The sequence below is a fragment of the Streptomyces sp. NPDC058678 genome, from assembly GCF_042714835.1.
GTDB lineage: Bacteria > Actinomycetota > Actinomycetes > Streptomycetales > Streptomycetaceae > Streptomyces.
Map to the genome: position 1 here is coordinate 115,057 of NZ_JBHXSG010000011.1, position 57,246 is coordinate 172,302.

Here is a 57,246-nt window from a genome sequence, read left to right on the forward strand (position 1 = left end):
GACTACCTCGACTCCCTGGAGCGCGTCGGCCGCCTCGCCCCCGCCGAGGTGCTCCCCGCCCACCAGCACGCGTTCACCGACGCGGCCTCGCGCGTACGGGAGTTGCTCACCCACCACGAGGACCGCCTCACCGGCCTGCTCGCCCTCCTGGCCGAGCCCCTGACCCCCTGGCAACTCGCCGAGCGCATGGACTGGAACCGCCCCTGGGCCCAGATCCCGTACGTCTCACGGAACATCGCCGTCTCGGAGGCGGAGGCCCATCTGCGGCGCCTGGTGAAGCTGGGGCGGGCGGAGGCGGTGGCGGGGAGCGAGCCGGTGACGTACCTGGCCGTGTAAAACGGTCGCGCCGCCTGCCTCACCGTTGATACCAACGACCCCATGGACCCCATCGACCGTCTCCTCGCCGAGCGCGCCTGCGAGCGCCTGGTCATCGACTTCGTCCGCCGGCTCGACCTCGGCGAACCGGGTTCCGTCGCCGAGCTGTTCACCGAGGACGGCAGCTGGCAGTGGCCGGACGGCGATCGTCTGGTCGAGGGCCGGGACGCACTGCGCCGGTACTTCGCCGCCCGCCCCGCCGACCGCCTCTCCCGCCGCCTGATGTCCAACATCCTCGTCACGGTGACCTCCCCGGACACGGCGACGGCGACCTCGTACTTCACGACGTACCGCGTCGACGGCCACGACGGCGGCACGGACCCGGTCCAGTCCGGCCCGCCCGTCCAGGTCGGCCACTACGAGGACTCCTTCCACCGCCGTCCCGACGGCGCCTGGCTGCTCTCCACCCGCGTCCTCCACCTCCCCTTCGGCGGCCCCACCCCGCGCATGGGTTCGATACCCTGAGCCGGCCATGATCAGGGGGGATTTGTGCGAAGAACGTTGACCGTGATGACGGTTGCGCTGGCCTGCGTGACGACCGGGGGCGCGGTGGCCGGCTGCTCGGGGAGTTCCTCCGCGGACGAGCCGTCCGCGGAGCAGTTGCTGGACGAGGCGAACGACACGATGAAGGCGCTCAAGTCGGTGACCGTGGAGGCCAAGACCACGACCGTGGCCTCAGGCGAGGGCTTCACCAGCCGTCTGACGACCGACCTCGAGGGCGCGTGCAGGTCGAGCCGGACCTGGACCAACGGTGCCCGCCTCGAACAGATTCGGATCGGCGACGCGGACTACGTCCGACCGAACCGCGCTTACCTGGAGCTGGCGGGCAAGGACGTGGCCGGCGCCGGGGAACAGGAGCGCTGGGTCAAGAGCCCCGCCTCCGAGACGGCGGAGGAAGACGGACTCTCCGACTGCACCCACCCCTTCTCCTCCTTCGGCAAGGCGACGAAGGGCGAACCGACCGAGGTCGACGGCAGACCGGCGATGCCGCTGGCCGTGACCGACAAGGCGGTCAAGACCGGCGCGTACACGTTCTACGTCGCCACCAAGGGCAAGCCGTACCTTCTCAAGGTCGTCTACAAAGGCACCGACTACCGCAGCACCACGACGTTCAGCGCCTTCGACGAGCCCCTGGACGTGCGCCCACCGGCCGAGACCGACGTGCTGGACGCGAGCGGCCTGTCCGGCGGCTAGGACACGACTCAGGACACGACTCAGGACACGACTCAGGACACGACCGATCGGATCAAGTCCTCTGCCTCGCCGAGCAGTTCGACCTCCCGGCGGCTCATCGTCGGGTTGCCCGCGCGTCGCTGCCGGGCCTCCGTCAGACCCGCCTCGGTGAGGTGGGACGGGTCGGCGAGCAGGGCGGTGAGCATCGTGCGGGCGGGGTCGGCGAGCGCTTCGTCGGTGACGGCGACCTGGGCGAGGATCATCGCGGAGATGCCCCAGTCCAGGCCCGGGTCGCCCTCCTCCGCGTTGGACCAGTCGATGACCCGGGGACCGTCGGCGGTGAGGACGACGTTGTCCGGGTGGAGGTCGAGGTGGAGGACGCGGCCCGTGGAGCGCCGGGGCGGGATCGCGTGCAGGTCGCGCAGCAGTCGGGCGAGGGTGGTGCCCGCCACGTCGAGGGCCAGGGAGCCGGTCAGCACCGCCTCCAGCATCGTCGGGCCGTACAGCCGCTCCAGCACCAGGTCGGTGCGCGTCGAGTCGGCCGGGCGGACGCGCGGCACCGGGTAGCCGTGGCCGCGCACGTACTCCATCACCTCGCCCTCGGCGGCCGCGTCCCCGTACCCCTGCCGGTCGCGGCGCACCACCCACGCCTCGTCGATCTCGTACACGTCGTTGGCTCGGCCGGAGCCGAGCAGTCTCCCCGTCGGCTGCATGGGGCCGAACCTACCCGGGCGCACAGGCTGCCCTCAGGGGCTTCGTTACGGGCCGGTAGAGTGGCCGGGTCGTATCACGCCCGTACGGGGGGAAGCCGGTGCAATTCCGGCGCTTACCCTCCCCCAGTGCCTCAAGGGCCTGGGAGGGACTCCCATCGCGAACCGTCCGTCGAAGACGGTGAGCCGGACTGCCCCGGACGGATCGTGACCGGCTCACGTGCACCGGCAACCCGTCGGTGCGCGGCACCGTCGAGGTATACGGAGCCGAGCCGCCGGGGTGTCCCGTGCTGCCCGGCTCCCTTCAGGGAGAGGCACCCGCCGATCATGAACGTCCGCCGCAGCGCCGCGATGCTGGCCGCCGCCACCGCCGTGATCGGTGCCGCCGCGCCCGCCGTCGCCGCCGACCCGTCCCCCTCCGCCTCGCAGGCGTTGCCCGCCGCGCTCTACGGCGGCACGGACCCGACGTACGACGGTGTCTGGCGCCAGTCCCTCGCCCTGCTCGCCCAGCACACGGTGGGGGTGAAGCCCGCGACGAAGTCCGTGGCCTGGCTGACCGGGCAGCAGTGCGCGAACGGCGCCTTCGCCCCCTACCGGGCCGACACCTCCACGGCCTGCGGTCCGAAGCTCATGGTCGACACCAACAACACCGCCGCCGCCGTCCAGGCCCTCGCCGCGCTCGGCGGCCACGACGCCGTCACCGGCAAGGCCGTCGCCTGGCTCAAGTCCGTGCAGAACAAGGACGGCGGCTGGGGCTACACCCCCGGTGGCGCCAGCGACACCAACTCGACGTCCGTCGTCGTCGGCGCGCTGACCGCCGCAGGAGAGAAACCGCAGGACGTGCTCAAGGGTGAACAGGGGCCGTACGACGCCCTGGTGAAACTCGCCCTGCCGTGCGAGGGCTCCGACGCCGGTGCCTTCGCCTTCCAGCCCGACAAGAAGGGCGAGCTCGCCGCCAACGCGGACGCCACCGCGGCCGGTGTCGTCGGCGCGCTCGGCCAGGGACTCGTGGTCGAGCCCGCCAAGCAGGCGGAGGCCGCCACCTGCTCGGACTCCGGCTATCCGTCCCCGCAGCAGGCCGCCGCCAACGGCGCCGCCTACCTCACCAACGCCCTCGCCAAGGACGGCCACCTCACCTCCGCCCTCCCGGGCTCCACCGACCAGCCCGATCACGGCAACACCGCGGACGCCGTCGTCGCCCTCGCCGCGCAGGGTCAGACCGCGGAGGCGAAGAAGTCGCTGGAGTGGCTGGAGCGGAACTCCTCCGCCTGGGCGGCACAGAGCGGCCCCGCCGCCTACGCCCAGCTGATCTTCGCCGCCCACGCGACCGGCACGGACCCACGCGACTTCGGCGGGGCGGACCTGGTGAAGCAGCTCAACGCGACCGGGCCGGCTCCGCAGACGGCGACCGCGGAGAACGAGGCCGACGCCAAGGACGACTCCGGGAGCGACTCCGGCGGCAGCGACGTCTGGTGGATGGTCGGCGCCGGCCTCGCCGCCGGAGCGGGCGTCGGTTTCCTGCTGAGCAGCCGCAGGAAGAGGCAGCAGCCGTGATCCGCCGCCGGGCCGCGGCCCTTGTGGTCCTGGCCGCGTTCCCGCTTCTCGGGACCGCGGGCCAGGCCCAGGCGGCCGGCTACCGCTACTGGTCCTTCTGGGAACGCGACGGCGACCAGTGGACGTACGCCACCCAGGGTCCCTCGACCACCCGCCCCTCCGACGGTGACGTCCAGGGCTTCCGTTTCGCGGTCAGCGAGGACTCCGGCGACGCGACCAAGCCGCGCGGCGCGGCCGACTTCACGACGATCTGCGCGAAGACGCCGGCGCAGGACGGCAGGAAGCGGGTGGCCCTGGTCATCGACTTCGGTACGACGACGGACGCCCCGTCCGGCGAAACCCCACCGGCGGCCCGTACGGCATGCGCGGTGACCGCCCCCGACGCGACGACGGCCGAGGCCCTGGCCGCCGTGGCCAGGCCTCTCCGCTACGACACCAACGCCCTGTTGTGCGCGATCTCGGGGTATCCGGAAACGGGGTGCGGGGAGCCGGTGGCGACGGGGAAGCAGCCGAGCGCCGCGTCGAAGGCGGAGGAGAGCGACAAGGAAGGGGGCCCGTCGGTGGGCCTGCTCGCGGGAGGTGCGGTCGTGGCCGTGCTGGGCGCGGCGGCGGTGTGGCAGGCACGGCGGCGCAGGCATGTCTAGCGTGCCCGGCACGCCTGACGGCGGACAGTCGCGCCGATGCGGCGGAGCCCACCCGCCGGCGGCCACCGGCAGCTCGCGTGGCCCCGGGCAGTCGCGCCGCTGGAGCGGCTCCCGACCCGACCACCGCTCGGACAACTCCCGACCCGACGACCGCTGGAGCGGCTCCCGACCCAACGACCAGTCGGACAGCTCCCGACCCGACCACCGCCCGGACAACTCCCGACCCGACGACCGCTGGAGCGGCTCCCGACCCGACGACCAGTCGGACAGCTCCCGACCCGACCACCGCCCGGACAACTCCCGACCCAACGACCTCTCAGGCGGCTCCCGACCCGACCACCGCCCGGACAGCTCCCCGCCCCAGCGCCGATGGGGCGGCACCCGGCCCGGGGCGCGCGGCACCCGGCCGGCGCCGGTGAGTGTCGCCGCCCGTCGATCGCGGCACCGCGCGACGCTGCACCCCGGTGCCTGGTGGCTCTGGTCCCTCGGGCTCGGTACCGCCGCCACCCGGACCACCAACCCCCTCCTCCTCGCCCTGCTGATCACCACCTCCGCCTACGTCGTGGCCACCAGCCGCCCGGACACCCCCACCGCCCGCTCCTACACCGCCTTCGTCAAGCTCGCCCTGGCCGTCATCCTCATCCGCCTCGCGTTCGCGGCCGCGCTCGGCTCCCCCGTCCCCGGCACGCACGTGATCGCCTCCCTCCCCGAAGTCCCCCTCCCCGACTGGGCCCAGGGCATCCGCCTGGGCGGCAAGGTCACCGCCGAGGGTCTCCTCTTCGCCCTCTACGACGGCCTGCGCCTGGCCACGCTCCTCATCTGCGTCGGCGCCGCGAACGCCCTCGCGAACCCGGCCCGTCTCCTCAAGTCCCTTCCGGGCGCCCTGTACGAGATGGGCGTGGCCGTGGTCGTGGCCCTCACCTTCGCCCCGAACCTGATCCTCGACGTCCAGCGCCTGCGCGCGGCCCGCCGCCTGCGCGGGCGCCCCGACAAGGGCGTACGGGGCCTTCTCCAGGTCGCGCTCCCGGTCCTCGAGGGCGCCCTCGAACGCTCCGTCGCCCTCGCCGCCGCGATGGACGCCCGCGGCTACGGCCGTACCGCCGACGTCCCCGCCGCGGTCCGCCGTACGACCACCGCCCTCACCCTCGGCGGCCTGCTCGGTGTCTGCGCGGGGACGTACGGAGTGCTGACCGCCGAGGGCGGCACGTACGGTCTGCCCCTCCTCCTCGCCGGACTGGCCGCCGCCCTCGCGGGCCTCCGCCTGGGCGGCCGGCGCTCGCTGCGTACGCGTTACCGCCCGGACCGTTGGGACGTGCGCGCCTGGCTGGTCACCGGCTCCGGCGTGGCGGTGGCCGCACTGCTCGTCCTCGCCTCCGCCCACGACCCCGAGGCCCTGAACCCGGCCGTGATCCCCCTCGTCGCCCCCACCCTGCCCCTGTGGCCCGCGGCGGCCGTACTCCTCGGCCTGCTCCCCGCGTTCGTCGCGCCCGCCCCGGACGCCGGTGCGGGCCCTGGCCCCATCCCCGGCCCTGGCCGCATCCCCGACTCCGACTCCGACCCCGAGGAACCGTCGTGATCCGCTTCGAGAACGTCTCCGTGACGTACGACGGTGCCGGCGAACCCACCGTCCAAGGCGTGGACTTCGAGGTCCCCGAGGGCGAACTCGTGCTCCTCGTGGGCCCGTCGGGCGTCGGCAAGTCGACGGTGCTCGGCGCGGTGAGCGGTCTCGTGCCGCACTTCACCGGCGGCACCCTGCGCGGCCGGGTGACGGTGGCCGGCCGGGACACCCGGACACACAAGCCGCGCGAACTCGCCGACGTGGTGGGCACGGTGGGCCAGGACCCGCTCTCCCACTTCGTGACGGACACCGTCGAGGACGAACTCGCCTACGGCATGGAGTCACTGGGCCTCGCCCCGGACGTGATGCGCCGCCGCGTCGAGGAGACCCTCGACCTCCTCGGCCTCGCCGACCTGCGCGACCGCCCCATCGCCACCCTCTCGGGCGGCCAGCAGCAGCGGGTCGCGATCGGCTCGGTCCTCACCCCGCACCCGAGGGTCCTCGTGCTCGACGAGCCGACCTCCGCGCTCGACCCGGCCGCCGCGGAGGAGGTCCTCGCGGTCCTCCAGCGCCTGGTCCACGACCTCGGGACGACGGTCCTCATGGCCGAGCACCGCCTGGAACGCGTCGTCCAGTACGCCGACCAGGTCGCCCTCCTCCCCTCCCCCGGCTCGGCCCCGGTCCTCGGCACCCCGGCCGGGATCATGGCCGTGTCGCCGGTGTACCCGCCGGTCGTGGACCTGGGCCGGCTCGCACAGTGGTCCCCGCTGCCGCTGACGGTCCGGGACGCACGGCGCCGGGCGGGCGACCTGCGGGAGCGGCTGACCGGACGCGACGGGACCCGTGCCGCACCGTCCCTCGCCCCGGCAGCGCCCGAGCCCGTCCCCCGTACCTCGTCCCGCCGGCGTTTTCCCAGAAGGGCCGCCCCGGCCCCGACCGCCACGCCTCCGGCCGAAGTCCGCTCCCTCGCCGTCCGCCGCGGCCGCGGCCTCGGCAGCGTCGAAGCCCTGCGCCACGTCGACCTGACCGTCGCCCCCGGCGAGACCGTCGCGCTCATGGGGCGCAACGGCGCCGGAAAGTCGACGCTGCTGTCCGCACTGGTCGGCCTGGTGGAGCCGTCCGCCGGATCGGTGCGGGTCGGCGGCGTCGTACCGCACCGCACGGCGCCCCCCGAGCTCGTCCGCCGCGTGGGGCTCGTACCGCAGGAGCCACGCGACCTGCTGTACGCCGACACGGTCGCCGCCGAGTGCGAGGCCGCCGACCGGGACGCGGGTGCGGCGCCTGGCAGCTGCCGGGCCCTGGTCACCGAGTTGCTTCCCGGGGTCACGGACGACACCCACCCCCGCGACCTCTCCGAGGGCCAGCGGCTCGCCCTCGCGCTGGCCGTGGTCCTGACGGCCCGCCCTCCCCTGCTGCTCCTCGACGAGCCGACCCGGGGCCTGGACTACGCGGCGAAGGCCCGTCTGGTCGCCGTGCTGCGCGGGCTGGCGGCCGAGGGGCACGCGATCGTCCTGGCGACGCACGACGTGGAGCTGGCCGCCGAGCTCGTGCACCGGGTGGTGCTCCTGGCCGACGGTGAGGTGATCGCGGACGGTCCGACGGCGGACGTGGTGGTGGCCTCTCCCTCCTTCGCCCCGCAGGTCACGAAGATTTTGGCGCCGCAGAAGTGGCTCACGGTCACGCAGGTGAGGAAGGCGCTGGCATGACGGACACCCGCCAGGCCAGGGCGGTCCGCCTGGGCCCCCGTTCCATCACCGCGCTGGTCCTCGTGAGCGCGGTCGGCGTGGCCGCCCTCGGCTGGCCGTTCCTCGCCCCGCCGACCTCCCAGGCCGGCGCGCACGCGCAGGACGCCCCGTGGCTCTTCGCCGGCCTGCTGCTCCTCCTGGTGGCGGTCCTGGCGGCGACGATCTCCGAGTCCGGCCTCGGCCCGAAGGCGGTGGCGATGCTCGGCGTACTGGCCGCGACGGGCGCGGCGCTGCGGCCCGTCGGCGCCGGGACGGCCGGCATCGAGCCGATGTTCTTCCTGATGGTGCTGAGCGGGCGCGTGCTGGGCCCGGGCTTCGGTTTCGTGCTGGGTTCGGTGACGATGTTCGCGTCGGCGCTGCTCACGGGCGGGGTGGGGCCGTGGATGCCGTTCCAGATGCTGGCGATGGGCTGGTTCACGATGGGCGCGGGCCTGCTGCCGGGCCCCGACCGCCTGCGCGGCCGCCCCGAACTCGCGCTCCTCGGCGTCTACGGCTTCCTCTCCGCCTTCGCCTACGGCACGATCACCAACCTCGCGGGCTGGACCTTCATGACGGAGAACGCCTCGAACATCGCCTTCCACCCGGACGGGGCGGTCGCCGCCAACCTGGCCCGCTTCGTCGTCTACTGCCTGGCCACGTCACTGGGCTGGGACCTCGGCCGGGCGCTCGTCACGGTCGCCCTGACGGTGACGCTCGGCCCGGCGATCCTCAGGGCACTGCGCCGCGCCACCCGCCGGGCCGCCTTCGAGACACCGGTCACTTTCGGCGCCCCCGCTGAGTGAACCGCCGGGCGCTCACTGTCACAACGAGGCGGTCCAACGGTGAAGCACCCCACATGACGCAGGTCACCTACGAGGCCGGGCCGTAGCCTCCAGCGCCTGGCATGTACGCGTCCTCACGACTCCTGACCTGCACATTGAGAGCCAGGTCACACAACAGACCAAACCCCCACATGCGGCCACAACTAGTAAAAGGGTTCATTGCGGGCACAGCCCGAGCCTGTTTCTCTGGATGACGTCGCACGGCGCCGACGTGCCCTCAGGGCCGCGGCGCCGAGGCATGCCACCGCCCCCGCACCGGGTCACGGCAAGCCCGGCACCCCCGTCCCCGAAGAAAAGGTTCTCCGTGTCCGTCGCCCGCGTCGTTCGTCGCATCGCTTCCCCGAAGAAGGCCCTCACCGCCGTGGCGCTGGCCTCCGCCGCCACCGGCATGGCCCTGACCGCGGCCCCCGCTCACGCGGCCACCACGGCCTCCTCGGCCACCGAGGCGAAGACGATCGCGCACAAGCTGATCCCGGACACCGCGCAGTACAACGCCTTCAGCAAGATCGTCGAGCACGAGAGCGGCTGGGACGTCGACGCCACGAACGCCTCCTCCGGCGCCTACGGCCTGGTCCAGGCCCTGCCCGGCTCCAAGATGGCCTCCGCAGGCTCCGACTGGAAGACCAGCGCCGCGACCCAGATCGAGTGGGGCCTCGACTACATGAACTCCCGCTACGGCAGCCCGGCCGGCGCCTGGTCGTTCTGGCAGGCCAACGGCTGGTACTGAGCCCACGCCGATCGCGGCCCTCTTCACGCGAAGGCGGCGGCCCCCCGATCCCCGGGGCCGCCGCCTTCGCCGTACCGTCTCCGGCTCTCCCCCGTCCTCCTTACTCCTACTCCGTACTGACTCCTTACTGGTCGAAACGGGAAGTCGGTACCCGCGGTCGATCAGGGGGAGGCGGACCACTTCGGGTCGTTCGTGGTGTCCGCGTGCGGACCGCGGTTGCGGTCGTGCAGGGACGAGGTCACCCGGCGCAGCCGCAACGCCAGTTGGATCTCCAGGGCTCTGCTCGACTCCTGCCAGTCCGGGCCCAGCAACTGGGTGATCCGGTCCAGGCGACGGGAGACCGTGTTGACATGGACGGTCAGCGTCTCCGCCGCGTACGTGGGGCTGCCCCCCGCCGCGAAGTAGGCGTCCAGGGTCTTCTCCAGGTCCGTGGAGCGCTCCTGGTCGTAGGCGACGACCGGCCCGAGGGTCTCGTCGACGAAGTCGTCGGCGGTGCGCCGTTCGCCCAGCAGCATTCCGACGAAGCCCAGCTCCTCCATCGTCGCCCCGGCCCCGTCGTGTCCGAGCCCGATCAGGGCCTCCACGCAGCGCGCCGCTTGGCGGTGCGCGCACGAGACCGGATCCCGCCTCTCCTGGACCGCCGCTCCGCCCACGGTGACGGGACGGTTCATCAGGTCGCCGAGCCGGCGTGCCACCTCCCGGGCGGCCGCGCCCGCGTCGGTGCCGGGCAGGAGCAGCACGAGGGACCCCTCGCGCATCGTCTTGGCCCCGCCGAGCCCGGCCGCGTAGGCCGACGCCCATGCCCCGGCACGGCCGAACCGGTCGTCGCCGATGCGAGCCACGGCGACCACATGGGGCGCGGTCAGGTCGAGGCCGAGCCGCTGCGCCCACTGGACGGTGTGGTGGTGGCCGCGCGGGGAGGCGCCGAGGAGCACGTCCAGCGTCTCGTCGCGGACGGGACCGTCGGCGTCCCTCGTCCGGCTGACCAGGAACAGGACGGCGGCCGCCTGGGCCGCACGGTGCAGCAGGTGGTGTCCGGCGTCGTCCAGCGGAGCCCTGCGGCCGAGGATTACTGCTCCCAGGTCCTCGCCGCCCGCCCGTACGGGCACCACGGTCACGCCGTGCCCGGAGACGCTGCGGTGCAGGGCACGGGCATCGAGCACGGCGCTGTCGACGGCGGGGGCGGCCGTGGGCACGTCACCGTGCCGGGCGAGGGTGCGGTCGTGCGCGTCGCGCAACTCGACGGAGCCGTCCAGCAGATCGGCGGCCTCCGCGGCGAGGGTCTGTGCGTCCGCCCCGCCGAGCACGAGGTCGATCATGCGGTGACCGGCGCCGGCGGTCTGGTGCTCCGCCTGGATCCGCGCGCGTAAACGGTCGTACTTGGACGTCATGCGGGCGATGCGGGCCCGTGCCTCGCCCAGCACGCGCGCCTGTTCCAGGGCGCGGGCACAGTGATCGGCCATCGAGGAGACGAGCGAGACCTCGTCCGGGGTCCAGTGGTGCCGCTCCCGGTGCCCGCAGTACAGGATCCCGACGGCTCGGTCGTCAGTGAGCAGGGGCACGGCGAGCAGGGTGACGACGCCTTCCTGGTGCAGGACGTTGTCGACGCGGGGGTCGTGGGAGAACTGTTCGTCCCGGAAGTAGTCGGACGCCCAGGCGGGCGCCCGTCTGCGGAGGGCTTCGGCCCCGAGGCCGGCCCCCAGCGGGTCGGGCATCTCGCGCACGGTCGGGGTGATGGTCCCGTCGGTGGCCCGGACCAGCGGCCGGCCTTCGTCGTCGTGGAGGACCAGTACCGACAGGTCCGACCGGGCCATGAGACGGGCGCGACGGACGACGGTACGGAGCAGGTTGTCGAAGCCGCGCTGTTCGTTGATGTCGCGGATGGTGTCCATCAGGATGGCGAGCTGGTTCTTCTGGTCATTAGCCTGTCGGAGCCGTTCACCTATCATGTACGCGATTCTCTGTGCGCGCCCGGTGTCCGTGGACAAGGATTCCTGGTTCTCGTCCGGATGCCCCGAAAGGAATTCCTCGAACTCCTCACGAGAAGCCTTCTCGGCTAGCAGCTCCAAGAATGCGAGCTCCTCGGAGTGCGTGCCGGTTTCCTGAGACATCACTCTCCATGCGGTGGTGGAAATCGACCCGTACAAGGCGTCGACTGATGATGGAAGAGGGGCCCAGCCTATCGGGCCGTTCCTCGTTGCTTGTCTCGTTTGACAGGAGGCATTTCCTCAGGGGCGGGTCCAGGCGGCCCGGAGCGGCCGGATTGCGCCGGCCCCGGGGGTGGACGGGCCTCAGTGGGGGGCCTCCTGTGGACGCGCGAACCGCGGTAGTGCCGTCATGAGCAGCGTCACCACGACGAACAGGCCGGCCACCGCATACATACCCAGCCGGAAGGACCGGGAGAAGGTTTCGGCCTGCGCCTCGTCGGCGTGGCCGGCGAGCACCAGCGCCGCCTCGGCCGCCGCGGCGGCGGGGACGCCATCGGGCGGCGAGGCGGTACAACTGGCCGGCACCTGGTGGGGATCGGTCGCCTCGGCGGTGTCCTCGGCGCAGCGCTGGAAGCCCGCCAGAAGGCGCTCCTGCCCCTGTTCGCCCACGCCGAGGGCCGACAGCTCTCGGCGCACCTCGGGCGCCACGGAGTCGACACCGGCCCCGGCCTGTCCCGGCAGCACGGCCAGGAAGACCACGCCGAGCAGGGCGATGCCGATCGAATTGCCCAGTTGCTGTGTGGTGTTGAAAGTCCCGGAGGCCGAACCCGCCGACTCGTTCGGCACGTCCGTGAGGGCGAAGTCGATGACGGGGGCGATCACGTAGCCGGCACCCATGCCCATGACCAGCAGCGGCACCCCCATCTGCCAGGACGCGACGCCGGTCCCGTAGCGGTCGGCGACCAGGGTGAACAGCAGCGAGCCGAGCACCAGGAGGACGCCGCCCAGGAAGAGCACCTTGCGGCCGAAGCGGGGGGTCAGCGTCTGGAGGGCCATGCCCGCCGCCGCGGCCATGCCGATGAAGAAGGGGATGCCGGTCAGTCCGGCATGGATCGCCGACCAGCCGAGACCGACCTGCATGTACAGCGTCCACATCAGGAAGAAGACGCCGTAGGCGACGTTGAAGACGAGGTTGACGCTGAATCCGCCGGCGAAGGACCGGGAGCGGAACAGGTCCAGCACGATCAGCGGGGTGCCGCCCCTGGCGACCAGGCGGCGCTCGTAGGAGAGGAAGGCGGCGAACACGACGGCCGAACCGGCCATCATGGCGAACGTCCACGCGGGCCAGTCCAGTTCGCGCCCCTGTACCAGAGGGAAGACCAGCAGCAGGACACTCGCGGTGGACAGCACCATCCCGGTGATGTCCAGGCGCAGCGGGTGTTCGGACCTCGATTCCCGGATGACGGCCAGTGCGGCGAAGATGCCGAGAATTCCGATCGGTACGTTGACCAGGAAGATCGGCCGCCAGCCGAGACCGAACAGGTCGGCCTCCACGAACAGGCCGCCGAGCACGGGCCCGGAGATCAGGGCCAGCCCTCCGACGGCGCCGTAGACGCCGAACACCTTGCCCCGCTCCGCGGGCGGGAAGGTCACGTGGATGATCGACAGCACCTGGGGGATCATCATGGCCGCGAGGACGCCCTGGAGCACCCGTGCGCCGATGAGCACGCCCGGGGTGGCGGCGATGCCGCACAGCAGCGATGCCGCGGTGAACCCGGCGATGCCGATGACCAGCATGCGACGGCGGCCGTAGATGTCGCCGAGCCGGCCGCCGGTGATCAGGCCGGCGGCGAACCCGAGCGTGTACCCGGCGGTGACCCAGCCGATGGCCGCGTACCCGGCGCCGAGGTCGTCCTGGATGCTCGGCACCGCGACGTTGACGATGGTGACGTCGAGCAGGTCCATGAAGGACGCGGTGATGACGACCACCAGGGCGAGCCAGCGCTTGGGGTCCGGTTCCTGCACGGCCTCCGGCGCGGGGGCCTCCTTGCCGAGCACACTCATGCGCCTTCCCGCCCTCTCCTTGAAGGAGTATCTTCTCAGTAAGGCATCTCACTGAGGATTTATCTCAGTGGCTAAGTAAGTGACACGCTATGAGAGTGCGAGGTCCCATGTCAAGCACAGCGCCGGAGGGCGGTAGCCCGCCCGCCGAGGGCTATCACGCGCACGCCGGGCACGCGGCCGGCGACGACGAGCGCGCCGCGGCGCTCCAGGGGGTGATGACCGGAGCCCGGGAACTGGGGCTCGCGACGATCGCGCTGAACAGTGCGGTGGCTCGGTCGATGAAGGTCCATCCGACCGACGCCTGGATCCTGTCGTACATGCGCAATCTGCCCCCGGAGTCGCCGCTCACCCCGGGCGACCTGGCCCGGGTGACCGGACTGACGACGGGGGCCATCACGGGGGTCATCGACCGCCTGGAGTCCCAGCAATACGTCAGGCGGGAGCGGGACCCGCACGACCGCCGCAAGGTGATCATCGCGCCGACCGAGGCGAGCGCGAAGGTCGTGGGCGTCTTCCGCCCCCTCGTGGAGAAGTGCATGGGGCTCGCCATGGACTACTCCACCGAGGAACTGACCGTGATCGGCAGCTACTTCGAGGGCATCGTGACGGCGACCGAGGAGGCCGTCGCGCGGCTGCGCACCGTCTGATCACGCACCGCCCGCACGAGGGGGCCCGCCGCTCGTTGTCGCGAGCGGCGGGCCTCCTCGGTGTGGACGGTCAGGCGGCACGCCTGCGGGACGGGGCGCCCAGCGCCGAGACCGCGTGGGCTGCGGAGGCGAGGGTGACGTGGCGGTGCCAGCCGCCGTAGGAGCGGCCGGTGAAGTCGCGGATGCCCAGCCGGTCGGTGATGCGGCGGAAGTCCCGGTCGGCGACGGCCGGCAGCCTGCTCCAGCCGACCAGTGCGGGCAGCGGCGCGGTCGGCATGTCCGTCAGCCACAATTCCCGGGGCCACCGGCGCCGGCTCTCGCCGACGCCCACCAGCGCCAGCGGGCCGCCCGCGGGGGTGCGGGGCGAGGTGCCCGGCAGCCGCACCCCGAGCAGCGAGGCCACGTAGGCGTGCAGGGCGTTCCTGCCCGGCTCGCGCACCACCACGGGACGCAGCCCGTCGTGCTCGACCGTCGCCAGCTGCCCGGCGGCCTGTGTGGCCGGGCCGCGGGAGGCCCGGAAGGGGTCCGTCACGGTCAGCGGGAAGCTCGGGGCGACCCGGGCGACGAAGTGGACTCCCGCGGAGCGGAACCTGCGCACCATCGACGGCACGTCCATGGTGCGCGCGTCGAGAACCACGGGCCGGCGCGGCAGGCGCCAGTCCCGTGCCGTCTCCAGACACGCGTCGATGGTCATGTCGCCGACGGTCTGGTTGTCCAGGTGGTCGGGGATCGACGCCTGGCGCCGCCTCTCCTCGTCGTCCATCCAGGACGGGGAGAGGTGCATGCGCCAGTTCACGGGCGTGCCGACCTGCTCGGAAACGCCCCACACGCCCACCGCGCGCTGGGCGTTGACCACCCGGCCGACCTCCGGAACGTACTGGCGGTCCACGCCGACCGAGTTCTCGCCGGCCTTGGGGATCACCATGGAGTGCACCACCCAGGCCACCGGCGGCGTCCGGGAGACCAACTGGGCGGCGAGGGCCTGACGCACCGGCGTCCAGTCCCAGGTGGAGCTGCAGATGAAGTGGTGCAGGCTCTGCTCCGTCGCGGAACCGCCTATCAGTGCGGCGATGTTCCGGATGGAACGCCGCCCGCTGACCCCCAGCAGCCCGCGCAGGTAATCGGCACCCTTTCGGCGCTGGTCGCTCCGGGCCAATGAGACGAAGAGGGCGGCGCTGAAATCTGCCAGAATTCCCTCGTCCCACCATAAACTTTCGGCCACATTGGCGCGGACGGCTTCTGGTATGAGAGTGGCACTGCCCATCGTCATTCCCCCATTGGATTGATGGATCCGTTGCTCTCGCACCCATACGGTCCCTTCTGGGGACCGCTGCGCCTAGGTATTCCAAGCACCCATTTCCGGGGCTCCTGTGGGGGGAGGCCACCTGTCCGGATGGGTTTCTCAGCGTGACCGTACGACGACTTTCGGTAAGCGCCCCTTCGCGGGTCCGGGGAGCCGCCGGCCCCCTGCGGACGCACGCCGGCCCCGGCGGAACGGGTCCGCCGGGGCCGGCTGATCGTTGTGGCAGAGCGTCAGGCGAGGTCCACGGGACGCGCGGCGGCGGCGGACTCCAGCAGAGCGGCGACCGCACGCGCCTGGGCCACGGCCTCGTCCCGGCCGAAGGGCGGCTCGGTCCCCTCCGCCAGCGCCGTCGAGATCTCGTCGAACTGGATCCGGGAGATCGGGAACGTCTCCTCGAGCCGGTAGGCACCCTCGGGGTCGACCGGGAAGTACTCCTTCTGCGATTCCAGCAGCGGTACCGGCCCCTGGAGGTCGAGTTCCACCGGCTCCGCGCCGCCGAACCACGGCTGGTGCACCACGACGCGGCCCTTGGTGCCCACCACGTGCAGGAAGTCGCCCCGGGCCACGTCCTGGCCGACCACGAACTGCCCCAGCACACCGCCGGGCAGCCGCAGGCTCGCCGTGAAGTTGTGGTCGGCGGACTCCGGGGAACGCCGCACCTCCTCGGCGTAGACCCGGGTCGGTTCCCCCGCGAAGGCGCGGACGGCGCTCAGTGCGAACACCCCCAGGTCGAGCATGGCGCCGCCACCCAGGGAGCGTTCGCGCCGGAAGTAGTCCGGAGGAACGGCGGCGGTGCACGCGGCGTACACGTACATCAGGTCGCCGATCCGGCCCTCGCGCACCAGCTTCTGTGCGAGTCGGGTCTGCGGGTGGTGCCGGAACATCACACCCTCGACCACGTGGCGGCCCGCCTTGCGCGCCGTGTCGAAGACCAGCTCCACGTCCTCGGTGGACAAACCGATCGGCTTCTCGCAGAGCACGTGCTTGCCCGCCTCCAGCGCCCGGACGGTCCACTCCACGTGGTCCACCGGATGCAGCGCCACGAAGACGGCCTCCACCTCGTCGTCCTCGAGCAACGCCTCGAAGGTGGCATGGTCGCGCGCTATGCCGTGCTGCTGCGCGAACTGCCTCGACTCCTCGGCGCCGCCCGCCGACACGGCGACGAACTCCGTCGTACGCGACGCGGCGTTGGCCGCGAGCGCGACGTTGGCGTAGCCGCCGGTGACCAGCAGCCCCCACTTGACCCTGCGCATGTCAGACCCCTTCCGTGGTGACCGGCAGATCCGGGACGGACGCCAGCTCGATGCCGTACAGCTCCTTGAAACGGGCCAGGAACTCCGCGTCGTCCTCCAGCACCACCGACGAGACCCGCTCGCCGTGCCGGTATTCCGTCAGCACACGGTTGAACAGGGAGATCCGGCCGTCCTCGGTCACGATCGAGGCCCACAGCTGGCTGGTGGCGGGGACGTTGGGCGAGGACCACAGGTACCAGAGCGCCGCGTCGAAGTCGTCGATCTCGCGCGGGTGCATCTCGGCGCGCCAGCGCAGCACCCCGTCGTGGACCATCTCCACGTCGCCGTCCGCGGTGTGGACCACGTGGTACTCACCGTGCGGGTCGCTCTGCGCACCGGGTTCGCGCAGGCGCAGCGGCCGCCGGGACGCCCAGCGGAAGCCGACGTCCACCAGGTAGGGCTGGTCCAGTTCCACCCGCAGCACCATGTGGCCGTGGTACTGGCCCTTGAACGCGTGCTTGCCGTTGTGCAGGATGCGGGCGCCCAGCATCGTCACCGGGAAACCCAGGTGACGCAGAAGCAGGGCGAAGGCGGTGTTCAGCTCACCGCAGCCACCGCCCCTGCGCCGGGTGACGATCTTGTCGTACAACGGCTCGTCCCGGACGCTGGGGAACTCCCGGGTGATGAGGTCGACCGTCTCGAAGGGGACCGTCATCATGTGGCGCTCCTGGAGATGGCACAGGGCCTCGTAGTCCGTCCGCTCGGGACGTTTCGCCCCGATCCTCTGCAGATAGGCGTCGACGTCGAACACGAAGTCGCTCATCGTTCCTTCTTCCATTCGCTTGCGGGGTCGGTCGCTTGCGGGGTCGGCCGCGCGGCCGGCGGGGCGGGAAGGGGGGCCGCCCCGCCGGGCGCGGAGCGCGTCACTTCCAGCGCAGCAGCGCGAAGCCGAACGTCATGCCGGCGCCGATCGAGAGGGTCAGCACCGTCTCGCCGGAGCGGATGGCGCCCTTGCGCACGGCCCGGTCCAGCGTGACGGGAATCGACGCCGACCCCGTGTTGCCGTACTCGAAGGCCGTGGCGTGCAGCGCGGGGCGGGTGCAGCCGAGGAGCGCGGGCAGTCCCTCGACCATCCGCTGGTTGCCCTGGTGCGGCACGATGTGGTCGATGTCCTCCAGCCGGTGTCCGGCGTCGTCGAGGAAGGAGCGGACCATCGGCGGGACGTTCTCGACGAAGATCTCCATGATCCTGCGGCCGTTCATGCTCACGTAGTGCAGACCGGCGTCGACCGTCTCGTGCGAGGCGGGCAGTCGGCTGCCGCCGGCCCTGATGCCGCCGACCTCCGTCTCCACCGGGCAACTGGCCAGCCTGGTCGCCAGGATCTCCCCGCGACCGTCGGGCACCGGACCCAGCACGACGGCTCCGGCTCCGTCTCCCCACAGCGCGGTCGTCCGCTTGTCGGCGTGGTTGCGGAAACGGCTGTAGGTGTCCGCGCCGATCACCAGGGCGTAGCCGCCCGCTCCGCGCAGGTACTTCTCCGCGACCGAGATGCCGGTGAGGAAGCCCGCGCAGGCGGCCTGGATGTCGAAGGTGCCCACCGTGCGCGGGCAGTCGAGCGCCAGCGCCACCTGGCTCGCCACGCACGGCCCGATCACGTCGGGGGTGGCAGTGCCGACGATCACCAGGGACAGGTCGGCCGCCCGGATCCCGGCGTCCTCCAGCGCGGCGCGGGCCGCGCCCAGGGCCAGGTCGGAGGTGGCCTCGTCCGGCTTCACCGCCCGCCGGGTGAGGATGCCGGTCTTGTGCACGATCCAGTCCTCGGTGACCCCCGCCGGTTCGGCGAGCTGGTCGTTGGTGACGACCTGGGAGGGCAGGTAGGAGCCGAGGCCCAGGACACCGGTCCGGGCCGGGGACTCGTCGGGTGCGGTTGCTGTGCTCATGGAGCGGGCTCCTGATTCCTCGAGCGGGCATGGGTGGCTTCGGGTACACGGCGTGGTGCGGTGCCTGCGGCCCGCAGCACGTCCCGTAGCAGGCCGCCGGTGATCCGCGGTCCGTTGCTGGTGAGCACCGACTCGGCGTGGAACTGCATCGACGCGAAGTGCGGGCCGCGCAGTGCGTGTACGTCCGCGGTGCGCCGGTCCCGGCAGACCTCGACGGTGCCCACGCCGGGCACCTCCAGGGCGTCCGCGGTGGAGCGTGCCGTGAACGTGTTGTAGAAGCCGACGCGCTCCGGGGTGCCGAACAGGTCGATGCGCCGCTGCACCCCCTGGTTGGGGGGCCTGCGCCGCCGCACGGCCAGTCCCAGGTTCAGGCTCAGCACCTGGTGGCTCAGGCAGACCGCGAGGAACGGTCGGCGCTCGTCGAGCAGGGTGCGCACCGCCGTGTGCACGGCGGCGATCCTCGGATGGTCCCGCTCGCCCGGGTCTCCGGGGCCGGGCCCCATCACGACCAGGTCGTGCGCGTCGAACGTGTACGGCTCGTCGAACCGGCGCACCGTCACGTCCAGCCCGAGGGAGGCGAGCTGGCGCGCCGTCATGGCCGTGAAGGTGTCCTCGGCGTCGACGATCAGCACCCGCTTGCCGGACAGCTCGGGGAACAGGTCCGCCTCTTCCCCGGCGGCGCCGAGCCAGAACCCGGAGAGGTGCTCGTTGCGGCTCTCCAGCGACGACAGCACCGCGGGGTGGCTGCCGAAGCGCCCGGAACGCCCGGCCTCCAGAGCCGCCAGCAGTCCGGCGGCCTTCGCCGTGGTCTCGGCGACCTCCGCCTCGGGGTCGGAGTGCCGCACGAGCGTGGCGCCCACGCCGATGCCCAGCCGGCCCTCGGCGTCGATGTCCGCGGTCCGGATCAGGATCGACGAGTCCAGGGTGTGGCCGCCGCCCGCGTCACGGCCGATCAGGGCGACGATCCCGCTGTAGTAACCGCGCCCGCCCGGCTCGTACCTCTCGATGACGCGGCAGGCGCTCTCCAGCGGGCTGCCGGTGACGGTGGGGGCGAACAGCGTCTCCCGCAGGATGTCCCTCGGGTCACGCGTGGAGGCCCCGCTGATCAGGTACTCGGTGTGCGCGAGGCGGGCCATCTCCTTCAGGTAGGGGCCGTCGACCCGGGCGCTGCCGTCGCAGATGCGGGCCATCATCTTCAGTTCCTCGTCGACGACCATGTACAGCTCGTCGGCCTCCTTGCGGTCGGCGAGGAAGTCCATGACGCCCGGCAGCGACGGCCCGGACTGCGGGTAGCGGTACGTGCCGCTGATCGGATTCATCACCGCGGTGCCGTCGTGCAGGCTCACGTGCCGTTCCGGTGTCGCACCGACGAAGGTGCGGTCGCCCAGGTGCACCAGGAACGTCCAGTAGGCGCCCGCCTCGCGTTCCAGGAGCCGGCGGAAGAGGACCAGCGCGTCGCGCGTGGACCATCCGTCGATCTCGGCCAGGAAGGTGCGGCGCAGGACGAAGTTGGCCCCCTGGCCCTCACCGATCTCGTTGTCGATGACCTTGCGCACGATCTCGGCGTAGGAGTCGTCGTCGAGGTCGAAGTGCCCGTTGCCCAAGGAGATGGGCTGGTCCGGGATGCGCCGGGCGTCGGCGACGGGGACGGTCTCCTGCCCGGTCACACGCAGGGCGAGCAGCGGCGCCCCGTCGTCGTTGCAGACGAACCCGCGCTCGGTGATCTGGCGGTAGGGCACCACGGTGAGCAGGTCGTGGCGTGGCCCGCTCCCCGCGGGCGGGGAGCCGGGCAGGGGCAGTTCGGCCAGCGACGCCGGCGTGCAGACGTCACCGACGAGGACGTCCAGCACCCCGGCCGCCCGCTCCGGGCGGTGCAGCAGTGCGAACGGCCCGGGGTCCGTGGCCAGGATCCGCTCGAAGAGGCCGCTCACGCCGTCACCCCCCGGCCGCTCGCGGACGCCTCGTACCCGGCGGCCGTGAGATCGCCGGTCAACTGCTCCGTCGTGGCCACGACGGCGCAGCGCCCGGCCGCGAAGTCGAGGGTGAGCGCGTGGTGGGCCGACGAGAAGTCGGCGATCGCGTCGGCCGCCACGAAGGGCTGGATGTCATGGGTGAACGCCTCCAGCGCGGTGGCCAGGACACCGACGTGCCCGTACACCCCGCAGATGACCAGCTGGTCGCGGCGGTCGCGCTCCATCTGCTCCAGCAGCCCGGAGCGGAAGAACGCGCTGTAGCGCCACTTGGTGTACACCGTGTCCCCGGGCGCGGGCCCCAGCGGGTCGGCGACCTGCCGGTCCGCGGGGTCGACCCGCATGCCCGGCCCCCAGAAGTCGCGCAACAGCCCGCGCTCGTCGGCCGTCATGCCGCCGGGCTGCGCGGTGTAGGCGACGGGGACGCCGAGTGCGGCGCAGGTGCGGCGCAGGTGGGCCGCGTTGTCCAGCAGCGTCTCGCGCGGCTCCGCCGGCAGCGGGCGCAGGAAGTAGCGCTGCATGTCGTGGACGAGCAGGACCGCGCGGGCGGGGTCCACCGTCCAGTCGGCGGCGTTGGCGGGGAGGGCGCCGGCCGCGGGCATGGGATAGGGCTCGATCGTGGGTATGCCGGCCGTGAACCGCATGGGAAATCCGTCCTGTCGTCAGACGCCGAGTCCGGCGCCGCCATCGACCGTCAGGTCGTGCAGCGTGATGTGGGAGGCCTTCTCGGAGAGCAGGAAGTCGACCGCGTCGGCGATCTCCGCGGGCAGCGCCAGCTTCCGCAGCGGGATGCCGACCCGGTACTCCTCCAAGCGGCCGTCGAGTGTGCCCTGTGGACCCGAGGGGTCCGTCCACAGGGAGCTGAGCATCGGGGTGTCCGTCGAGCCGGGCGCCACCACGTTGCAGCGGATCCCGTGCCGTGCGACCTCCAGGCCGAGAGACTTGGTGAACATCGTGGCGGCCGCCTTGGAGGCCGCGTAGGCGGCCATCCCCGTGCGGGGCACTCCGGCCGCGTTGGAGGCGACCGTGACCACCGCTCCCCGGCCGCGCGGCACCATGCGCCGCACGACCGCCTGCGACATCAGGAAGACCCCGAGAACGTTGACGGCGAAGGTGGCCTGCCAGTCGTCCACGTCGTACTCGGTCACCGTCCCGGCCCGCAGCACCCCCGCCGCGTTCACCAGGTAGTCCACCGGCCCGAGGCGGGCCTCCGCCTCGGCGACGACGGCCTGCGCCTGCGGGGCGCTGGACACCTCCGCGGGCAGGGCCACCACGTCGAGGCCGTCGGCCGCCAGCTTCTGCGCCAACTCGTCCAGTTCGGTGGCACGCACGTCCACCGCCGCGACGGTCAGCCCGCGGGCGGCGAGCGTGCGGACCACCGCGGATCCGATTCCGCCCGCCGCTCCGGTGACCAGCGCAACCTGCTTGTCCATCGTTCCGACCTCCTTGGTAGCCGACCCGGGCGGGCGTCCGGCGCGTCGCCGGAGCCCCTGGGGCGGTCAGGGCATGGGGGAGCGGCGTTCAGCCGCGCCAGGTGCTCACCACGGACACGGCCTGATGGGGGTTGAGGCGCGGGTCGCAGAAACTCGTGTACTTGTCGCCGACGCGGCCGGCTTCGGCCTCGTTCGTCACACACTCGGTGACCTCGTCGGGAGTGGTCTCCAGGTGCAGTCCGCCGGCGGTGCCACCACCCGAGCGGACGGCGCACAGGAACCCGTCGACCTCGCGCACCACGTCTTCGACGTACCGGGTCTTGAGCCCGTCGGCCGCCGACCGCGTGTTGCCGTGCATCGGGTCGGACAGCCAGATCACCGGGTGGCCGGCCTTCCGCACGGCCTCGACCAGCGGAGGAAGGGTACGGGCCACTCCGTCGGCTCCCATGCGCGGGATCAGCGTCAGGCGGCCCTTCTCCCGCGCCGGGTCGAGCCGTTCGCACAGCGCCAGCAGCGTCTCCACCGCCATGGTGGGGCCGACCTTGAGGGCCACCGGGTTGCTCACCGCCGCCAGCAGGGCCACGTGCGCGCCGTCGGGCTGGTTGGTGCGCTCACCGATCCAGGGCCAGTGTGTCGAGGCGAGGAAGGGTCTGCCCGCGACGTCCCGCCGCACCTGGGGCAGTTCGTAGTCGAGCAGCAGGGCCTCGTGGCTGGTCCAGGTGCGGGCGCCGATGACGTGGGCCCCCGAGAAGGACGGCCAGCCCAGGTGCGACATGGCCCGCCCGGCCGCCGCGTAGCAGCCGAGCATCCGGTCGGGGTCGGGGCGCCTGCTGTCCAGGTCGGGTTCCGGACCGTTGACGAGGTGCCCGCGGAAGACGGGCAGTTCCCGGGCTCCGACGTGCTCGGTGGGGCGGGACCGGGGCTTGGCGAACTGGCCGGCGATCCTGCCCACCCGGACGACCGGGCGGTGCGTGGCCATCCGCATCGTGCCGGCCAGCACGTCCAGCAGCCCGGCCTTGCGGGCGACGTACCCGGGCGTGCACTCCTCCGGGTCCTCCGCGCAGTCACCGGCCTGCACCACGTGCGCCTCGCCGTCGGCGACGCGGGCGAGGAGGGAGCGCAGCTCGGCGAGATCCTCGGGGCGGGCCAGGGCCGGCCGTGCGGACAGTTCACCGACCGCGTGCGCCAGTGCGGCCGCGTCCGGGTAGTCGGGTTGCTGGCGGGCGGGGCGCGAGCGGATGGTCGTGAGGACATCGTCCACGGAAGTCTCCAATGGGAAGCGGGGATTCGGCCTGCGGGACGGGCGGCGAGGGCGGGACGATCGCCCCGTGCGGTCCGTACGGGATCACGGGGAGGAGTACGCCCGGTACTCGTCCCAGAAGGCCAGCTGGCGCCGCTTGGGCAGCCGAGTCACCCGGGCCCCCTCGTCGCCGCCGAGCACCAGCGTGCTGGGGGTGTCGGAGGAGAACACCGGCCACGGCGGCGCCTGCGCGCCGGCGGGGACGCCGGTCCGGACGAACGAGGCGACCAGTTCGGAGAAGATCCCGGAGATCCGGCGCTCGGCGGGACCGTCGCCGAATTGCGCGACGTTCGCCGGGGCCCCGTGGGTGCCGAACAGGAACTTCGAGGTCGCGTCGTGCGGGGTGCCGAAGTGGGGAGGCCGGGTGGGATGGGCGAACTCCATGACGTAGACGGGCGTGCGGCCCTGCGTGGCGTGCCGCTCGGCGAGCCGGACGATCCGGTGCCGGAAGAGCGCGTCGCCCCACACCTCCGTCCACAGGGAGCGCGGGGTGAGGTCGGACCCCTCCGCGACCGCCGCCTCCTGATAGGCGTCGACACAGGCATCGACCGCGGCGGCGGCAGGGGCGGGGCCCAGCTTGCGGAGCACTCCGGCGACCGCCTCGCGCAGCTCGGCGACGTCGGTGGGTGCCGGTGGGGCGGGAGGGAAGGAGGGGGAGAGAGGATCGGTGAAGAAGGACCCCTCCGTGCTGTTGTGGATGGACAGCACCGGCACCTCGGGGGTGGGCAGTTGGTGCGGGAACGCCCGCACCAGCCGCCCGTCGCGCACCGGGCCGCGGTACTCGCGTCCGCTGCCCACCGGCCGGTCGTCCGGGTCGCCGGAGAACATCTCCAGCCACGCCGTGTGCAGCGCCTCGTCGGGAACCTCTCGCAGCCCCGGGACGCCGGTGCCGAACCGGGCGGCGAGCGCCTCGTACACCGTCCCGGCGTCGGACGGGGTGAGGGAGAAGGAGGGGGCCGAGGGATGCGCGGCGCTGATGGCGACGAGACGGCGGACCGTCCCCCTCAGCTCCGGCATCAGGGACAGCTGCCAGGCCGTCGCCCCGCCGGCCGAGGTGCCGCAGAGCGTGATGTCGTTCGGGTCGCCCCCGAAGGCCGTGGCGTTGTCCCGTACCCACTCGAGGGCGGCGATCTGGTCCTGGAGGCCCCAGTTGCCGCTCAGCCCGGTGCGCGGGTCGGTGAATTGCTCGTGCAGGCCCCAGCCGAACACGCCGAGGCGGTAGTTGAAGTTCACGACGACGATGTCGCCGCGGGCCGCGAGCCGGCTGCCGTCGAAGGTCGGCACGCTGCCCGCGCCGACCTGCCACCCGCCGCCGTGGACGTAGACCAGCACGGGCCGCGGCCCGGTCGTGTCCGGTGTCCACACGTTGGCGTGCAGGGCGTCCTCGGAACCCGGCACGGGCCCGGACTGCGTGAAGACCGGGCCGAACCGCGTGGCGTCCCGCACGCCGCTCCACGGCACCGGCGGGCGCGGTGAAGCGAAGCGCAGGGCGCCCACGGGCGGGGTGGCGTAGGGGACGCCCCGGAAGACGGCGAGCCCGTCCTTCAGTGTCCCGGCCACCCTGCCGGCGGTCGTGCGGACGACGACGGACGCGGCGGAACGATTCCGCGCGGCCGAGGCGCCGGGTGGGCCGTGCGTGGAAACCCTGGATGTCATCGGTTCCGTCCCCCGTCCGGAAGTGAATGCGGTGGCCCGGTTTCGGTCAGGCGCTGCCGATCCTGCGTCGGTGCGGCGCGGCCCGACAAAGAACATCGGCGCATTCCGTCAGGTGGGCCGGAATCCATCAAGTCATGGCCGCCCTGGTACCGCCGCGACCTGCCGTTTCGTTCACGGCGGGCTCACTTGACGGACTGTGAAATGGCGCGTTGACCGTGCCTGTCCGCCGGGTCAGGATTCCGGTCGCCTGCTGTTTTTGCGCACCACCGGGGGGAGGATTTCGGCACATGCTCACCGATCAAGCCGTTTCCGACGGCACGGAGGTCCGCGCGTCGGATCCGTCCGGCGGGCCGACCGGCCAGTGGGACGCGACGTCCCTGCGCCTGGACGCCTACCTGCGACGGATCGGGTACGACGGTCCGCGCACGCCGACCGCGGCCGTCCTGGCGGCGGTGCACCGGGCGCACATGACGGCCATCGCCTTCGAGAACCTCGACGTGGCCCTCGGCCGGGAGATCTCCCTGGACCTCGACGACCTCCAGGGCAAGCTGGTGGACCGCGGCCGCGGCGGCTACTGCTTCGAGCACAACCTGCTGCTGGCCGCCGCCCTCACCCGGCTCGGGTTCACCGTCACCCGGTATCTCGCCCGGGTGCGGCGGGGCCGCCGGCAGATCCGCTACCGGGCGCACGCGGTCCTGGTCGTCACCATCGGGGATCAGCAGTACCTCGCCGACGCCGGGTTCGGCGACGAAGGCCTCGTCGAACCGCTGCCGCTGGCGGCGGGCGCGGTCGCCGAGGCGGGCGAGTGGAAGTGGCGCATTCACGCGGAAGGCCCCGACTGGGTTCTTCAGTCGCTGCACCAGGACGGCTGGTTCGACCTCTACGCCTTCCGCCCGGAACTCCACCACCTGGTGGATTTCGAGGTGGCCAACTACTACACGGCGCACAGCCCGCGTTCGACGTTCACCGGAAAGGTGATCGCGATGCGCGGAAACGACCGGTCCCGGCATCTCCTGCGCGACCGCGAAATGTCTGTCGTCCTTCCCGACGGCAGCGGCGAAACAAGGGAACTGACGGGTGCACAGGTCGTCGTCGCGCTGCGGGACGTCTTCGGAATCCGCCTCACGCCCGAGGACCAGGACATGATCCGGCTCCGTTTCCCGTCCGCCTGACATTCAACGCCCGAGGAGGCGACATGGTGCTCCACATTCCGGTCGGCAGGAACGCCCTGTACCTGGGCATGGTGCCCGAGGAGGCGGCTGCCCGGCACCCGTACGCGCCCATCACACTCGACCACGATCTGGACCTGGCGCCCGCCGCCGGGCGTCAGCTGACCGTCGGGGAGCTGGCCGAACTGGTCGAGGACACCGCGGCCCGTCTGTGGGCGGCGGGGCTGAGGCCGCGCGACCACGTGGCCGTCTACAAGGCCCACAACTTCGACATCTGGGTGCTGGCGACGGCGGCCGCCCGGCTCGGCGCCACCCCCGCGCTGCTGTCGCCCGCGCTGGACGGCGAGACCGTCACCGCGCTGCTGGCCCGCCTCGACCGGCCGCACCTGATCACCGACGGCGGCAAGCTGGCCGGGGAGCTCGCGGGCCGCCCGCTCGACGAACTCACCTCCAGCGTCGTCCTGGTCGGAGACGGCGAGCACGACGGCGCCGTCTCGCTCGACAAGCTCGCAGGCTCGCCCCGGCGCCGCCCGGTCCTCCTCGGTCCGGACCACCCGGCGCTGATGACCCACACCTCGGGCACCACCGGCATCCCGAAGCTCGTGGTGCACACCGCGCGCTCCCTGTACGGGCGCTTCCGGCCGCAGCAGAAGCTCGCCGCGCTCATCCGCGAACGCGAGACCTACGCCATCCACGTGTCGTTCGTGCACTCGCGCATGTTCATGGCCCTGGCCGTGGTGCTGCCCAAGGGCATGCCCGTCGTCGTCGTGGACGACGGTTCGCCCGAGCAGGTCGCTCCCCTGTTCGCGAAGGTGCGGCCCGGGTTCGTCGAGACCCACCCCAACTCGTACATGGAGTGGGAGGAACTGGTCGACCATCCGCTGCGGCCGCTGGCCAACGTCAAGTACTTCAGCGGTACGTTCGACGCGATCCACCCTCCGACGATGCACCGGCTGCTCTCCGCCTCGCGCCGGCACCGGCCGCTGTTCTTCCAGTTCTACGGGCAGAGCGAGTGCGGTCCGCTCGTCGGACGCTGGTACACGGCGAAGAACGCGCACAAGGCCAACGGCCGCTGCCTGGGCTTCCCGATCCCGGGCATGACCCACGTGCGGATCGTCCCGCGCGACGGGCACCGTCCCTCCAAGCGCACCCCCGGCTTCATCGAGGTCCAGACCGACGGCCGGGCGGTCAACTACTACGCGGAGGACGAGCGCTTCCAGAAGGAACTCAACGGCAAGTGGTGGCGCACCGGTGACGTCGGATACCGCGACCGGCTCGGCCGCGTCCACCTCCTCGACCGGGCCGTGGACGTGATCCCCAACGTCGACAGCACCCTGGAGATCGAGGACACCCTGATCGGGCGGCTGGAGGAGCTCGCCGAACTGGTCGTCGTGCCCGGCCCCGACCGGGAGCCGCTGCCGGTGGTGTGCACCAAGGGCAACACGCCACTTGACCCGGAGCGCTGGAGGCGTGCGGTCAGGGACTTCCCGCAGCTGGCCGAACCGGTCCAGATGCCTCTGGCCGAGCTGCCGCGCACCGCGACGATGAAGGTCCAGCGGATCGAACTGTCCCGCCGTCTCGCCGAACGGCTCCGGCCGGCGGCGGCCGGGCTGGGGGACGGCGCGTGACCGCCGCACTCGACGTCCTCGTCGTCGGCGCCGGTCCCACCGGCCTGTTCACCGCCTGCGAACTGCTGCGCCGCGGTGTCCGGGTCCGTCTCGTCGACCGCGCGCTCGAACCCTCCACCGTGCCCAAGGCGCTGGCCCTGTGGCCGCGTGCCACCGACATCCTCGGCGAGCTGGGACTGCGCGGCGCACTGCGCGACGCCGCCGTCCCCGTCCGCGGGTTCAGCTACTTCTCGGACGGCCGGCGCCTGGCCACCTTCACCATCCCCGAGCCGCTGCGGCCGATCCACCTCCCGCAGTACGAGACCGAGCGGCTGCTCACCGAACAGCTCCACCGCCTCGGGGGGAAGATCGAACGAGGGGTACGGCTGCTGGCCTTCGACGACGTCGACCACAGCGGCCGCATAGAGGCCACCGACGGCGTCACCGCCGTCCTGGAACACGGGGACGCGGGGATCGAACGCGTCCGTGCCACCTTCGTGGTGGGCGCGGACGGTGCGTCAGGAACGGTCCGCGGCGCCCTCGGCATCGGATTCCAGGGCAGCACGTACCCGCTCTCCTTCGCCCTCGTCGACACCCGGGTCGAGGGCGTGCTGCCTCCGGACCAGCTGCAGTATCACCAGGCGCCCGGCGGCACCCTCATGATCGCCCCACTGCCCGACCGGGTCTTCCGCATCCTGGCGGTGCTCCCGTCCGGCGGCGCCCCGGTGAGCGTGCCGATGATGCAGCGGCTGCTGGACGAGCGCGGTCCGGGTGGGGTGCGGATCACCGACCCGGTCTGGCAGACCGTCTACCGCGTGCACGCCCGGCAGGCGACCGAGTACCAGCGCGGCAGGGTCTTCCTGGTGGGAGACGCCGCCCACGTCCACAGCCCGGCCGGCGGGCAGGGCATGAACAACGGCATCCAGGACGGCTACAACCTGGCCTGGAAGCTCGCCGCCGTCCTGAAGGGCGAGTCCCCGCACGCGCTGCTGGAGAGCTACACACCCGAACGCACCGAAGCCACCGAACGGATCGTCGCCGACACCGACCGGCAGACCCGGGCCTGGATGGCCGACGGCAGGACCCGGATCGCGGTGCGCGACACCGCCTTCCGGCTGGCCGGGGCGACCGGCGTCGTCCCCCGCTACGTGTTCCCCGTCATGGCCGGGCGACGGGTGGCCTACACCCCGGCCCGCCGTACGCAGCGGCCGTCCGGCCAGGCCAGGTGCACCATGCTCGGCAGGCTGCCCGGCAGGCTGCGGATCGGCATGGTCTTCCCCCGCGAACTGGCCCTGGCCCATGCCATGGCCGGCCCGAGGGCGGGGCTCTCCGGCTGGACGGTGGCCGTGGTGCCGCACGCCGACGGCAACGACCTCGCCCAGCGGGTGGCGCGGCTGACCGCGGCCCACCCGCAGGTGCGCCCCGTGGTACTGGACCCGCGACACGCGGCCGAGGCGACGGGCTGCGCGGAACCCGGCTTCCACCTGGTGCGGCCGGACGGACACATCGCCGCCCACGGTCACGCACACGACCTTTCCCACCTCACCGCCGAACTGGGCCGCGTGCTCATCGGCACCGGAAACTGATCCGGGCCGCGGGGCCCGCCGACACTTGGGAGCAGCCATGGCAGGACCGCGTGTGGTCATCGCCTACCACTCGGGCTTCGGTCACGCGGCCGTACTCGCCCAGGCCGTACGGGACGGCGCGGCCGACGCGGGCGCGGAGGTCTTCGCCGTCCGCGTCGACACCGTCACCGAGGAGCAGTGGGCGCTGCTGGACGCGGCGGACGCCGTCGTCTTCGGCGCCCCCACCTACATGGGGACCGCGTCCGCCGCCTTCCACACCTTCGCGCAGTCCACCTCCGGGCGGTGGTCGGACCGTGCCTGGGCCGGCAAGGTCGCCGCGGGGTTCACCGTCTCCGGCGCGAAGAGCGGGGACAAGCTGCACACCCTGCAGTATTTCGGCATCCTCGCCGCCCAGCACGGTATGCACTGGGTGAACCTGGACCTGCTGCCGGGCTGGAACTCCTCCACGGCCTCCGAGCACGACCTCAACCGGATCGGGGTCTCGCTGGGTGCCGCAGCCCAGGCCAACATCGACCAGGGCGACGAGGCCGTCACCAAGGCCGACACCGAGACCGCCCGCCACCTGGGCAGAAGGGTCGCCGAGACGGCTCGCCTGCTCACCGCGGCGGCTCGGGTCTGACGGCGTCGCGCCGCCCGGCTCCCCCCGCCGGGCGTCGCGGCGCGTGGATCTGGTCCGGGCGGGGTCGGCCGGGCCAGAGGGGAAGGGGCGGGGGACGGCATGCCGTCCCCCGCCTCGCCCGTGCCCGGCGCCGTCCCGCCGTCGCGGATCTCAGGACGGCTGCTCACAGGGCGGCGGGCAGCAGCTCCGGCTCGGTGGGGAGTTCGCGGCCGGCCAGGGCGTGCAGCACGGCCCAGCGCGACAGGTCGCCCACCAGCACACCGCCGAGCAGTGTGCGGCCGTCCGCCGAGAGCACGAGCTTCTCGTAGGAGCTGGTGCCGACGGTGCGGGCCAGCGACAGCGCCCCGGGTGTGGTGGCGTGCGCGTCGCCGAACGTTCCCACGCCGACGCCCAGCACCTTCAGACGCGTCGAGGTGTCCAGGGGCGGCAGCACCGCCGTCTCGTCGCCGGTGAGCCGCGCGGCCACCGTGTCGGCCATCCGGTAGCCGGGCGCGACCAGACCGTAGGTGCGGCCGTCGAGCGAGGCGCACTCCCCGACCGCCCAGATCCCGGGCGCGCCAGTTCGGCACAAGGCGTCGACGGCCACCCCGCCCCGCGGGGCGACGGACAGTCCGGCGGCCGCGGCGAGTTCGTCACGCGGGCGTACCCCGGCGGCGAAGACGACCACCCGGGCGGGCAGGACGCGGCCGTCCCGCAGGGCCACCCCCGCCACCCGGCCGTCGGGCCCGGCCCGCACGGCCTCCACTCCCGCGTCGACCACGACGTCGACGCCGAGGCTCCGCACCAGGCCGGCCAGGATTTCCGCACCGGCCGCGTCCACCTGGACCGGCATCAGCCGCGGCGCCATCTCGATGACGTGGGGCCGCATGCCGAGCCGCCGCAGCACCTCGGCCGCCTCCAGGCCGAGCAGTCCGCCGCCGATCACGACCCCCGGCGCACCCGCCTCGGCGGCCGCCCGCAGGGCGGTCAGGTCGTCGAGGGTGCGGTACACGAAGCAGCCGGGAAGCCCGCTGCCGGGCACCGGCGGCACGAACGGCCGCGAGCCGGTGGCCAGGACCAGGGCGTCGTAAGGGAGAGCGGTGCCGTCGGCGCAGTGCGCGGTCCGGCCGGCCACGTCGATCCCCACCAGGCGGGTCCCGGTCCGCAGCTCGACCAGGGGGTCGGTCCGCAGGGGTCCCACCAGGTCGAGTCCCGGATCACCGGGGGGCCGCAGCGCGTACGAGGAGAGCGCCATCCGGTCGTAGGCGCTGTGCGCCTCGGCGGTGACGGCCACCACCCGCCAGCGGCCCTGCGGGTCCCGCCGTCGCACCTGGGCCACCAGCCGGTGACCCACCATCCCGTGACCCGCGACCAGCAGGGTCCGTCTCATGCCACTTCTCCCGTCCCGCTCTCGCGCGCGTCCATCGCCGTGCACAGCCGCCGCAGGTCGTCCGAGCACCCGCCGCACCCGGTGGTCGCCCGGGTGGCCGCGGCCAGGGCGGCGACGGTCCGGGCACCGCCGCGCCAGGCATCGGCGAGCCGCCCGCGGGTGACGTCGTTGCAGCGGCACACCACCGTGTCGTCCGGCAGGGGCCGGGTGCTCCCGGTGCGGGCCGGAACCCCCAGCAGGAGAGCCAGGCGAGCCGCCGGCACCGGCAGCCCCCGCTCGTACAGGCGCGCCACCTCGGCCGCCGCGGCGGGGAGCCCCGTCACGACCGCGGCCGACACGCGCCCGGCTTCCAGGCCGATCCGTGCATAGCGGCGGCCGGCGGGGTCGTACAGGGTGATCTGCTCGGTGGCGGCCTCCAGGGCCGCCAGGCTGCCGGCCACCGCCGTCTCGAGGCCGGGGCCACGCAGCCGCAGCACGTGCGGGGGTGCCAACAGCACCGGTCCGCCGGTGAGGCGGGCGGCCAGCGCGTCGGCCGCGTCCCAGGCCACCGGGTACGGATCGGGCGCGGGCGCGGGGAGTTCGGCGCAGCCGCCGAGCGCGCTGACGGCCGGGTCGACGGTCCGCAGCCGGGAGTCCACCAGGACCCCGTGGCGGACGGCGAGCCCCGCCGCCGCGGCCACCCGGGTGTCGGGTCGGCTGCCCGCGCGCACCAGCAGCGCCTCCGCCGGCACCACCTCCCCGTCGTCCAGCAGCACCTTGCCCGGGACGCGTTCGGTGACCGTGCGGCCGAGCCGCAGGGTGACGCCGGCCTCGGCGAGCGTGTCGGCCAGCATCCTTCCGGCCACCTCGTCGAGCCGCCGGTGCATCGGCACGGGACCGCGGTGCGCCAGGGTCACCTCTCGCCCGGCGCGGGCCAGTTCGAGGGCCGCCTCGACACCGCGGGGCCCGCCGCCGACCACCACCACCGGTCCCGGGGCGAGCCGCGGCAGGTGGCGCCCTGCCTGGACGCGGCAGCCGGGGTCCGTCTCGCCACCGTGGGCGGCGCAGGACGCCCGGACCGGGCGCACCCCGGTGGCCAGGACCAGTTCGCCGTACGGCAGGTCGCCGTGGCGCGCGGTGCGTACCAGGCGCCGCGGGCGGTCGAGCCGGACCGCTCCGGCCGCGTCGAGGATCTCGACGCGGTCCGGATACCGGTCCGCCTCCGGGGCGGGCCCGTCCCCCGGTGCCACGACGACGACCGGCCCGCGATGCCCACGGTCGGCCAGGGCCCAGGTGAGCCGGCGCGCGGCGGGCCCGTCGCCGACGACCAGCACGGGCGTGTTCACTCCGGCTCCGGCGTGACACGCACCGCGCTGACCTTGAACTCGGGCATACGGCTGCGCGGGTCGAGCGCGGTCGACGTGAGCAGGTTGGCCCGCCCGTCGCCGGTGTAGTGGAACGGGAGGAACACCGTGTCCGCCCGCAGGGTGGCCACCAGCCGGGCGCGGGCCACGGTGCTGCCCCGCGCGGAGGTCACGCGCACCAGCTGACCGGCCGTGACCCCGGCCTGCCCGGCCGCGTCCGGATGGATCTCCACGAACGGCTCCGGCGCCGCGCGGAGCAGTTCGGGCACGCGCCGGGTCTGCGTCCCGGACTGGTACTGCGCCAGCACCCGGCCCGTCGTCGCGTACAGGGGGTAGGCGCCGCCCGCGGCCTCCGCGGAGTCCCGGTGCCGTACGGCGGCGAAGCGGGCCCGCCCGTCGGGGTGGGCGAACCGGTCCAGGAACAGCCGGGGTGTACCGCCGTGGCTGCCGGGGCCGGCCGGGCACGGCCAGTGCAGGGCCTCGCCCGCGTCGAGCCGCTCGTACCCGACCCCCGAGTAGTCGGCCGGGCCGCCCGCAGTCGCCCTGCGCAGTTCCTCGAACACCTCGCGCGCGTCGGACGGGAACCGCCCGGCCGGCTGGCCGAGCCGGATCGCCAGTGCGCGCAGCACCTGGAGGTCGGTCGCGACTCCCGGCGGGGGGCGGCGGACCGCCCGACGGCGCAGGACCCGCCCCTCCAGGTTCGTCATCGTCCCCTCCTCCTCGGCCCACATCGCGACCGGCAGCACCACGTCCGCCGCGTTCGCGGTCTCCGAAGGGAGGAAGTCCGCCACCACGAGCAGGTCGAGCGCCGCCAGACGCTCGGCGATCCGCGCCGAACGAGGCGCCGAGACCAGCGGGTTGGTGCCCAGCACGAGCAGAGCCCGAGGACCGTCCGCGGTGCCTGCCGAGTCGAGCAGCTCGAAGGCGCTGGGGCCCGGCGCGGCGGGCAGATCCTCGGGAGCGACGCCCCACACGGCGGCGACGTGCGCGCGGTCGGCGGGATCGGTCAGCGAACGGTAGCCGGGGAGCTGGTCGGCCTTCTGGCCCATCTCCCGGCCGCCCTGGCCGTTGCCCTGGCCGGTCAGGCAGCCGTATCCGCCGCCCGCCGTGCCGGGCAGCCCGAGGGCGAGCGCCAGGTTGACGAACGCGGCGACGGTGTCGGTGCCCTTGCTGTGCTGCTCGGCTCCGCGGCCGGTCAGCACGTAGCGGCGCCCGGCGCGGGCCAGCAGGCGGGCGGCGGCGCGCTGGTCGGCCGCCGGCACGCCCGTGATCCGCTCCACCCGCTCCGGCCACATGTCGGCGGCGTGCCGCCAGGCGTCCGCGAACCCGGTGGTGCGCGCGTCGACGAACGCGGTGTCGGCCAGGTTCTCGGTGACCACGGTGTGCAGCAGGCCGAGGGCCAGGGCCAGGTCGGTGCCGGGGCGCGGGCGCAGGTGCAGGGCGGCCCGCTCCGCGGTCGGTGTGCGGCGCGGGTCGACGACGACGAGGTCGGCGCGGGTCAGGTGGCGCATCAGGGGCGGCATCGTCTCAGCGGGGTTGGCGCCGGCCAGCAGGACGACGTCGGCGTCGCCGAGGTCGGTCACCGGGAACGGCAGTCCGCGGTCGAGCCCGAACGCCGCGGTGGAGGCCGCGGCGGCCGAGGACATGCAGAACCGCCCGTTGTAGTCGATGCGCGAGGTGCCGAGCGCGAGGCGGGCGAACTTCCCCAGCAGATACGCCTTCTCGTTGGTCAACCCGCCGCCGCCGAGCACCGCGACCGCCTCGGGGCCGTACTCGCGGCGGAGCCGGGCCAGCCGGGCGGCGACGGTGTCGAGTGCCTCGTCCCAGCCGGCTGGACGCAGGTGCCCCGCGCCGTCGCGCAGCAGCGGGGTCCGGAGCCGGTCGGGCGCGTCGAGCAGCGCCGGGGCCGTCCACCCCTTCTGGCAGAGCCCGCCCCGGTTGACGGGGAAGTCGGCGTCGGGCCGCACCCTGACGCCGCCGGGTGCCGCCGGGTCCGGGGTGAGGGCGGTCGCGCACTGCAGCGCGCAGTACGGGCAGTGGGTGGCCGTCGGGTCAGACACGTCCGACCTCCTTGGGTGCGGTGCGCGGCGCGGGGGCGGCGGCGGGCCCGGAGGGCCGGCGCAGGTAGACGGCCCAGGTGGCCAGCGCGCAGAGGGCGTAGAAGCCGAGGAAGGACCAGAAGGCGCTTTCGCCGCCGGCGGCGCCGCCGCCACCGTAGGCGGCGCGGAAGGCCAGGTTGATGGCGACTCCGCCCAGTGCCCCCACTGCGCCGGCGATGCCGATGACCGCTCCCGACAGGCGCCGGGCCCGCGCGAAGGCGCGGACCGCGTCGTGCCCGTCGGCGATGTCCCGTCCCGCCTGTCGAGCGAAGACGGCCGGGATCATCTTGTACGTCGAGCCGTTGCCGATCCCGCTGAGCACGAACAGCACGACGAAGCCGGTGACGAAGAGGGGGAAGGCGCCACGCGCCGAGGCCGTCAGCAGCAGCGTGGTGCCCGCCGACATCCCGGCGAAGGAGACGAGCGTGACCCGCGCGCCGCCCCACCGGTCGGCGGCGCTCCCGCCCAGCGGCCGCGCCAGCGAGCCGAGCAGCGGTCCCAGGAAGGTGTACGAGGCGGCCTCCAGGGGCGAGGAGCCGAACTCGTTCTGCAGCACCAGGCCGAAGGCGAAGCCGTAGCCGACGAAGGAACCGAACGTCCCCACGTAGAGCAGGGAGATCCACCAGGTGTGCTGGTGGCCGGATGCCTCTCGCAGGGCGCCCGGCTCGGTGCGCACCGCGTCGACGTTGTCCATCAGCAGCGCGGCGGCGAGCGCCACCAGGACGATCGGCGGCAGGTACACGGCCGCCACCAGGGACGGGTGGGTGTCGCCCGCGGTGGCGATCACCAGCAGGCCCACCAACTGCACCGCCGGTACACCGAGGTTCCCGCCCCCGGCGTTCACCCCGAGCGCCCAGCCCTGGAGTCTGCGGGGGTAGAAGGCGGCGATGTTCGTCATCGACGACGCGAAGTTGCCGCCGCCCACTCCTGCCAGCGCCCCGACGAGCAGGAACACCCACAGGTCGGTGCCGGGCCGCTGGACGAAGTAGGCGGCCCCCGAGGCGGGCACCAGGAGCAGAGCGGTGGAGAACACCGTCCAGTTGCGGCCGCCGAAGCGGGTCACCGCGTGACTGTAGGGCAGCCGCAGCAGCGCCCCGACGAGGGTGGGCGTGACCACCAGCAGGAACTTCTCGTCGGCGCCGAAGCCGAGTCCGATGTCGGGCGACATGAACAGCACCAGCACCGACCACAGGGTCCACACGGAGAAGCCGATGTGCTCGGAGACGACGGAGAGCGCCAGGTTGCGGCGGGCCACGCGCCTGCCACGGCTCTCCCAGAACGCCTCGTCCTCCGGATCCCAGCCGTTGATCCAGCGGGTGGTCATCACACCTCAGTCCTTCTCGACGACGGCCTTGATGCGTGTGACCGTGCTGCGGATGTCGGCCGCCAGCTTCGCGTTCCACTCGGAGACGAAGCGCGTCCGCTCCTCCTCGCCCAGACCGGAGAAGATCTTCGCGAGCCCTTCCGTCAGCTCGCCGAGCCAGTAGCTGTGCACCAGGCGGCTGCCGCCGTCGAGGGTGGGCTCGATCTCGAAGGACCACACGCTTTCCTGCCGGCCCCGGGAGCTGTCGAGGACCGACCAGCGGAACACTCGGGCGGGCTCGGCCGCCACGACCTCGGACTCGGTGTGCCAGGGTCCGCGGATCACCGGCGCCCAGGCGACCACGTCGGTGCCCCGCACGTTGTCGCCCCGGAAGATCGCGCCGACCGTGCCGGGACGGCCCGACACCCAGGTGCCGCCTGTGCACTCCACGCTCCACTCGCCGCTGCGCTCCAGGGCGCTGACGGTGTCGTAGACCTTCTCGGGGGAGGCCGACGTCTCGATCTGGGCGCGGGCGGAGAACGTCGTCTTGCCGCTGGTTCCGAGCAGGATGGTCATGACGGATCACTGCCTTCGCTAGGAGTTGTCAGGGGGGCGGGCCGCGGATCCGGCCCTGGGGGATCAGACGCGCGTCAGGTCGCGGGCGCCGTGCAGCCAGGCGACCTTGTCGTGGAGCTCGTCCACGGTGAGCCCGGAGAGCTCCTTGTTGCGGATCTCGGCGGCCGCTCCCGACGGGTGGTAGACCAGTCGGCCCATGTCGCGTGCGACGGACTGCGCCTTGGCGGTGCGTCGGCTGCGGGCCGCGTTCCACACGGCCAGTCGGCCGGAGAGCGCGTGCGGGGGGCAGTCGGTGAGGTCGCCGAGGAGCACCGCGTCCTCCAGCGCCATGCAGGCGCCCTGGGCCGCGTACTGGAGCATCGGGTGGGCGGCGTCGCCGAGGAGGGCGACCCGGCCGTCCACCCACCGGTCCAGCGGCTCGCGGTCGCACAGCACCCACGACTTCCAGTTGTCGCCCAGGCGCAGCAGGCGCCCCGCGGTCGTCCCCAGGTCGGGGAACTCGTCGAGGACCTGGTCGGTCGAGGTGGGAAGGCCCGAGACGGGTACCGAGGCACCGTCGTCGCGGGTGGCGGCGAGGTTCAGATGGCGTCCGCCGCTGATCGGGTAGTGCACGAAGTGCCAGCGCGGTCCGGCCCACAGCGTCACGGTGTCCGAGCGGAGCTCCGCGGGCACCCGGTCCATCGGGATGACGGAGCGGTAGATGGTGTGGCCGGAAACTCTCGGCTCGCCGTCACCGACGAGCTGCGCCCGTACCGCCGAGCGGATGCCGTCGGCGCCGATCAGCGCGTCGGCGGTGACGCGCTCGCCGTCGTCGAGGACCGCGGTGGCGCTGTCCTCGTCCTGTTCGTAGCCGCGGACGGCGCTCCTGGTCCGCAGCCGGACCGTGGCCGCGCGCTCCCGGCAGGCGTCCAGCAACGGCTGGTACAGGTCGGTGCGGTGGACCACGGCGTACGGGTTGCCGAACCGGTGGCGGTAGGCGGAGGTGAGGGGGAGCGTCGCGATGGGCTCGTCGGTCGTCCCGTCCATCAGGCGCAGCGCGTCGATGAACACCGCACGCTCCCGCACCCGTTCGCCGACGCCGAGCCGGTCGAGGGCGTGGAAGGCGTTGGGCGCCAGCTGGATGCCGGCTCCCAGCTCGGTCAACTCGGCGGCCCGTTCGAGCACGGTCACCGTGTGCCCGCGGTCGCTCAGAGCGAGCGCCGCGGCCAGACCGCCGATGCCGCCACCGGCGACGAGTATGTGTGCCATCGCGTCCTCACCTGTCGAGATCGGGCCTGACGATCAGCCGCTTGCCGTGCAGTTCGCCCTTCTCCATGCGCCGGTGCGCGTCCGCGAGCTCGCTGAGCGGGATCCGCTCGGTGTGCCGCGGGCGCAGCGCCCCGGTGCTCAGCAGGCGGTTGATCGCCGCCGCCGCGTCGGCGAGTTCGTCGGTGCGGGCGTGCGAGATGACGAACCCGAGGATCGAGGCGTCCTTCATGTAGAACGGCCCCACCGGCAGCACCGGCCGCGAGCCGACACCGGCGAGCAGCACGATCCGGCCGCGCGGTGCGAGCGACTCCACCGCGGCGGTCAGGTCGTTGGTGCCGTAGGTGTCGATCCGGACGTCGACGCCGGCCGGGTGGGCGGCACGCAGCCGTGCCTCCAGGTCGGGGTCGTCGTAGGCGAGCACCGTCTCGGCGCCGAGGGAGCGGACGTACTCCCGGTCCCGGGCGGCGGCGGAGGCGACGACCCTGGCGCCGGCGTCCACCGCCATCACCACCGTCGCGCTGCCGACGTTGCCGGCGGCCCCCGCGACGAACACCGTCTCCCCGGGCCGGAGTCGGGCGTGGGTGAAGAGGGCGAGGTGGGCGGTGCCGCCGGGGTGCAGGACCGCGACGGCGGTCTCCGGGTCGACTCCGTCCGGCAGCCGGTAGAGCCGGTCGGCGGGGACGACCGCCAGGTCGGCGGCCGGGCCCTGCCGGCCGGCGTGGCCCAGACTGTTGCACCACACCTGGTCCCCCGGCTCGAAGCCGGCCGCGCCCGGCCCCGCCTCGACCGCGGTGCCGACCAGGTCACGGCCGAGCACCTGCGGGAACGAGACCGGGGTCCGGAAGATCCCCGAACGCACGAACGTGTCCACGGGGTTGACCGTGGTCGCCGTGACAGCGACGAGAACGTCGGTCGGGCCGGGGCGCGGAGGGGGCAGCTCGCCGTAACGGATCTCGTCCGGCGAACCTAGCTGCTCGATGTAGGCGGCTTGCATGGCCCACACCCTGCACCGGGACAACCGCCCGTGGCTGGGGGCCGGCTGCGCGTATGTCAGGTTCCCGCCCTGACCGCCCGGAACTTGACGGACCCGGACGCATCGCGTTGACCCGACTCGGTCCTCAGCTGCCACGATCCGGCCCATCCTGCCCAGAGCCGTGAACGGGCGTCGCCTCGCCCGGACCCGGCAGTCATCGCACGTGGAGGGCTCCGCATGAGCAGCAAGCGCAGGGAGATCTGCATCGTCGGTATCGGACCGCGCGGACTGTCGGTCCTGGAGCGCCTGTGCGCGAACGAACGGCAGGCGCCGTCCCACCAGGAGATCGTGGTACACGTCGTCGATCCGTTCGCGCCCGGCGCCGGACAGGTCTGGCGCGCCGACCAGTCACGCCACCTGCTGATGAACACCGTCGCCTCGCAGGTGACGGTGTTCACCGACGACAGCGCCGGCATCGACGGCCCGATCGAGCCCGGCCCGAGCCTGTACGAGTGGGCGCGGCGGCTCGCCGACGGCGCACCGGGGCAGCACGACGAGCACACGCTGGCCGAGGCGGCGCGGCTGGGCCCGGACACGTACCCGACCCGCGCCCTGTACGGCAGCTACCTCGCGGACTGCTTCCGCCGGGTCACGGCGGGCGCCCCGGCGCACCTGGAGGTGCGCATCCACCGCTCGCGCGCCGTGGCCATGGCGGACACGCACGGGATCACGGGCGGGCCGCAGGGTGTCCGGCTGGAGGACGGCACCCGGCTCAACCACCTGGAAGCCATCGTGCTGTCGCTCGGCCACGTGCCGGCGCGGCTGACCCCGCAGCAGGAGCGCACCGCGGCCCTGGCCCGTATCCACCACCTCACGTACATCACCCCCACCAACCCCGCCGACGTGGACCTCGACGTCGTCGTGCCGGGCGAGAGCGTTCTGCTGCGCGGCCTGGGTCTCAACTTCTTCGACTACGTCGCCCTGTTCACGGCCGGTCGGGGCGGGACGTTCGAGCGCACCGGCGAAGGGCTGGTCTACCGGCCGTCGGGGCGTGAGCCCAAGCTGTACGCCAGCTCCCGCCGGGGCGTCCCCTTCCACGCGCGTGGCGAGAACCAGAAGGGCGCGCACGGGCGGTACCTGCCGAAGCTGCTGACCCCCGCCCTCATCGAGCGCCTGCGGGCGCGGGCGGTGGACGGCGAGCGGGTGCACTTCTCCACGGACCTGTGGCCGCTGATCAGCCGCGAGGTGGAGAGCGTCTACTACGCCGCCCTGCTGCGCTCCCGCGGGGTGGAGGCGTCCGCCGTCGAGCGGTTCACCGCCGGGTACCTGAAGGTCCGCTTCGGTCACGACCCCGCCCGGCTGCTGACCGCGTACGGCATCGACCCCGAGGACGAGTGGGACTGGGAGGAGGTCTCCCAGCCCCTGCGCGGGAAGGAGTTCGCCGACCGCGAGGCCTTCCGCGCCTGGCTGGTCGACCGGCTCCACGAGGACGTCCGCCAGGCCCTGGCCGGCAACGTCGACGGGCCGCGCAAGGCCGCCCTCGACGTGCTGCGCGATCTGCGCAACGAGATCCGGCTCGCGGTCGACCACGGTGGGCTGGAGGGCAACTCGCACCGCGACGACCTGGAGGGCTGGTACACCCCGCTCAACGCCTTCCTGTCGATCGGCCCGCCGGCCTCCCGCATCGAGGAGCTCGCCGCGCTGATCGAGGCGGGGGTCGTGGAGATCACCGGACCCGGCACCGAGATCCGCTTCGACGCCGCGGCCGAGTGCTTCACGGCGCAGTCCGCGCGCGTCCCCGGCCCCGTGGTCCGCGCCCGGGTCCTGATCGAGGCCCGGCTGCCCGAGCCCGACCTGCGCCGCACCGACGATCCGCTGCTGCGCCACCTGCTGGCGACCGAGCAGGCGGGCCCTTACCGGATCCCCGGGGAGTGCGGGACGGTGTACGAGACCGGCGGGCTCGCCATCACCGAGCGGCCCTACCGGCTCCTGGACGCCCGGGGCCGGGCGCACCCGCGCCGGTTCGCGTTCGGAGTGCCGACCGAGTCGGTCCACTGGGTCACCGCCGCCGGTGTCCGGCCCGGCGTCGATTCCGTCACGCTCGGGGACACCGACGCCATCGCGCGGGCGGTCCTGGCGCTGCCCCCGGTCACCGAGGTGCCGGCCGAGGTCCGGCCGGAGTCGGCGCCGACCGACCTCACGGGGGTGATCGTGTGACGGCTCCACCGGCTCCGGAGGCCGACCACGGCCTGCTGTCCCCGGTCCGGGCCGGCACCCCGGTCGAGGCCGCCACCGGCGACACGGCCTGGCTCCAGGCCATGCTCGACGCCGAGGCGGCGCTCGCCCGCGCGCAGGCCCGCCTCGGTGTCCTGCCCCCCGCGGCGGCGGTGGCGATCACCGAGGCCGCCCGGGCGGAGCGGCTGGACCTGCGGGCCATCGCCCTGGCGGCCCGGGAGACGGCCAACCCGGTGGTCGCCCTGGTGTCGGCGCTGACCGAGGTGGTCGCCGCGCACGACCCGTCGGCCGCCCAGTACGTGCACCGCGGTTCGACGAGCCAGGACGTCCTCGACACCGGCGCCATGCTGGTCTCGCTGCGCGCGCTGCGGACGGTGCACGACGACCTGCTGCGCACCGCGGAGGAGTTGGCGCGCCTGGCCCGCGCGTATCGCGACACGCCGATGGCGGGCCGGACGCTGGCCCTGCACGCCGTGCCGACCACTTTCGGGCTCAAGGCCGCCGGCTGGCACCGCCTGGTCATGGACGCCGCGGACCGGGTCGGCCGGGTGCTGCTCCACGGCCTGCCCGTCTCCCTCGGCGGCGCCGCCGGCACCCTGTCCGGCTATCTGGAGTACGCGCGGGCGGACGGCTGGTTCGACGGGGCCGGCGGCGCCCGTACCCCGGGCGACTTCGCCGACGCCCTCACCCGGGCGTTCGCCGCCGAGACCCGACTGGCCGTCCCGGAGCTTCCGTGGCACAGCCTGCGGACCCCGCTCGCCGACCTGGCCGCCTGTCTGGCGTTCACCGCGGGCGCCCTCGGCAAGATCGCCGCGGACGTCCAGGTGCTGGCCCGCACCGAGATCGGCGAGGTGGCCGAGGGCGGCGGGGAGGGCAGGGGGGTGTCGTCGGCCATGCCGCACAAGCGCAACCCGGTCCTCGCCACCCTGATCCGCAGCGCGGCGCTGCAGGTACCGGTGCTCGCGGCCGGTCTGACGCAGTGCCTGGTGGCGGAGGACGAGCGGTCGGCGGGCGGCTGGCACGCCGAGTGGCAGCAGTTGCGCGAGTGCCTGCGGCTGACCGGCGGTGCCGCGCACACGGCGGCGGAACTGACCGCGGGACTCGTCGTCGGTCCGGAGCGGATGGACCGCAACCTGCGGATCGCCGGCGACGGCATGGTCTCCGAGCGGCTGGCGGCCGTGCTGGCCCCTCTCCTCGGCAGGCCGGAGGCGAAGCGGTTGGTCTCCACGTCCCTGAACCGCTGCGCCGCCTCCGGCGAGCCCCTGTCCGCGGTGCTGGCGGCAGCCCCGGAACTGGCGGGTGCGTTCGGCGACGACGAGCTGCGGCAGCTGTGCGAACCGGCGGCCTACACCGGCGCGGCCCCGTGGCTGGCCGACCGGGCAGGCGGCGCCTACCAGCACCAAGTCCCGGAGACCGCAACCGCCACCCGCATTCCTCTTTGCTAATAAGATACTTGACTGTTAAGTGACCTCTGGTTATCGTCACGGAGAGCATGCGAAAGACCGCGCTCCGTCCGAGCCGCGAGTCCCACCTCACGAACGCCCCGCACCGCACGTCACCTCCGCATGCGATCTTCCGCATGCCGCCTCCGAGGAGTACCCATGGCACCTGACGGCAGCGACCGCGACACCGCCATGCGCAGGCGCGCCCCCATACCCGGCGAGATCGACTTCTCGCTGATGTACTTCGCCCACGACGCCTTCGCCCGTGACCTGCGTCGCCTCGTCACCGCGGCGGCCGACGGGCGCGCCCAGGAACCCTCGGTCCGCCAGGGTTGGGAGACCTTCAAGAGGCAGCTGCACGTCCACCACGTCGCGGAGGACGAGGCCATCTGGCCGCACCTGCGCGAGAGGGTCACGGACCCGGACGACATCACCGTGCTCGACATGATGGAGGCCGAACACGGCCGTATCGACCCGCTCCTGGCCCGGATCGACGAGTGCCTGGACACCCGCTCGCCCGACCTCGCCCAGGTCGCCGGCGAGGCCGCCGACGCCCTCGTCACCCACATGGAGCACGAGGAGGACCTGGCCCTCCCCCTGGCCCAGACCCACCTGGGGGCCAAGGGATGGAAGCATTACGTCAAGTACCTGCAGCGGACACAGGGGTTGAGCGGAGCGGCGGAGTTCCTGCCCTGGGCACTGGACGGTGTCTCACCGGCGACGCGCAAGGAAGTTCTCGGTAAACTCCCGCCTCCCGCCCGTCTGCTGTGCCGACTGGTCTTCGAGCCCCGCTACGCGCGGACACCGCGCTGGACCGGCCTGCCTGCCTGACGCCGCGAGGTCAGGTCTCCGTCCGCTGACAGCCTGGAAGTGATGTGGCGCAGCAACTGAACACGCCGGTGCCCATGGCCGACGTCCTCGTACAGGACGCCGGAATCGTCGGGCTCGCCGCAGCCCTCGGCATCGCCCGGCACCGGCACCGGGTCATGGTCCTCGCCACCGGGGACTCCGCGCCCGACCCCGGGGCCGGCATCCGGCTGTCGGAACACGCCCTGCGCGCGCTCGACGGCCTCGGCGTCGGCGACGCGGTCCGGGCGCGCTGCGTGTCCATCGGCGAACTACGCCTGATGGAGGGCACCACCGGCGAGCAGCTCGCATCCGTCCCGGCCGCGGGGGACGGGTCCGACGCCTGCCCCACCACCGTCGTCGCCCGCCGCGACCTGCACGGGATCCTGTACGAGGCGTGCGCCGGCAACCCGGACGTCCGGGTGAGGCAGGGGGCCCCGGTGGACCGCTACGAACAGGACGGGGAACGGGTCACCGTCGTCCTCCGGAGCGGTGAACGTCTCGTCGCCGACGCCCTGGTCGGGGCGGGCGGTGCCTGCTCGACCGTCCACCACCAGCTCACGGGCACCCGCCACCACCCCTCCACGACCGCCTACCACCACGCCGTGCTGCCCGGCGGCCGGCTCCCCGACACCCTGCACCCGGACGCCCTCACCGTCTGGGCGCGCCCGCGATGGCAGGTCGTGCAGTGCCCCACCGGCCTTGAAGGCGGAGTCGACCTGTGCGTCCAGTGCACGGCCGGCGCCGGAGGGACCGTGGAGAACCGTCCGGTCACCGTCGACCAGGTCCTCGGCGACTGCGCCGAGGCGGGGGAACAGGTTCGCGCGCTGCTCGCGGGGGGCGACGGCTGGCACACCTGGGCCCCCTGCGACCCGCCGCCCGCGACCCGCTGGACCGACCACCGCGTGGCCCTCGCCGGCGACACCGACGGCCCCGCCCTCCCCTTCGCACTCGGCGGCTGGCACCAAACCCTGCTCGACGCGGTCCTGCTGGGCGGACTGATGGACTGCGATCCGCGTGACTTCCCGAGCGCCTTCCGCGCCTACACGGCACGCCGGAGCGCCCAGGCGCAGCGCGACCGGGCCCGCATGCTCTACGCGGTGTACGCGGGGGGCCGCCACGACAGACCCTCCGGCCCGTGCACGACCTGCTGACCCCCGGCGCACACCGCGGCTCCGACGGGATCAGACCACGTCGAAGTTGGCCATCATCGCCATGTCCTCGTGCTCCAGGTTGTGGCAGTGCATCATGTAGCGGCCCTTGTAGCCGTGGAACCGCACCAGGACCTCCACCACCTCGTAGGGGCGGACGTCCACCGTGTCCTTCCAGCCGGCGTCGGTCGCCGCGGGCTCCTTCCCGCTGCGCGACACGACCCGGAACTGCGCCAGGTGCAGATGGACGGGATGGTGGAAGTCGCTGGTGAACCGCCACACTTCCACGGTGCCCAGCTTCGGCCGCGCCCACGTCTCGTCGACACGGAACGGACGGCCGTTGACCGTCCACATGTGGCCGCCGTCCTCCTTGGTCGACCGGAAGTCGAACTGCCGCTCCCCCACCGCCTCCCGGCGCTCCACCCACCGCTGCCGCACCAGCCGGGCCGGCACCGACGCCCCGTCCTTCGCACCCGTGCGCCGGACCCGGAAGGCCATCACGTCGCGCATGCCGCCGTCCTCCAGGGTGTTGACCAGACGCACCGTCGTCCCGTCCTCGAACCCGGAGAAGTCGACGACCACGTCGAACCGCTCGGCGGGTGCCAGGGTGAGCGTCGTGTGCGTCACCGGCCGTTCCAGAAGTCCGCAGTCACTGCCCACCTGGACGAACGGGGCACCCTTCGACCCGTCCGCCTCCAGCCGCAGCCGGTAGCGGCGGGCGTTGGCGGCGTTGAGCAGCCGCAGCCGGTAGTGCGCGGCCTCCACCTCCAGGATCGGCCACGGGGCGCCGTTGACCAGCTGCACGTCGCCGAGCACACCGGCGTCGTACGCGGCCCTCACGCCGGGCTCTCCGGTCAGCGTGGGGTCCAGCGACGGATAGCGGAACGCGCCGTCCTCCTCGAAGGACCGGTCGCACAGCATCAGCGGCATGTCCCTCTCCCCCTTGGGCAGCGGGAGCGCCTCCTCGGCGTCGTCGGTCACCAGGAAGAAGCCGGCCAGGCCGCGCCACACCTGCGGGGCGCTGAAGTCCATCCGATGGTCGTGGTACCAGAGCGTCGCCGCCGGCTGGTCCAGCGGGTACTCGTACTCCCGCCGCTCCCGGCTGAACGTCCAGCCTTCGGGAGCCTTTCCGTCGCCGTGCGCGGCGTGGTCCCCGTGCCCGTGGTGCGCCATCGAGGCGGTCCAGTCCCGGCGGCCCGCCGCGCCCGCGGGCAGCAGCAGGTCCGTCGGGTAGCCGTCGGACTCGGGCGGGGTGACACCCCCGTGCAGGTGTGTGGAGGTGGGGACGGGCAGCTTGTTGGCGACCCGCAACAGCGTGCGGCGGCCGCTGCGGCCCACGAACGTGGTCCCGGGGAAGGTGCCGTCGTAGCCCCAGACCTCCGTCTTCGTGCCGGGGAGGATCTCGATCCGGGCGGCCCGCTGCTCCACCTCGAAGACGTCCGTGCCACCCGTGCCGCGTACCGGCGAGGCGACGCGTGGGACGGGCAGCGGGACGGTGAACGGCTCGGGCAGAGCCGCCCGGGTGGCGAGCACCTCGCCGGTGGTCTCCCCGGTCAGCCGGCCGCATCCGGCGGTCGTGCCCACGGCGGCCGCCACCGTCGCCGCGCCCGCGGCCCCGAGCAGGCGCCGACGGGACAGGGAACCCGTGACGCGCCCGCTCACCGCTGCCCCCCGGCCGCGCGAGCGGTGGTGCGCAGCGAGAAGGCCCAGATGGTGAGCGCGGTGTGCGCGGCGACGATCGCGGTGCCCAGCAGGATGTGCCAGGCGATGACCCGCTCGTCCCCGAGCACCTGCTGCGTCGCGCCCATCAGCAGGGCCGCGGTCGTGGCCGCCATGGGCCACTTCGGCGCGCGCCCCTTCCTCCAGAGCACGATCGACAGGACCACCTGCGTGAGCGTGAACAGGTGGACCAGCCCGGCGTTCATGCCGTGCAGGTCGAGCATGCCGACGTCGCCGGTCACGAAGAGGCCCGCCAGCGCGGCCTGGAGCAGCGAGCAGAACAGCGCCAGCGAGGCCGCTGCGCGTATCGATCCGACCAGAAGCCGGCCCGGACCGGGCCCGGCGCCGGGCGCGGGGCCGGGCGCGGGCGGCGCGGGCGGCGTCGTGGGGTCCGCCGTGTTCGAGGGCTTCACCTGGCCTGATCACTCCTTGGCTCCGCTGCTTGCCGGCACGTCCGACAGGTCGGCGCCGGCACTGACGCTGCCAGTAGACGGGGAGTGGCGGCGGCCGGACAAGGCGTCACGGATTGTCTGTCAAGTCGCCTGTCCTCAAAGGATCGTGGCGCCCCGCCCGGCCAGTCTCCGGTCGAGCCACTCGGTGATGTCCCGCATCGGCGTGCCCGGGGTGAACACCGCGGCCACCCCCGCCTCGTGCAGCTGCGGAATGTCCCCCTCGGGGATGATCCCGCCGCCGAACACCGTGATGTCGGAGGCACCCTGCTCCTCCAGCAGCCGCAGCACGGACGGGAAGACGGTCAGGTGGGCGCCGGACAGCACGGACAGCCCGATGGCGTCGGCGTCCTCCTGGACCGCGGTGGCGACGATCTGCGCCGGGGTCTGGTGCAGGCCGGTGTACACGACCTCCATACCCGCGTCACGCAGACCTCGCGCGACCACCTTGGCCCCGCGGTCGTGCCCGTCGAGACCGGGTTTGGCCACGACGATCCGCCAGCGCGGGGCATCGGGTTCGGGAACGCTCATGGGACGGGGACCTCCATCGGGGTCGGGGCATCCCCGGTCGGGGCGCCCGAGGTGGTTCAGAAGCGGTCGACGGGCACATAGGTGCCCCACTCCTCGCGCAGCGCGTCGCAGACCTCGCCCACCGTCGCGCGCGCGGCCAGGGCCTCCTTGAGCGGCCGCATCAGCTCCCCGTCCGAGCCCGCCGCCGCCCGCACCGCCGCCAGGGCCCGCCCGACCACCGCACCGTCTCGGTCCGCGCGCAGCTTCTCCAGCCGCCTGACCTGGTCGACCTCGACGGAGGGGTCGACCCGCAGCGGCTCGTAGGGTTCGTCGTCGTCGATCCGGTGGCGGTTGACCCCGATGACCACGCGCCGGCCGTCGTCGGTCTCGCGCTGCGTCTGGTAGGCGGCGCGTTCGATCTCCGCCTTCTGGTACCCGTTCTCGATCGCGGCGACGGCCCCGCCCTGCTCCTCGACCTTGGCCATCAGCTCCAGGATTTTCGCCTCGATCTCGTCCGTCATCGACTCCATGAGGTACGAGCCGCCGAACGGGTCCGCGGCCGCGGTGACGTCCGTCTCGTAGGCCAGGACCTGCTGGGTCCGCAGCGCGAGGCGGGCCGCCTTCTGCGTGGGCAGCGCGATCGCCTCGTCGAAGCTGTTGGTGTGCAGCGACTGCGTGCCGCCCAGCACCGCGGCCATGGCCTGGACCGACACCCGGACCAGGTTCACCTCCGGCTGCTGCGCCGTCAGTTGCACCCCGGCGGTCTGGGTGTGGAACCGCAGCATCTGCGACTTCGGGTTTCGGGCGCCGAAGCGCTCCCGCATCAGCCGCGCCCAGATCCTCCTGGCCGCACGGAACTTGGCGATCTCTTCCAGGAACGCGGTGCGCGCGACGAAGAAGAAGGACAGGCGGGGGGCGAAGTCGTCCACCTCCATGCCCGCCTCGACGGCCGTCTGCACGTAGGCCACACCGTTGGCCAGGGTGAAGGCGATCTCCTGCGCCGGGGTCGCCCCCGCCTCGGCCATGTGGTAGCCGGAGATCGAGATCGTGTTCCACTTCGGGACCTCGTCCCGGCAGTAGCGGAACAGGTCGGAGACCAGGCGCAGGGACTGCTTCGGGGGGAAGATGTACGTGCCGCGGGCGATGTACTCCTTCAGCACGTCGTTCTGGACCGTGCCCGTGAGCCGGCCCGGGGCCACGCCCTGCTCCTCGGCCACCAGTTGGTAGAGCAGGAGCAGCAGCCCGGCCGGTGCGTTGATGGTCATCGAGGTCGAGACCTCGCCCAGCGGGATGCCGTCGAACAGCACCCGCATGTCGTCGAGGGAGTCGACGGCCACGCCCACCTTGCCCACCTCGCCGGCGGCGAGCACGTGGTCGGAGTCCAAACCCATCTGTGTGGGCAGGTCGAACGCCACCGACAGGCCGGCGGTGCCGTCGGCGATCAGCTGCTTGTAGCGGGCGTTGGACTCGGCCGCGGTGCCGAACCCGGCGTACTGGCGCATGGTCCAGGGCCGGCCGGTGTACATCGTCGGGTAGACGCCGCGGGTGAAGGGGAAGCCGCCGGGATCGCCGAGGGACTCCACGGGCTCGGTGGGGCCGTAGACGGGTCGGACGGGGAATCCGGACTCCGCGTTCCGCGGCTGCGATGCCATCAGTGACACTCCTTCACGGTCGGCAGGTCGCTGCCAGTAGAACGGCCCGTCAGACGGCCGTACACGACCGAACACGTTCTCTGTCAGGTCCGCGTGTTCTCGCCCGGTAACTTGACGGACCCTTCTCCCTCCCGTTGACCGGATACGGCCTCCGGCTGCCAGTCTCACTCCGCGCCAGGACTTTTCTTCGAGGCACGAGAAAGAAAGGCGGTGGAACGTGACAGCCGACGGCAGTAATTCCGCTGTGGGAATTGTCGGCCTGGGGGCATATCTGCCCGGGGATCCGGTGTCCAATGAATCGGTCGCGCAGAGCACCGGAGCCGACGTCGAATGGATCCGGGACCGGATCGGGATCGTGGCACGCCACCACGCGGCACCTGACGAGACCACCACGGACCTCGCCACCCGCGCGGGCCGTGCCGCGGTCGAGAGCGCCCCGGTCGACCCCGACCTGGTGGTCCTCGCCACCGTGACCGCCGACCGCACCGTGCCCGCCACCGCCTGCTTCGTGCAGGACCGGCTGGGCGTCTCCGGGGCCCCGGCGCTCGACGTCAACGCGGCGTGCTCCGGCTTCGTCTACGCGATGGCCACCGCGGCGGGCATGGTGCATGCGGGGGTCGCCCGCGCGCCCCTGGTCGTCGGCGCCGACGTGTTCACCCGCTGCGTCGATCCCTCCGACCGGCGGACCGCCCCGCTCTTCGGCGACGGCGCCGGCGCCGTACAGCTCGGCCCCGTCCCGGAGGGGTACGGAATCCTCGCCACCGAACTGTGGGCGGACGGTTCCCGGGCGGAGGTCGCCACCATTCCCGAGGCCGGTGGTCATTTCCGCATGGACGGCCGCGGAGTGACCGCAGTCGTACTCGAGATGGGCCCCAAAGTACTGAATTCCGCGCTCGCAAAGGCAGGTGTCCGGCTCGACCAGATAAACCGCCTGATCGTGCATCAGGCGAATCCTCGACTCGTGCGCAAACTCGGTGACTTCGTCGGATTGGAAAAGGACGTCGTGCCGGACTACGGACGGCTCACGGGAAACATCGCCTCGGCCTCGGTACCCGTCACCCTGTCGTTCGCGCACCGGGAGCGGCCCTTCCGGGACGGGGACCTGCTGGCCCTCGTCGCCGTCGGCGCGGGGATGACGGCCGGGGCGATGGTCCTGCGCTGGTACGACCCCGCGAACTGAGAAACCGCGGCCGTCTTCCCGGGCCGCGCCCGAGAACCGACCCCAGTGCGACCCCCAGTGAACGACGGCGGCCCCCCGCGGCCAACCCCTCCGCGCCGCGGGCCGCCGTCTCCCGCGCCCGACGCCCACACGGCGGACAAGGAGAACCCAGTGCAGCTCAGCGGCAGTGCGGCGATGGTGACCGGAGGCACGGCGGGCCTGGGGCTCGCCGCCGCCCGACGGCTCGTCAAGGCGGGCGCCCAGGTGGTCCTGCTCGGCCGGTCCAAGGACGCCGGCCGGGCGGCGGTCGCCGAACTCGGCCCGCAGGCACGGTTCGTGGCGGGCAGCGTCACCAACGAGCAGGACATCGTCCGCGCCCTGGACGCCGCCGACGAGGCCGGCCCCCTGCGCACAGTCCTCACCTGCGCCGGCGGAGCCCACAGCAAGCGGATCGCCGGACGCCGGCCCATGGAACTGGCCGAGTTCACCTCGGTGGTCGACACCAACCTCGTCGGCACGTTCAACGTGATCCGGCTGGCCGTCCCCCGCATCATCGCCCAGCCCCTGATCGAGGAGGACCGCGGCGTCATCGTCACCACGTCCTCCATCGCCGCCTGGGACGGGCAGGCGGGCCAGAGCGCGTACGCCGCCTCCAAGGCCGCCGTCGTGGGGATGACCCTGCCGCTCGCCCGCGAACTCGCCCCGCACGCCATCCGCGTCACCAACATCGCGCCCGGTCTGTTCGACACCGCCCTGCTCCAGACCGTGCCCGAGCCGGTCCGGGACCTGCTGCGCAAGCAGATAGCGCACCCCAAGCGGATGGGCTCCGCCGACGAGTTCGCGGCTCTCGTGGAGCACATCATCGCCAACCCGATGCTCAACGGCGAGACCGTCCGACTCGACGCGGGACTGCGCATGCCGGTCCTGTGACGGCTCCGCTCCACCGCCCACGCCAGCCCCAGGGAGACCCATGGAACTCGCCACCACACTCAAGTACGCGGCACACCCGCGCGAGGCCGCCGACGCCGTCGTACGTCTGGAGGCCGCCGGCCTCGACGCCGTCTGGGTCGCCGAGGCATACGGCTTCGACTCGCCGACCACCATGGGCTACCTCGCCGCGCGCACCGAGCGGATACGGATCGGCTCCTACATCCTCAACGTCTACTCCCGCACCCCCGCGCTCATCGCCCAGACCGGCGCCGGCCTCGACGCCGTCAGCGACGGCCGGGCCGTCATCGGCCTCGGCGCCTCCGGCCCGCAGGTCGTCGAGGGCTGGCACGGCCGCCGCTACGACCGGCCGCTCGGCCGCACCCGCGAGACGGTGCAACTGTGCCGCCGCATCTGGCGCCGCGAGGTCGTCGAGCACCACGGCATCACGCACATGCCGCTGCCCGCCGAGGAGGGCGGCACCCTCGGCAAGCCCCTCAAGTTCCTGGGCCGCCCCGAGCGCCCGGAGATCCCCATCTACGTCGCCGCCCTCGGACCCGCCAACGTGCGGATGACCGCGGAGATCGCCGACGGCTGGCTGCCCCACCTCTTCGTGCCCGAGAAGGCCAAGGCGGTGTGGGGCGGAAGTCTCGACGAGGGCCTCGCGAAGCGGGCACCCGAACGCGGCCCGCTCGGCATCGTCGCCGGAGCCCTCCTCGCCGTGGGCGACGACGCGGCGGCCGTCCGGGACCAGGCGCGGCCGATGATCGCCCTCTACGTCGGCGGCATGGGCGCCAAGGGCAAGAACTTCTACAACGACGTCGCCCGCGCGTACGGGTACGAGGAGGCCGCCGAGAAGATCCAGGATCTGTACCTGGCCGGCCGCAAGGAGGAGGCCGCGGCGGCCGTCCCCGACGAGTTCGCCGAACTCGTCTCCCTCTGCGGACCGGAGGGGTACGTGCGCGAGCGCATCGAGGCCTTCCGCGAGGCGGGCGTCACCCAGCTGAACGTCACCCTCGTCGACCCCGACCCGGTACGGCTGGTGGAAAAGGTCAAGGGCTGGCTGTGAACCCGGGCTCCCGACCGCGGCCGTCGCGATCGGCGGACGGGGTCGGGAGCCCTCAGTACCCTGGGGACATGCTGTCCTCACTGGCTCGGTCCTACCGGCTCGACCGGGTGATGCTGCTGAGCGGTCTGGCGCTCGTCGTGGACTGCGCGCTGCGCAGCGACGACGCCATCGCCACCCATCCGAGCACCGTCCTGGGCTGGTTCCTCGCTCTGGTCGGCTGGCTCGTGCTCGGTTTCCGCTACACCGCGTCCGTCACCGTGGGCGCCGTCAGCCTCGTGGCCGCCGTGGCCTACTACCAGATCACCGACGTCGACGGCCCGTCACCCATGATCGTCTTCATGGTGGCGCTCTACACGGTCGCTCGCGTCGGCAGGCTCACCGCCGTGGTCACGCTCGCCGTGGTGGTCATGCTCGTCGTCACCTACGGCGAGTTCATCGCCGTGGGCGACGAGCGCAAGGTCGACAACATGGCGATCGCCCTGCTCAGCGGATGGTTCCTCAGCGTGATCGCCTTCGGGCACGCGATGCGCGTCCGGCAGGCCTACCAGGCCGAGGCGGAGGCCCGCGCCCTCGCGGCGGAGCGCGAACGGGACGTCCGCGCACGCCAGTCGGCGACCGAGGAGCGGCTGCGCATCGCCCGCGAACTGCACGACGTCCTCGGGCACAACATCTCGCTCATCAACGTGCAGGCGGCCGCCGCCCTGCACCGCAGCGCCAAACGCCCCGGGCAGACGGCCGAACTGATCGCCGGGCTCGAATTCGTCCGCGACACCAGCAAGGACGCGCTGCGCGAACTGCGGGCGACCCTCGGCGTGCTGCGCCAGGTCGACGAGGTTGCCCCGGTCGCGCCGGCCGCCGGGCTGGAGCGGCTGGGCGAACTGACCGACCGCGCCTGCGCGACCGGGCTGAAGCTGACCGTCGAGACGACCGGGGAGCCCTCGGTGCTGCCGCCGCAGATCTCGCTCGCCGCCTACCGCATCGTCCAGGAGTCCCTGACCAACATCACCCGCCACGCGGAGGCCGCGCACGCCCGGATCGGCGTCCACTACGGCCCCGGGGAACTGCGGGTGCACATCGAGGACGACGGCCGCGGCGCGGGCGAGGGAGGCCACGGCAGCGGAATCACCGGCATGGCCGAGCGCGCGCGTGCCCTGGGCGGCGAGCTGACCGCCCGGGACACCGGTGACGGTTTCCGGGTGGCCGCCCGGCTGCCGCTGAGCGCCGCCCCGGAGCCGCTCGCCCCCGCCGTGCAGCACGCCCCCCTGTCGTAAGGGCAGTTGGCGGACCCGTGGTGGTCCCGTCGCCTAGGCTTGCGTGCATGACCTCGCGTATCAGAGTGCTGCTCGCGGACGACCAGAAGCTCCTGCGGGTCGGCTTCCGGTCGATCCTCGACGACGAGGACGACATCGAGGTGGTGGGAGAGGCCGCCAACGGCACCGAGGCGGTCCGGCTCGCGCGGGAACTGCGCCCGGACATCGTCCTGATGGACATCCGGATGCCGGAGGAGGACGGGCTGTCCGCGACCCGGCGCATCGTGGACGACGAGCGCCTGGCCGAGGTGCGCGTCCTGATCCTGACCACCTTCGACGTCGACGACTACGTGTACGGCGCGCTGCGGGCCGGCGCCTCGGGCTTCCTGGTGAAGGACACCGAGCCCATGGAGCTCCTGCACGGGATCCGCGTGTGCGCCCGCGGTGACGCCCTGATCGCCCCGGCGGTCACCCGGCGGCTGATCGCCGAGTTCGCCGGACGCGTCAAGCAGCCCGACCCCAGCCCCCGGCTGAACGCGCTCACGGAGCGCGAACGGGAGGTGATGGGCCTGGTCGGCGCCGGCCTCACCAACGACGAGATCGCCCAGCGCCTGGTGCTCAGCCCTTCGACGGCGAAGACCCACGTCAGCCGCATCATGACCAAACTCGATGTCCGCGACCGCACCCAACTGGTCATCCTCGCCTACGAGTCCGGCATGATCACCCCCGGCTGGCTCAGCTGACCCACGCCCGGGTCCGCGCGCTACCACGGGTGTACGCCCGCTCCCCTCACCCGCAACTCCTGGGGTAGTGCGGTGACCACGGGCGGCTGATGCGCCGCCCCACACCTGCGCCCGACGGTAGGGGCGTGGAGATGAACACCCTAGAACTCGCCCGTCGGCCTACATCCCCCGCGGCCGGCGGGCGACCCCTCCGAGCCCCCGTCCGCGCGGCGGTGCGCCGGCGCACCGCGCCCCGCCCCGCCTGCGCGGGCTGAGGCGAGGCGGCCATGGACGTGCTCGCCACCGTGCTGCTCGCGGTCCCGCTGTGCGTGTACTTCGTGCTCGGCGGCGCCGACCTGGGCGTCGGCATGCTCGTGCCCTACCTGGGCCGGCGGGACGAGACCGAACGGCAGCGAGTGAGCGCGGCCCTGTGGCCGCTGGCCGTCGCCCACGAGGCCTGGCTGGTGGTGGCGGCCGCGATGCTCGGCACCTGCTTCCCGGACCTGGCCACGGACCTCTTCACCGGACGGCTTCTGCTCCTCCTCGTGCCACTGCTCCTCGGGGCGGTGGTGCGCGACGCCGCCCTGTGGCGACGGTCCGCCGGCGGCGGTCCGTCGTGCGACGTGCTGCTGGTGGCCGGAAGCTGGGCTGCCGCGGGCTGCTGGGGATGGCTGCTCGGATCGCTGCTGACGGACACGCCGGACCGGCCCGCCCCGCTGGGCGTGGGCCTGCTGACGGCGGCGGCGGTCAGCGTCCTGTTCTGCGCGCACGGGCTCGGGTTCGCCGTGCTGCGGCTGACCGGCGTGCCGCTCCTTCGGGCACGTTCGCTGACCGGCGGTCACCCGGCACCGGGCCGCGGCGGGCACTCCTTCGTGCTCACCGCGGTCGTGATGGCGGCCCTGCCGGTCGCGGCCGGCGGTGGCCTCCCGGTGCTGGACTCGGCCGCCGCCGGACCTCTCGCCCGTGCCGCGCCGCTGGTCCTGCTGGCGGCGGTGGTCCCGCTGGTCCTGGCTGAGGCACGCGGCTGGCGCGCCGCACACGGCGCCGCGTCGGCAGAGCCCGGCGCGCGCCGGGCGGCAGACGCGTCCCCTCCGCGGACGGGGCCGCCATGACCTTTTCCGGCGCTTGCGACGGCCTCCCCGGCCCCTCTCCACGACCTTGTACGGGTCCCTCGTGGCCCGTGCCCTCGGATTCCCCTGTAGTACACGACCGACCCTTGGACGGATGACATGACTCTCACCGAAAACGTCTCTCAGCAGTCACCCCAGTCACGAGGACGCCCAGGCCTCTTCGCGCGGGTGGCCGGCTTCTCCCACCGGAAGCGGTGGCTGGCGCTCTTCCTCTGGCTCGTCGTGATGATCGGGGTCTGGGCCTCGGCCATCACCGCGGGCGACGACTACCGCGAGGACTTCTCGTTACCGGGCACGCAGTCCCAGGCCGCGGCGGACCTGCTGGCGGACAGCGGGGCGGCCCGCGCCGGCGACACGATGGAGATCGTGCTGCGCGACGAGGACGGTCTGAGCGCTCCCGCCGTGCGCGAGCGCGTCGAGGCCATGCTGGCCGAGGTACGCGAGCAGCCCCACGTCGCCGGGGTGCGCAGTCTCTACGAGGACTCCACGGCGGTCGCCCCCAGCGGCACGATCGGCTACGCCACGGTGATGCTCGACGTGGCGGCGAAGGACATGAAGAAGGAGGACGCCAAGCGCATCTACGACGTCACCCAGCAGGCGGTCGGCGAAGGTCTGGAGGTCCAGCTGGGCGGTGAGCCGGCCCGGCTGCTCGGCCAGGGCGCGGGCGGCGCCGCCGAGGGCGCCGGTCTGCTGGCGGCCCTGGTCATCCTGGTCTTCATGTTCGGCACCGTGATCGCCGCCGGACTGCCCATCATCACGGCCGTGTTCGCGGTGGGTTCCACGCTCGGCATCATCATCCTCGCCTCGCACCTGTTCACCATCGCCGACTACACGCCGTACGTGATGATGCTCGTCGGTCTCGGCGTCGGCATCGACTACGCGCTGCTGATCTTCGCCCGCTACCGTGCGGAACTGGTCAAGGGCGCCACTCCGGAGCGTGCCACGATCGACGCGCTCGACGCCGCGGGCCGCAGCGTGTTCTTCGCCGGCTGCACGGTCATCCTCGCGCTGCTGGGACTGGTCGCGCTGGGCCTGGGGTCGCTCAAGGGCATGGCCCTGTCGGTGGCCCTGACGGTGCTGATCACCATGCTCGCGTCGCTGACGCTGCTCCCCGCGCTGCTGGGTGTCTTCGGGGCCCGCTTCGCGCGCCAGTTCACCGCCCGCGCCGCCAAGCGCGAGGCGAAGGGCAAGGCGCCCGAGGGCACGATGTGGCGCAAGCTCGCCGCCGCGGTCCAGCGCCGTCCGCTCGCCGCCATGCTGGCGGCCGTGGTCATCCTGGGCGCGCTGAGCCTGCCCGCGTTCTCGATGCGGCTCGGCTTCGCCGACGCCGGCAGCGACAAGCCGGACAGCACCAGCCGCCAGGCGTACGACCTGCTCTCGGAGGGGTTCGGCCCGGGGTTCAACGGCCCGCTGATCGTCGTCGTCGACGACACCGAGGGCGGGAACGCCGCCGACGCGGCGGAGGCGGCGGGCCGTGTACTGGCCGACACCCCCGGCGTGAAGGCCGTCTCCCCGGCGGTCCCGACCGAGGACGCGGGCGTCGTCACGATGATCACGTTCCCGGATTCCTCACCGCAGGACGAGAAGACCTCCGACCTGGTCAGCGCGCTGCGCGACGACGTCCTGCCCGGGGTGTCCGAGGAGACCGGCGCAACCTACCTGGTGGGCGGGTCCACCGCGGCGGCCGAGGACTACTCGGCGAAGGTCTCCGACCGGATGCCGCTGTTCATGGCCATCGTGGTGGGCCTGTCGGTGATCTTGCTGATGGCCGTCTTCCGCTCGGTCCTCATCCCGCTCAAGGCGGCACTGCTCAACCTGCTGAGCATCGGCGCGGCTCTCGGCGCGATCACCCTGGTGTTCCAGGAGGGCTGGTTCGGGGTCGAGCCGGGGCCGATCGAGGCGTACCTGCCGGTGATGATCTTCGCGGTGGTCTTCGGCCTGTCGATGGACTACGAGATCTTCCTGGTGTCCCGGATCCACGAGGAGTGGGTGCGCACCAAGGACGACGCACTCGCCGTACGTGAGGGGCTCGGCCACACCGGCTCGGTCATCAGCGCCGCCGGCGCGATCATGGTCGTGGTCTTCGGCGCCTTCATGCTCAGCTCGGAGCGGCTGCTCCAGCAGACCGGGTTCGGCATGGCCGTCGCCATCTTCGTCGACGCGGTCATCATCCGCTGCCTGATCGTGCCCGCCGCGATGCAGCTGATGGGCCGTTGGGCCTGGTGGATGCCCGCCCCGCTGGCGAAGCTCCTTCCGAAGGTGGAGCTGGAGAAGCACTGACCTCGTACGACGGCCCGCCGGCCGGGTGTCACC

48 protein-coding genes (1 of these 48 only partly in view) are annotated in these 57,246 nt (G+C 73.0%); 25 read left to right on the forward strand and 23 right to left on the reverse strand.

The window, feature by feature from the left end:
• The 3 genes in view from ACFWWR_RS13505 to ACFWWR_RS13515 are tightly spaced (at most 45 nt apart) and all read left to right on the forward strand, a layout consistent with a single transcriptional unit that may run on beyond the window.
• On the forward strand, window positions 1–336 hold the final stretch of the coding sequence (locus tag ACFWWR_RS13505) for an MBL fold metallo-hydrolase (protein WP_383866845.1). 690 nt of this gene lie to the left of the window's left edge; 336 of the gene's 1,026 nt are visible here — the last part of the coding sequence; its start codon lies off the left edge, out of view; its stop codon occupies window positions 334–336.
• A gap of 42 nt (window positions 337–378) precedes the next feature.
• Entirely contained in the window at window positions 379–840 is a 462-nt protein-coding gene (locus ACFWWR_RS13510; RefSeq protein ID WP_384303328.1) for a nuclear transport factor 2 family protein, read from the forward strand.
• A gap of 45 nt (window positions 841–885) precedes the next feature.
• A complete protein-coding gene (locus ACFWWR_RS13515; RefSeq protein ID WP_384303330.1) occupies window positions 886–1,569 on the forward strand; it encodes a hypothetical protein in 684 nt (227 codons plus the stop codon).
• Between the two features lie 32 nt (window positions 1,570–1,601).
• Here ACFWWR_RS13515 and ACFWWR_RS13520 read toward each other — a convergent pair whose 3' ends face one another.
• Complete coding sequence (locus ACFWWR_RS13520) at window positions 1,602–2,261, reverse strand: phosphotransferase (protein WP_384303332.1); 660 nt, start codon at window positions 2,259–2,261, stop codon at window positions 1,602–1,604.
• A 324-nt stretch (window positions 2,262–2,585) separates the two neighbouring features.
• On the opposite strand from ACFWWR_RS13520, the gene ACFWWR_RS13525 reads away from it, so the two are divergent.
• The 6 genes from ACFWWR_RS13525 (at window position 2,586) to ACFWWR_RS13550 (ending at window position 9,307) form a co-directional block, all read left to right on the forward strand.
• Window positions 2,586–3,812: a prenyltransferase/squalene oxidase repeat-containing protein gene (locus ACFWWR_RS13525; RefSeq protein WP_384303334.1), complete on the forward strand. Its 1,227-nt coding sequence runs from the start codon at window positions 2,586–2,588 to the stop codon at window positions 3,810–3,812.
• Window positions 3,809–4,456: an SCO2322 family protein gene (locus ACFWWR_RS13530; RefSeq protein WP_383866836.1), complete on the forward strand. Its 648-nt coding sequence runs from the start codon at window positions 3,809–3,811 to the stop codon at window positions 4,454–4,456. Before ACFWWR_RS13525 ends, ACFWWR_RS13530 begins: the two co-directional genes overlap by 4 nt.
• 415 nt (window positions 4,457–4,871) lie before the next feature.
• Window positions 4,872–6,032: an energy-coupling factor transporter transmembrane component T gene (locus ACFWWR_RS13535; RefSeq protein WP_384303371.1), complete on the forward strand. Its 1,161-nt coding sequence runs from the start codon at window positions 4,872–4,874 to the stop codon at window positions 6,030–6,032.
• On the forward strand, window positions 6,029–7,720 hold the full coding sequence (locus ACFWWR_RS13540) for an ABC transporter ATP-binding protein (RefSeq protein ID WP_383866834.1): 1,692 nt from the start codon (window positions 6,029–6,031) through the stop codon (window positions 7,718–7,720). Before ACFWWR_RS13535 ends, ACFWWR_RS13540 begins: the two co-directional genes overlap by 4 nt.
• Entirely contained in the window at window positions 7,717–8,541 is an 825-nt protein-coding gene (locus tag ACFWWR_RS13545) for an ECF transporter S component (protein WP_384303336.1), read from the forward strand. The genes ACFWWR_RS13540 and ACFWWR_RS13545 overlap by 4 nt, the downstream gene beginning before the upstream one ends.
• Before the next feature lie 343 nt (window positions 8,542–8,884).
• Window positions 8,885–9,307, forward strand: coding sequence for a transglycosylase SLT domain-containing protein (locus tag ACFWWR_RS13550; RefSeq protein ID WP_383866830.1), 423 nt, complete (start codon window positions 8,885–8,887; stop codon window positions 9,305–9,307).
• A gap of 161 nt (window positions 9,308–9,468) precedes the next feature.
• Here the strand turns inward: ACFWWR_RS13550 and ACFWWR_RS13555 are convergent, their stop codons facing one another.
• A complete protein-coding gene (locus tag ACFWWR_RS13555; RefSeq protein WP_384303338.1) occupies window positions 9,469–11,418 on the reverse strand; it encodes a helix-turn-helix domain-containing protein in 1,950 nt (649 codons plus the stop codon).
• A gap of 180 nt (window positions 11,419–11,598) precedes the next feature.
• Entirely contained in the window at window positions 11,599–13,299 is a 1,701-nt protein-coding gene (locus ACFWWR_RS13560) for an MFS transporter (RefSeq protein ID WP_383866826.1), read from the reverse strand.
• Between the two features lie 107 nt (window positions 13,300–13,406).
• Between ACFWWR_RS13560 and ACFWWR_RS13565 the strand changes: the two genes are divergently transcribed.
• A complete protein-coding gene (locus ACFWWR_RS13565) occupies window positions 13,407–13,946 on the forward strand; it encodes a MarR family winged helix-turn-helix transcriptional regulator (protein ID WP_383866824.1) in 540 nt (179 codons plus the stop codon).
• 70 nt (window positions 13,947–14,016) lie between these two features.
• Here the strand turns inward: ACFWWR_RS13565 and ACFWWR_RS13570 are convergent, their stop codons facing one another.
• The 9 genes from ACFWWR_RS13570 to ACFWWR_RS13610 form a co-directional block, all read right to left on the reverse strand.
• Window positions 14,017–15,216, reverse strand: coding sequence for an IS701 family transposase (locus ACFWWR_RS13570; RefSeq protein WP_383866822.1), 1,200 nt, complete (start codon window positions 15,214–15,216; stop codon window positions 14,017–14,019).
• Between the two features lie 263 nt (window positions 15,217–15,479).
• The gene (locus ACFWWR_RS13575) at window positions 15,480–16,502 is read right to left on the reverse strand and encodes a Gfo/Idh/MocA family protein (RefSeq protein ID WP_384303340.1); all 1,023 of its coding nucleotides are present in this window, start codon (window positions 16,500–16,502) and stop codon (window positions 15,480–15,482) included.
• Between the two features lies 1 nt (window position 16,503).
• Entirely contained in the window at window positions 16,504–17,304 is an 801-nt protein-coding gene (locus ACFWWR_RS13580) for an arylamine N-acetyltransferase (protein ID WP_383866818.1), read from the reverse strand.
• 100 nt (window positions 17,305–17,404) lie between these two features.
• Window positions 17,405–18,421 carry a 3-oxoacyl-ACP synthase III family protein gene (locus ACFWWR_RS13585; protein WP_383866816.1) on the reverse strand — a complete coding sequence of 339 codons (1,017 nt, stop codon included), beginning with the start codon at window positions 18,419–18,421 and terminating at the stop codon, window positions 17,405–17,407.
• On the reverse strand, window positions 18,418–20,352 hold the full coding sequence (locus tag ACFWWR_RS13590) for an anthranilate synthase family protein (RefSeq protein WP_384303342.1): 1,935 nt from the start codon (window positions 20,350–20,352) through the stop codon (window positions 18,418–18,420). Before ACFWWR_RS13590 ends, ACFWWR_RS13585 begins: the two co-directional genes overlap by 4 nt.
• Window positions 20,349–21,035, reverse strand: coding sequence for an isochorismatase family protein (locus ACFWWR_RS13595; protein WP_384303344.1), 687 nt, complete (start codon window positions 21,033–21,035; stop codon window positions 20,349–20,351). The genes ACFWWR_RS13590 and ACFWWR_RS13595 overlap by 4 nt, the downstream gene beginning before the upstream one ends.
• Window positions 21,036–21,053: 18 nt before the next feature.
• On the reverse strand, window positions 21,054–21,824 hold the full coding sequence (locus ACFWWR_RS13600; protein WP_384303346.1) for a 2,3-dihydro-2,3-dihydroxybenzoate dehydrogenase: 771 nt from the start codon (window positions 21,822–21,824) through the stop codon (window positions 21,054–21,056).
• Window positions 21,825–21,912: 88 nt separating this feature from the next.
• Window positions 21,913–23,085: a 3-deoxy-7-phosphoheptulonate synthase gene (locus tag ACFWWR_RS13605; RefSeq protein WP_384303348.1), complete on the reverse strand. Its 1,173-nt coding sequence runs from the start codon at window positions 23,083–23,085 to the stop codon at window positions 21,913–21,915.
• Between the two features lie 84 nt (window positions 23,086–23,169).
• Window positions 23,170–24,780: a carboxylesterase/lipase family protein gene (locus ACFWWR_RS13610; RefSeq protein WP_383866807.1), complete on the reverse strand. Its 1,611-nt coding sequence runs from the start codon at window positions 24,778–24,780 to the stop codon at window positions 23,170–23,172.
• 287 nt (window positions 24,781–25,067) lie between these two features.
• Here ACFWWR_RS13610 and ACFWWR_RS13615 point away from each other — a divergent pair, with 287 nt between their 5' ends.
• Genes ACFWWR_RS13615 through ACFWWR_RS13630 form a run of 4 tightly spaced genes read left to right on the forward strand, consistent with a single transcriptional unit; the run spans window position 25,068 to window position 29,761 of the window.
• Window positions 25,068–25,952 (forward strand): arylamine N-acetyltransferase, encoded by an 885-nt coding sequence (locus ACFWWR_RS13615; RefSeq protein ID WP_384303350.1) that lies wholly within the window; start codon window positions 25,068–25,070, stop codon window positions 25,950–25,952.
• Window positions 25,953–25,975: 23 nt separating this feature from the next.
• The gene (locus tag ACFWWR_RS13620) at window positions 25,976–27,577 is read left to right on the forward strand and encodes a class I adenylate-forming enzyme family protein (protein ID WP_383866803.1); all 1,602 of its coding nucleotides are present in this window, start codon (window positions 25,976–25,978) and stop codon (window positions 27,575–27,577) included.
• On the forward strand, window positions 27,574–29,142 hold the full coding sequence (locus tag ACFWWR_RS13625) for an FAD-dependent monooxygenase (protein ID WP_383866801.1): 1,569 nt from the start codon (window positions 27,574–27,576) through the stop codon (window positions 29,140–29,142). The genes ACFWWR_RS13620 and ACFWWR_RS13625 overlap by 4 nt, the downstream gene beginning before the upstream one ends.
• Before the next feature lie 37 nt (window positions 29,143–29,179).
• Complete coding sequence (locus ACFWWR_RS13630; RefSeq protein ID WP_383866799.1) at window positions 29,180–29,761, forward strand: flavodoxin family protein; 582 nt, start codon at window positions 29,180–29,182, stop codon at window positions 29,759–29,761.
• Window positions 29,762–29,924: 163 nt separating this feature from the next.
• Here ACFWWR_RS13630 and ACFWWR_RS13635 read toward each other — a convergent pair whose 3' ends face one another.
• From ACFWWR_RS13635 to ACFWWR_RS13665, 7 genes are all read right to left on the reverse strand, one after another.
• On the reverse strand, window positions 29,925–31,130 hold the full coding sequence (locus ACFWWR_RS13635; RefSeq protein ID WP_383876425.1) for an NAD(P)/FAD-dependent oxidoreductase: 1,206 nt from the start codon (window positions 31,128–31,130) through the stop codon (window positions 29,925–29,927).
• Window positions 31,127–32,455, reverse strand: coding sequence for an FAD-dependent oxidoreductase (locus ACFWWR_RS13640; protein WP_383876423.1), 1,329 nt, complete (start codon window positions 32,453–32,455; stop codon window positions 31,127–31,129). Before ACFWWR_RS13640 ends, ACFWWR_RS13635 begins: the two co-directional genes overlap by 4 nt.
• Window positions 32,452–34,533 (reverse strand): molybdopterin oxidoreductase family protein, encoded by a 2,082-nt coding sequence (locus ACFWWR_RS13645; protein ID WP_383876421.1) that lies wholly within the window; start codon window positions 34,531–34,533, stop codon window positions 32,452–32,454. The genes ACFWWR_RS13640 and ACFWWR_RS13645 overlap by 4 nt, the downstream gene beginning before the upstream one ends.
• Window positions 34,526–35,896 (reverse strand): nitrate/nitrite transporter, encoded by a 1,371-nt coding sequence (locus ACFWWR_RS13650; protein WP_383876419.1) that lies wholly within the window; start codon window positions 35,894–35,896, stop codon window positions 34,526–34,528. Before ACFWWR_RS13650 ends, ACFWWR_RS13645 begins: the two co-directional genes overlap by 8 nt.
• Before the next feature lie 6 nt (window positions 35,897–35,902).
• A complete protein-coding gene (locus tag ACFWWR_RS13655) occupies window positions 35,903–36,451 on the reverse strand; it encodes an SRPBCC family protein (RefSeq protein WP_383876417.1) in 549 nt (182 codons plus the stop codon).
• A gap of 63 nt (window positions 36,452–36,514) precedes the next feature.
• Complete coding sequence (locus tag ACFWWR_RS13660; protein ID WP_384303352.1) at window positions 36,515–37,699, reverse strand: 3-hydroxybenzoate 6-monooxygenase; 1,185 nt, start codon at window positions 37,697–37,699, stop codon at window positions 36,515–36,517.
• A gap of 7 nt (window positions 37,700–37,706) precedes the next feature.
• Entirely contained in the window at window positions 37,707–38,693 is a 987-nt protein-coding gene (locus tag ACFWWR_RS13665; protein ID WP_383876412.1) for an NADPH:quinone reductase, read from the reverse strand.
• Between the two features lie 216 nt (window positions 38,694–38,909).
• Between ACFWWR_RS13665 and ACFWWR_RS13670 the strand changes: the two genes are divergently transcribed.
• The 4 genes from ACFWWR_RS13670 (at window position 38,910) to ACFWWR_RS13685 (ending at window position 44,349) form a co-directional block, all read left to right on the forward strand.
• Window positions 38,910–40,889 (forward strand): FAD/NAD(P)-binding protein, encoded by a 1,980-nt coding sequence (locus ACFWWR_RS13670; protein WP_383876409.1) that lies wholly within the window; start codon window positions 38,910–38,912, stop codon window positions 40,887–40,889.
• Window positions 40,886–42,352 carry a lyase family protein gene (locus ACFWWR_RS13675; RefSeq protein ID WP_383876407.1) on the forward strand — a complete coding sequence of 489 codons (1,467 nt, stop codon included), beginning with the start codon at window positions 40,886–40,888 and terminating at the stop codon, window positions 42,350–42,352. Before ACFWWR_RS13670 ends, ACFWWR_RS13675 begins: the two co-directional genes overlap by 4 nt.
• Before the next feature lie 156 nt (window positions 42,353–42,508).
• Window positions 42,509–43,180: a hemerythrin domain-containing protein gene (locus tag ACFWWR_RS13680; protein WP_383876405.1), complete on the forward strand. Its 672-nt coding sequence runs from the start codon at window positions 42,509–42,511 to the stop codon at window positions 43,178–43,180.
• A 44-nt stretch (window positions 43,181–43,224) separates the two neighbouring features.
• Window positions 43,225–44,349: an FAD-dependent monooxygenase gene (locus tag ACFWWR_RS13685; protein WP_383876403.1), complete on the forward strand. Its 1,125-nt coding sequence runs from the start codon at window positions 43,225–43,227 to the stop codon at window positions 44,347–44,349.
• A gap of 30 nt (window positions 44,350–44,379) precedes the next feature.
• On the opposite strand, the gene ACFWWR_RS13690 is transcribed toward ACFWWR_RS13685, so the two are convergent.
• The 4 genes from ACFWWR_RS13690 to ACFWWR_RS13705 form a co-directional block, all read right to left on the reverse strand.
• Window positions 44,380–46,008, reverse strand: a complete 1,629-nt coding sequence (locus tag ACFWWR_RS13690; RefSeq protein ID WP_384303354.1) for a multicopper oxidase family protein — start codon at window positions 46,006–46,008, stop codon at window positions 44,380–44,382.
• Window positions 46,005–46,478, reverse strand: a complete 474-nt coding sequence (locus ACFWWR_RS13695; protein ID WP_383876398.1) for a hypothetical protein — start codon at window positions 46,476–46,478, stop codon at window positions 46,005–46,007. Before ACFWWR_RS13695 ends, ACFWWR_RS13690 begins: the two co-directional genes overlap by 4 nt.
• 135 nt (window positions 46,479–46,613) lie before the next feature.
• Window positions 46,614–47,045: a cobalamin B12-binding domain-containing protein gene (locus ACFWWR_RS13700; protein ID WP_384303356.1), complete on the reverse strand. Its 432-nt coding sequence runs from the start codon at window positions 47,043–47,045 to the stop codon at window positions 46,614–46,616.
• 56 nt (window positions 47,046–47,101) lie between these two features.
• Window positions 47,102–48,676, reverse strand: coding sequence for a methylmalonyl-CoA mutase (locus tag ACFWWR_RS13705; protein WP_384303358.1), 1,575 nt, complete (start codon window positions 48,674–48,676; stop codon window positions 47,102–47,104).
• Window positions 48,677–48,920: 244 nt separating this feature from the next.
• Here ACFWWR_RS13705 and ACFWWR_RS13710 point away from each other — a divergent pair, with 244 nt between their 5' ends.
• The 7 genes from ACFWWR_RS13710 (at window position 48,921) to ACFWWR_RS13740 (ending at window position 57,213) form a co-directional block, all read left to right on the forward strand.
• The gene (locus ACFWWR_RS13710; RefSeq protein WP_384303360.1) at window positions 48,921–49,856 is read left to right on the forward strand and encodes a 3-oxoacyl-ACP synthase III family protein; all 936 of its coding nucleotides are present in this window, start codon (window positions 48,921–48,923) and stop codon (window positions 49,854–49,856) included.
• A 150-nt stretch (window positions 49,857–50,006) separates the two neighbouring features.
• On the forward strand, window positions 50,007–50,765 hold the full coding sequence (locus tag ACFWWR_RS13715) for an SDR family NAD(P)-dependent oxidoreductase (RefSeq protein ID WP_383876391.1): 759 nt from the start codon (window positions 50,007–50,009) through the stop codon (window positions 50,763–50,765).
• 40 nt (window positions 50,766–50,805) lie between these two features.
• The gene (locus tag ACFWWR_RS13720) at window positions 50,806–51,831 is read left to right on the forward strand and encodes an LLM class F420-dependent oxidoreductase (protein WP_383876390.1); all 1,026 of its coding nucleotides are present in this window, start codon (window positions 50,806–50,808) and stop codon (window positions 51,829–51,831) included.
• A gap of 68 nt (window positions 51,832–51,899) precedes the next feature.
• The gene (locus ACFWWR_RS13725) at window positions 51,900–53,102 is read left to right on the forward strand and encodes a sensor histidine kinase (protein WP_383876388.1); all 1,203 of its coding nucleotides are present in this window, start codon (window positions 51,900–51,902) and stop codon (window positions 53,100–53,102) included.
• 47 nt (window positions 53,103–53,149) lie between these two features.
• Window positions 53,150–53,824 carry a response regulator gene (locus tag ACFWWR_RS13730; RefSeq protein ID WP_383876386.1) on the forward strand — a complete coding sequence of 225 codons (675 nt, stop codon included), beginning with the start codon at window positions 53,150–53,152 and terminating at the stop codon, window positions 53,822–53,824.
• Window positions 53,825–54,090: 266 nt separating this feature from the next.
• Entirely contained in the window at window positions 54,091–54,915 is an 825-nt protein-coding gene (locus tag ACFWWR_RS13735) for a cytochrome d ubiquinol oxidase subunit II (RefSeq protein ID WP_383876384.1), read from the forward strand.
• Window positions 54,916–55,032: 117 nt separating this feature from the next.
• Window positions 55,033–57,213, forward strand: coding sequence for an MMPL family transporter (locus tag ACFWWR_RS13740; protein WP_384303362.1), 2,181 nt, complete (start codon window positions 55,033–55,035; stop codon window positions 57,211–57,213).
• The last annotated feature ends 33 nt before the right edge of the window (window positions 57,214–57,246 follow it).

What these genes read in the sequence shown, in the direction of transcription:
- ACFWWR_RS13510 (WP_384303328.1), top strand. Translation starts at nt 379, where the DNA reads ATGGACCCCATCGACCGTCTCCTCGCCGAGCGCGCCTGCGAGCGCCTG.
- ACFWWR_RS13515 (WP_384303330.1), top strand. Translation starts at nt 886, where the DNA reads ATGACGGTTGCGCTGGCCTGCGTGACGACCGGGGGCGCGGTGGCCGGC.
- ACFWWR_RS13520 (WP_384303332.1), bottom strand. Translation starts at nt 2,261, where the DNA reads ATGCAGCCGACGGGGAGACTGCTCGGCTCCGGCCGAGCCAACGACGTG.
- ACFWWR_RS13525 (WP_384303334.1), top strand. Translation starts at nt 2,586, where the DNA reads ATGAACGTCCGCCGCAGCGCCGCGATGCTGGCCGCCGCCACCGCCGTG.
- ACFWWR_RS13545 (WP_384303336.1), top strand. Translation starts at nt 7,717, where the DNA reads ATGACGGACACCCGCCAGGCCAGGGCGGTCCGCCTGGGCCCCCGTTCC.
- ACFWWR_RS13555 (WP_384303338.1), bottom strand. Translation starts at nt 11,418, where the DNA reads ATGTCTCAGGAAACCGGCACGCACTCCGAGGAGCTCGCATTCTTGGAG.
- ACFWWR_RS13560 (WP_383866826.1), bottom strand. Translation starts at nt 13,299, where the DNA reads ATGAGTGTGCTCGGCAAGGAGGCCCCCGCGCCGGAGGCCGTGCAGGAA.
- ACFWWR_RS13565 (WP_383866824.1), top strand. Translation starts at nt 13,407, where the DNA reads ATGTCAAGCACAGCGCCGGAGGGCGGTAGCCCGCCCGCCGAGGGCTAT.
- ACFWWR_RS13570 (WP_383866822.1), bottom strand. Translation starts at nt 15,216, where the DNA reads ATGACGATGGGCAGTGCCACTCTCATACCAGAAGCCGTCCGCGCCAAT.
- ACFWWR_RS13575 (WP_384303340.1), bottom strand. Translation starts at nt 16,502, where the DNA reads ATGCGCAGGGTCAAGTGGGGGCTGCTGGTCACCGGCGGCTACGCCAAC.
- ACFWWR_RS13580 (WP_383866818.1), bottom strand. Translation starts at nt 17,304, where the DNA reads ATGAGCGACTTCGTGTTCGACGTCGACGCCTATCTGCAGAGGATCGGG.
- ACFWWR_RS13585 (WP_383866816.1), bottom strand. Translation starts at nt 18,421, where the DNA reads ATGAGCACAGCAACCGCACCCGACGAGTCCCCGGCCCGGACCGGTGTC.
- ACFWWR_RS13595 (WP_384303344.1), bottom strand. Translation starts at nt 21,035, where the DNA reads ATGCGGTTCACGGCCGGCATACCCACGATCGAGCCCTATCCCATGCCC.
- ACFWWR_RS13600 (WP_384303346.1), bottom strand. Translation starts at nt 21,824, where the DNA reads ATGGACAAGCAGGTTGCGCTGGTCACCGGAGCGGCGGGCGGAATCGGA.
- ACFWWR_RS13610 (WP_383866807.1), bottom strand. Translation starts at nt 24,780, where the DNA reads ATGACATCCAGGGTTTCCACGCACGGCCCACCCGGCGCCTCGGCCGCG.
- ACFWWR_RS13615 (WP_384303350.1), top strand. Translation starts at nt 25,068, where the DNA reads ATGCTCACCGATCAAGCCGTTTCCGACGGCACGGAGGTCCGCGCGTCG.
- ACFWWR_RS13620 (WP_383866803.1), top strand. Translation starts at nt 25,976, where the DNA reads ATGGTGCTCCACATTCCGGTCGGCAGGAACGCCCTGTACCTGGGCATG.
- ACFWWR_RS13630 (WP_383866799.1), top strand. Translation starts at nt 29,180, where the DNA reads ATGGCAGGACCGCGTGTGGTCATCGCCTACCACTCGGGCTTCGGTCAC.
- ACFWWR_RS13635 (WP_383876425.1), bottom strand. Translation starts at nt 31,130, where the DNA reads ATGAGACGGACCCTGCTGGTCGCGGGTCACGGGATGGTGGGTCACCGG.
- ACFWWR_RS13650 (WP_383876419.1), bottom strand. Translation starts at nt 35,896, where the DNA reads ATGACCACCCGCTGGATCAACGGCTGGGATCCGGAGGACGAGGCGTTC.
- ACFWWR_RS13655 (WP_383876417.1), bottom strand. Translation starts at nt 36,451, where the DNA reads ATGACCATCCTGCTCGGAACCAGCGGCAAGACGACGTTCTCCGCCCGC.
- ACFWWR_RS13660 (WP_384303352.1), bottom strand. Translation starts at nt 37,699, where the DNA reads ATGGCACACATACTCGTCGCCGGTGGCGGCATCGGCGGTCTGGCCGCG.
- ACFWWR_RS13665 (WP_383876412.1), bottom strand. Translation starts at nt 38,693, where the DNA reads ATGCAAGCCGCCTACATCGAGCAGCTAGGTTCGCCGGACGAGATCCGT.
- ACFWWR_RS13670 (WP_383876409.1), top strand. Translation starts at nt 38,910, where the DNA reads ATGAGCAGCAAGCGCAGGGAGATCTGCATCGTCGGTATCGGACCGCGC.
- ACFWWR_RS13680 (WP_383876405.1), top strand. Translation starts at nt 42,509, where the DNA reads ATGGCACCTGACGGCAGCGACCGCGACACCGCCATGCGCAGGCGCGCC.
- ACFWWR_RS13700 (WP_384303356.1), bottom strand. Translation starts at nt 47,045, where the DNA reads ATGAGCGTTCCCGAACCCGATGCCCCGCGCTGGCGGATCGTCGTGGCC.
- ACFWWR_RS13705 (WP_384303358.1), bottom strand. Translation starts at nt 48,676, where the DNA reads ATGGCATCGCAGCCGCGGAACGCGGAGTCCGGATTCCCCGTCCGACCC.
- ACFWWR_RS13720 (WP_383876390.1), top strand. Translation starts at nt 50,806, where the DNA reads ATGGAACTCGCCACCACACTCAAGTACGCGGCACACCCGCGCGAGGCC.
- ACFWWR_RS13725 (WP_383876388.1), top strand. Translation starts at nt 51,900, where the DNA reads ATGCTGTCCTCACTGGCTCGGTCCTACCGGCTCGACCGGGTGATGCTG.
- ACFWWR_RS13730 (WP_383876386.1), top strand. Translation starts at nt 53,150, where the DNA reads ATGACCTCGCGTATCAGAGTGCTGCTCGCGGACGACCAGAAGCTCCTG.
- ACFWWR_RS13735 (WP_383876384.1), top strand. Translation starts at nt 54,091, where the DNA reads ATGGACGTGCTCGCCACCGTGCTGCTCGCGGTCCCGCTGTGCGTGTAC.
- ACFWWR_RS13740 (WP_384303362.1), top strand. Translation starts at nt 55,033, where the DNA reads ATGACTCTCACCGAAAACGTCTCTCAGCAGTCACCCCAGTCACGAGGA.